This is a genomic window from Collinsella sp. TF10-11AT (assembly GCF_003437565.1).
Lineage (GTDB): Bacteria > Actinomycetota > Coriobacteriia > Coriobacteriales > Coriobacteriaceae > Collinsella.
The window spans coordinates 114,096-156,195 of record NZ_QSQW01000005.1; the positions used below are offsets into that span (position 1 = coordinate 114,096).

Below are 42,100 nucleotides of genomic sequence, written 5' to 3' on the forward strand. Positions count from 1 at the left end.
GCCCCGGGGTTGTCCCCTGGGCGGCGCACGCAATCTAGACCGAAACCTCGAACAATCCAACGTTGTCCCCTAGGAGGTTCATTCGCGCGTGCGCGAGCATGTCTTGAATGTTGTAATTCGAGTGGCGCAGGCGATGCGGGCTAACATGTTCTGTGGCTGCCCGTTCACTTAAATTTTGTCGCAGGACTCGCATTGCTCTATACCTTCATGCAATTCCAATTTAAGGTGACGTCACGATGCCGAACGCTAGCAATAGACAGGCACCGAGACCCATATCGGCCCTGTTTCCCAAGCGTAATATCGGCGGTACTGTTTCGCGATATTCAGCAGTGCCCTAACGAGCAAATACACAACGTGATTATGTCTGATAAATCGCTATCAATTCTCGTTCAGCGTCTGCCCCGTTTCCGGGTCGAAGAAGTACCACCGTCCCCTCGATCCGCTGCTCGTCATGGGCCGGTTATCCGTTAATTAAATAGAGAAGCGAGCCGTTTGCCTGCTTTGTCCAACCGTCCTCTTTTCATTGGTGTATTTAACTGTGAAATCGAAAGTGACTTCCCATGAGGTACTAGAGCATGTTTTGAAATTCGATACTGCTTGTATCGCTGCATTACTTTTCCCTGTTTTCCACTCCCTCAGATTCATCGCGTACGCAACAATCCCGTTCTGAATCCCCGAGATGCTCGGCGGGAAGGACTGGTTATCAGCATCAATGGAAATGCTCTCTTCCTTGGCATTCAAGTGCTGCTGAATGCGGCCGGCATACTTCTCGGCCCATTCATCGGCCTTTCCGTTTCGCACAAAATAATTGTTGGATAGGTCGGTTGAGCGGTAGGCGTAGTCGCCCTTTTGGTAGTTTGCCGTGTGGTCGGAGTGGGCGATTGCCATGAGCTCGTCGGTCAGGCCAAAGTACAGATGGCGCTGGTCCAGGTCTCTGTACCAGTTGTTGCTGGTGTCGTCCCAGGTTAGGTCCATCTGGCACCATTTGTCGTCGATCTTTACGGCGTTCCAGGTGTGGCCGTTGCCGGTGATGCGGCCGTTGGCGATGCCCGCGGCGTCAAGGAGCTTGGAGTAGATGCGCTGGTAGCTCTCGCAGGTGCTCTGGTGGCGGGTGAGTCCGCTTTCGGCCGAGCACCAGTTGAGGCTGTGGTCGTACTCCAGCTGGTCGAGCGTCCAGTCGTGGAGCCACAGCGCCATGTCGTATTCCGAGCCGTTTGTCTCCTGCTTGCACTGGGCCACGGCGTTGTTGACGATCTGCGTGACGCTTGGGCGGGCGGCGTCGTTTACGGTCACCTCCGCCGTGGTGCGCAGGTAGTAGATCCCCTTGTCGTTTTGGGGTCGTTTCTGTCGTTGTCCATAAAGTAGAAGTGGATGCGGTACGTGCCCGACGCCGTGAAGTCAAAGGTAAAGTCGTGGCCCGCGGTGCCCAGGCTGTAGTAGCTGGCCCATGCCGGGCGCGACGGGTCGCAGACGCTTTCCTGGCTGCCGCCGTCCCAATAGGTGGGCACGTCCATGCGCGCCTTGGCCTGGGACGAGCCGTTGGCTTGGGTTACGTGGAAGGTCGTCGCGGTGCCCGCGGGGGCGTCGTTCCATGAGACGGTGAAGGTGACGCCGTTTTGGCTTGCGGTGGCGGAGTGGGCGTAGCCGGATTGTGACGCAGCGGAGATTGCGGCGGGCGTGGGGTCGGTTTGGGCTCGGAGGGATGGGGTGGGGGTGCCGGTTGCGGCGGTGGTGCCGGGCGCGGCGGTGTCTGTGGCGTTGGCGGTGGGGGTGCCGTCAGCGCTTTCCGTGTTGGCTGCGCTGGCGTCGGTGGATGTTGCGTTGCCGTCCTCTACGGTATCTGCTGTCGCGATTGTGTTGGTGCCGCCTTCGGCCTTGCCCGCGTCGCTGTTCGTGGCGTCGGCTTGTGCCTGCTGCTCGGCGGTCTCCTGAGGCTGCATGGCTTCTGCGATGGCTGGCATAGGCAACGTCGCGCTGACCATGGACGTGCACGCGATCGCGCAGAGCAGGTAGTAAAGGGGTCGTTTCATAGCGGAGCCTCTCGGTGAGCAGCCAATAGGGTCCGAAGGCAGCTCCAGGCCAGCACTCCGCACATATTTTATTGGGTTTATTTTACGGTAATAGACTGCGGATAGAGGGTCCTGTTAATAAAATTGGGGCACGGTTTTTTGTTCCGCACCCCTCAAATCAAATGCTGTGCCGTATTGTTGGCAATCAGCAGTTATTCAGGATGGTTCCTACGCCTCCGTCGGCTCCATGCCCAGCTCGTTGCGGACGAGCTCGAAGGCGGCGGCGATGGCCTTGTCCATGTCGTAGTACTTGTAGCCGCCCAGGCGACCGGCGAAGACCACGTCGCCCTCCTGCGCCGCCAGCTCCTCGTACTGCCTGTACAGGGCCTCGTTCCTGGCGTCGTTGATGGGGTAGTAGGGCTCGTCGCCGGGCTTCCAGTCGGCCGGGTACTCGCGCGTGATGACGGTCCTGTCCTGCGTGCCGAACTCGAAGTGCTTGTGCTCGATGACGCGCGTGTAGGGGACCTCGCGCTCGGTGTAGTTGACCACGGCCACGCTCTGGTGGTCGGCCTCGTCGAGCGTCTCGGTCTCGGAGCGCAGGCTGCGGTACTCGAGCGTGCCCAGCTTGAAGTCGTAGAACGCGTCGATGGGGCCGCAGTAGATAGTCTTGGCGGCGATATCGGGCTCGGCGGCGGCCAGCTCCTTGGACAGATGGGGGCTGGAGGTGGGCTTTGGGTTGGATGGTGGTGTTGGCCACAGGTTATTCTCGGTTATTCTGCAGGGTAATATTATTTTGTAATGACCGAGTAAATTTGACCTTGGCGCGCGTGATTGTCTGGTTTTGTTTGGAGGACGTTTTATCTTGCATCGTTCTATGTTTATTTCTGCTGGAGAGCTTGGTCAGCCCCTTGATAGCTCAGTTATTGCGAGGATGTTTAATTGTATTCAAGGTGACTTGGATGGTTTTATTGCTGCATTGGAAAAGGCGGAATTTGAATGTAGGCTGCCAGCTCTAAGTTCTCTCTGGGCTGATGTCCGCCATGAAAATGCTCAAGAAATATTGCATAATCAGCTTCGTGTTGATGGCATGTACTTACAGTTTCCTGAATACATTAGTTTACCTAAGGGGGCGACTGTTTTTCGTGCGCGAAGTGTCTCTTCTTCTCTCGATTATGGAGCTCAGTTTATTGACCAGGGTCAACTGTGGGAGCCACCGAATAACTGCGTGACCAATTTTGGGCGATTAAACAAACCCGGTGAGAGCTATTTATATGTCAATTGCGGTGACCCAGTCACGACGCTTGACGAAGCCAGGGTGAACGTTGATGACCAATTTGCTTTGATAGCGTATGAGGTCGCTAGACCTATTAAAGCTATTGGTATTGGTGTTTATATTCCTTCCGAAGTGCGTAGGCTGTTTGGGCAAAGCCCGACTGCATTCGGACAATACTGCCTGCTGCATGATTATTTGCATCAAGAGTTTTCTCGCCCCTTTGAAGTTCTCGGTGAGACTACCTATCAATTGAGCAATGCAATTGTTGATGAGTTTTATTCATACGAACCCTGTGTTGCTTATAGTCCTGTGGGCGGTGGCAGAGGGCTTAATTTAAGAATGACTCCGGATGTCGCACATGGAAATTTGTCAATTCGAGGGATATATTTTGGAAGGCGCTCCGCCAACGCACTTAAATCAATGATTGTCGACTTTGGGCGCTGGCATTATTCCAGTAAAGCTGGACGTTACCTGTGTCTTGAACATTCCAAGAACCCTGTTTGTCTTAATCATCTGTTTTTTGAAGATGAGCTTGTCTGTCCAGGAACTGAGTGCGAATCGGAGCTGTACTCGTTTTGCGGCTATCGTCCTAACAAACACGGCCATGAACTATTAGCTTTGCGATAGGGGGCACAGCGCTATTTAAATAGGCCAGGTTGAAATTATAACTGGCTGTTGTCGCTAGTGATGTCATTGCTGCATCTGCTCCAGGGTGATCTCACAAAGCTAACTGTTGCTTTAGCGTGAGGGGTTTCTTCTTGAACATAAAACTCGGCCGAGGTTTTGTGTGCAGTTAGTTGAGGGCTAGTGTATCAGGGGATCCTGATGGGGCGCACCCTGGGAGCCATGGACGCCTAGAACGGATTGCCCTGTTCGCCAGGCAGGCCATGTTAGTTGTCGGCAGCATTGATGTAGAAATGCCCGTTTATTAGGTCGTCGATGTATGCCTCTCTGGGTTCGAACTTGAGTGGACATGCGATGTTGCCGTTTTGATGCTAGGCGTCCTTTCATGGGCGGTGTTGCTTCGGGCCGATACATATATCTGGGATTCAAGGGGGAATTACTTTGGCAGATTTAGTTCATGTTTTGCCGCTTCAATCGGTGAGCGACGAAGCCCAGGAAGCGCTTTCAAAGATTGAATATCTCGAGGGCGATTCTGCAACCAAAGTGAAAGAGTATGACGGTGTTGTGCGGTCATTTTGGGAGGTTAACCAACTGTATGAACAGTTTCGATGGAACTACGGTGAACTGCGGCGCCTGGTTCCGTGCGATCGGTCTGACTTCTTGCCCGACGGCTTTACCAGCGGTGGTTTTGGCGAAAGGACTGTTGTTAACGCCGCCTTTGGTAATTATGTATCCGCAGCCCGTGGTCTTGTCGATAGAATGCAAGCGGTCATGCGGGTTTATGATCGAGGTTCTGAAAAAGAACTATATAAAAAATATTGGAAGTTGCCTTCTGCTTGGTATGACCGAGGTGGCCTCTATGTTTTTATGTATGAGATTCGAAATCCCGTTCAGCATGGTCAAACCGTTGTTTCGCTTGTTAGGGAAAACGGTTTGATTAGGGTCCGATTTGATCTTGACCAAATTGCCGATTTGCGCGACTACAATACCTCGCCAAAACTGCGCGCTTTTTTAAGCAAGTCAATTTCGATAATGAAAGAACGTGATTCGTCCGGCTGCTCGTACCTTTGCTTCAGGTATACAAACATGAAGTACCAGGAGCTTGTGCTTAAATTATTCTGCCATTTTCTGGATTGTGCTGAGCCTAGAATACGTGCCGTTCGCAGAGATATGAAGAAATTGCTATCGCAGCACGGCAAAGCTGTCGGCAAGTTAGGCGGCATTTCCTTTGTTGCATATCGTGACGGTGATATAACCCATGTTTTTAATGAGGTTGACGTTGATCCAGTTAAGGATTTAAAAGATAAACGCCGAAAGGCGCAGAAGCATCTAAAGGATGTTCAAAATGCAGTTACGGCTGAGCGTAGATCAATTCGCTAGAGAAGATCACACTCATGTTTCGAAGTCTTTCTTTCTTAGTCGACCGAGATGTCGATCGAGTTCGTACAAGGCGTCAATGTAGACTTGGGCTGAGTTGCGGATATCGCACATATCCAGGCAACATCTTTCAAAATGTAGCTTGCCATTTTCTGTTTTATTTCGGCGACAGGTCATTAGTGCAATTTCGTTGTCCTCGACACTGTCGGTTTCTTTGAATCCTTTTGGTGTAATGCGATAGATCACTCTGCCCGGATATGAATCGAGAAGGCTTTTCCGTCGCATATCAATACAAATTCGTCCTTCTGGACCAAAGCCGTATTCTTCATGCCTCGTCGAATTTAGGGGGTGTGCAATTACGATTGAGCGAACCGCTTCAAGATAATTACGCGCCTCTGTGAGTTCATTCTGTCTTGAGAACTCGAATTTGGTTCTAATTACTTCTTTCAAGCAGGCGTAATTAATCTGCCAGTATGCATCTTTAATCCAGGTGGCAAGTGCTACCAGAAATACAGTGTCCTTAATGCTGGGAGAAAAACCGTCTTTGATGACAGCATTGAAGTCCTGAATGCTGTAGTTAGCCTTAAGAATAAGATCAGACATTAATTCATAGTGATCTAGGTCTTTCCAAGGCCACTTCTTCCAAATGCCGCCTTTGCCTTCGCCCAGACCGTCCGTGGTTTTTAGAGGTTCGATTGATTGCACGTTGTTCCCGTCTACTTGAGTTCCGCCTGGGCTCCTCATCGTTTTACGTTGTTAATTATCATAATGACTCGACGGCAGAGTGAGGGGTTGGGTCACATTTTCTGGTACCGTCAAGTTTCTTTCGCAAATTGATTTAGCCGTCCTCGGCCCCATCCTCTTCTGGCCCTTCGCCTCTCCCTTCAGCTCGTCCATCTCGTCCAGCTTCGATATATCCAGGCATCTCCTCTTGCCGCTTTTTGCTTCACTATGAACTTCAGTCTCGCCGTCACCAGTATGAGGGTCGAGTTGCCGTCCGGGAAGGTTCCGACGACCTTCGTCCTCCTCCTGATCTCGCGGTTGATGCGCTCGACCCCGTCGTTCTACCTGATCCGGCGCCAGCGCTCCGGCGGGAATTCCGTGTAGGCAAGCGTCTCGGCGAACCCGTCGCGCACCGTCCTCGCGGTGGACACCGGCGCCCCCCAGGGGAGCTCGGAGACGTCCTCGATCCTCCTGGTTGAGACGCCCGCCAGGTACATCTCGACGATGGCCTCCTCGACCGAGGTCTCGCGCCTGCGGTAGCGCTCGATGACAGCCGTCCGGAAGGTCGCGCCGCGGAGTTTCGGCACGCCGAGCTCGACTTCCCCTGCCCCGGTGACGAGCTTCCAAGCGTAGTGGCCGCTGCGGTAGACCTCCCGGCCCGCCGCCCTCTCGTAGCGTTCGGCCCCGACGGGCTCGGACGACTCGTCGTCGACTGATACGATGTTCGCAAATACTGCCGTGCCCCTTTCCTCGATGGTTTATTGTCTAGTCGCCAGAAATCATATGAAGACGCGTGGACCGTGTCCCTCTATGTGTTTGTCAATTTGTGAAAGAAATTATGCGTCACCTCCTTATGCGTAACTACTTTCCCTATGGGTTATTAAGACTGCCCAAGACGGATTGTTGGTCGCCGGAGATTGGTTTGCCCAACTGCGCTTGAGGCCCTTGGTGCGGCTTTCCCAGTCGCCCTACAATGCTCTTGCAATGAGTGTTGTCGTGGTCATTGCCCAAACGTTTCTGGCAATCTATGCGCTGTTTAGGAACGTAAACCACTACGACATGGACGCACCGTTTCTTAAGAACTTCTTCAACGTCGTAAAGGGTGCGGTGTTGAAGCTGTGCACGGCAATCTTGGGCGAACACGCGATACATGTGTTATGCAAGAAGAAGGGGGGGGTTGAGGGCGAGGTTTGATCCTACGCGAGTAGCAGCCGGGAATAGGTGACTCGCTGCTCGATAGAGCGCATTTTGAAGCATAAACTTGATTTGGGACTAGCGTGCTTTCTATTTATAGCCGGCTAATATCAAACCTTAGGCACTAATTGTGATGGTAAAGTTACTTGAGACAAGGTCGCAGCTAGTCATTGATCGCCCCGACTGGAGCGAGTCCTCTGTTAAAGATGGACTGAGACGTTTTTACCAATTCGGGTCCGTGCATATGGTCATTCCATAGCCACGGACCCGAAACCGTGCCTACGGAATGACCATATGCACGGACTGTGCGGCCTTGTCCTTATTGGAATCGAGGTGCAATGCTCTGCGACTGTATCAGTAAAACTGATTTGAATATCCTGAGAAATCATCTGAGGGTTAATCGTGACGTTAATAAACTGCCCTTGTTTATCTTTCCCTGCGGCGGTGATCAGAGCCTGCATTCCTCTCGACGATTCTTTAGAGCTTATGTGTCCAACAATCACACCGAGGCTTTAAAAAACGTTTTTTGTCTTACCGCCGAAGACGTAGCGGCGGAAATGGACGGTTCGAGACTTAATTTACTTCAGCAAGAGGCCATGCTTGCCGATATATCGGACTGGATATTGATTTTTGCAGAGAGCTGTGGATCTTTTTGCGAGTTGGGTGCTTTCTCCGCTTTGCCTCATGCCGCTTGGATTACCTCTGTTGCTGTTGGAAAGCAATATAAGGGCTCTCGGAGCTTCTTGATTGATGGGCCAGTGGAAGAAATAGCCATGGGCGACTCTTCGCTTAACAAAGTCTTTTACTTAGACTTAAATAACCCAATGTCTTCGCCTGACTTGTGCCGCTTTGTTTCTGAACTAAGACCCCTTATTGGCGTTAATGCTACTAAGCGGGGCAAGGCTGGCCTAAAGGCCGCTAGAAAGATGATCAATCGAGACGAGTCCAAGATTAACGTGGGCTCGCTCGTCCATGAGTTACTTGATTTGCTTCAAATATTGGGCCCCATGTCGGAGACCGATTTACGAACGATATACTGTGCGGCTAAAGGCTTCCGTGCTAGTAAGCTCAAAATATTCTCGCCCATTTTAAATGCAGACATGAAAAATGCCGGCGTTCCGATATCTTGGTCGGATGTTTGCTGCATGATGAAAGCTACCGGTCTTGTTTCTAAAGTGAGATGCAATAGGGGTCCTGATTATCTGATTAAAAGCACGATACACCTTGATTCCTATTTCATGTTTAAGGGATACGAAGACCGAGATTTCTTAAATATGAGGGCGCGGGTAATCCTTCGTAAGAGATCAATGGGGTATGGAGGCGTTGCCGGTGTCTATTGCGGATAGAATTTGCTTCGACCTTGGAATGACAAATTGTCAGCTATTGGGCCTTGTAAGCTCAACGGCAGATAGGTATCACTGTTTTTCTGCCGGTGGGAGAAAGATTGTTGCGCCTCTGCCAGATTTGAAGCTCGTCCAATGTTGGATTTCGGATTATATAAATACGGAGTTTGATATAGATCTTCCTTACGCTACAGCTTACGAAAAGGGTTCAAGCGTCTGCCGTAATGCCGGGCTCCATGCTAAGAGCAGTCATTTTCTTCTGCTTGATATTTGCCATTTCTTTGAGTCCTGCACTCAGCAAATGGTTAGGAATTTGTTTTCAGGGGGAACGTATCGGTCGACAAACGCTGAATTTCGCTCGCGTCTTACTGCAGACGATGTCGATCTTCTCGTAGCTTTATCATGTTATCGGGGTTCTCTTGCAACGGGTTCTCCGTGTTCGCCCTTTATTGCCAATCGCATAATGGCTTCGTTTGACAATGAGATTGCAGCTAGACTAGGCGAAAGATTCGTCTACTCGCGATACTCTGACGACATCTGCATTTCATCAACTGAATGGATAGACTCTGCGGAGATTTCAGCTATTGTTGGTGGCCGCCTACGGCAAAAGGGGTTTGATTTGAATAATGACAAAACTCGTTGTTTTGGGCGAGGGCACCTTCGTAAAATCACGGGCATCTATCTTGACTGCAATGGCGTTCTTCGACTGGGGCCCCAAAGAAAAGCAGAGCTAAAGCGCTCGTTATACCAGGTGCTTATGCGCGAGTGCGATCGTAATTACGCCCATCGCGTTTTAGGCCACTTGAGCTTTTGCAGGCAGGTCGAACCGGATTATTACAACGCGCTTTTAGCTAAGTACGCGAGCTACGGTAAGGCTGTTTCTTGCGGAGGCGTTCTGCCAGCGTTAGTAGAGCTCGCCTATGGGTGATGGACGGCAGCGTCGCGAAAGACATTCCTATGGTTGTCAATCCGCGCTATCTTCTCTCTCGACTCCATCGAGAAGGGCTTCGTGGGCATCGCCTCGACTCGCGTTTGTATTTCCCCTCGGGAACCTGCCTCGTTATGTGTTTGGACGTTCTTCTGTTGATGCATATCCTGATTATGACGATGCTGCCGCCAGGCAGGCCGTAGCAGTAGCCGGCTGCGTTCATATAGAGACGGCCGTTCGTCAGGTCATCGATGTATGCCGATGACGCATGGTTTCTTTCGTAAATTGATAATCGCATACCGGAACAAGGTCCGCACCTCGTTATGTGATTTCCAGCGGATAAACAATAAATCACAGACGAAGGGGGCACGGACCGTGTCTGCGAACATCGCAACGGTCGACGGGGGTCTCTGTGCATGAACTTAAATGACTGAGCTTTTCTCAGAAATCTTGTTTTTCAAATTATAAACAGGAAAACTGTTTATAATTGAATTGTCTAAGAGGAGGTCGCTGTGAAACTTCTTAAATTAAGAATCGATGGGGTCACACTGTTTAAGGACAAGCGTTTAGAACTTGATTTTATTGCTGCCGATCGAGTTTTGAGCGATGAAGAAGGTAATTATGCTGACGTGTTTCCGCTGCCAGTTGGGTCCTCGCTCTATTCTCAAAATGTAATGGGCGTTGTTGGCGTTAACGCATCCGGCAAGACAACGACTCTCAACCTCGTGCGCTTTGTACTTGGTTATATGTCTGGCAGCTTTGTTATGCGCCGCTTTGCAACTGGCTCCGATGTTCTCGGAAACTTGGAGCGCCAAGTCAATGTTGCCTGTGTTTTTTTCGAAAAAGGTTCGGTCTATCTTATTGAGTCTCGGCTTCGCAAAGTAGATGGCGTAGCTGCGGAGGATACTTCTTTTGCGGAATCGCTTGCATTTGAGAATGAATGGCTTTGGAGATGCCCCGTATCGCGCGTCTCTAGAAAGGTCGTTTTGAATATCGAGCATCTGAAGGATGTTTCTGAGCCTATTCTGGTTCGTGAGGGGCCTGATGATGGTGACCTTGTTCTTAACGATGCCCAACGAACTTTCCTGGATGACAACATGTCAATCGTGTCTGTCATCACGGGTAAAAAGATGGTCTCGGTGGAGTCCCCCGAGCGCACGCTGCCTTTGACGAGCTTGCCAACCCCTGTTGTTCAGGCTTTTGATCCGAGTGTTGAATATCTTGTCTGGAACAAGGAAAACCAAGTGTTCCATCTTAAGTTTAAGGGTGAGCGAGCGGAGCGAGTGATGAATGTCGCGATCGCGACTTCTGTTCTGTCAAATGGAACGATCTTGGGCGCTGAGCTGGTCAATCAAGCGATAACCGCTCTCAGAAATGGGGGCTATCTGATTGTGGACGAGATTGAAACGGGTCTTAATAGATCACTTGTTGGCACAGTGATTGAGCTTTTTGCTTCTCCCGTTACGAACCCCCATGGGGCAACTTTGCTCTTTTCGACTCATTACTCGGAGCTCCTTGATGTGCTGAGACGTAAAGACAATGTCTTTGTTCTTGTGCGCGACGATTCGTTTAAGACAGAGCTCATCAAGTATTCCGAGCGTATCAATCGGATTGAGAACAAAAAGAGCGATGTGATCATCAACAATGTGATTAAGGGGTCTATGCCTAAGTACCCCGACGTTCAAGCGATGCGCGAATATGTTTGCGAGCACATCAATGGGTAATCAGGCAAAAGACATTCTATCAAGTCGTTTTGTCTTGTTTAGCTGTGAAGGAACTGCAGAGGGTGTCGTTATTCAGGTGCTGTATGACAACGATTTGTTGATCGTCCCAAGAGAACGAGTGGTCAAAGATGCCCTCATTGTTGATCGTCCTTACACGCGAAAACGCAAGGCTTCCGAAATTGCAAACGACTATTTCTCGATGAACTACGAGACTGCTGGGGCTGAAGGACTTGCGGTTGCACGGATTGTGGACAGCAGCGCTCCCAAGTTTGAGTTTCCAAAGCGCAGGCAGAACGGCACTAAAGTGCTGAGTTTTGTTACGCGGCCGGAGGTCGAGATGCTTGTGATTCACGCCGAGGGTGCCTATCGGGATTGGGAGAACGCGACCAGAAGGGATAGACAACTTAAGCCTAATGAATTCTGCAAGCAGCGTCTTGGACTAGGCAAAATTAAAGAGAAGGACTTTCTTGAGGAATATTGGGGCAACGGCGAAAAACTTGTAAAGGCAATTAAAGCTCATGCGGAGACGAGTAAGCGAAAGAGCGGAGAGTTTTTGCTGGTTGACTTGTTGAAATAGCAGCTGAGTGCCCGCCGGAAGTATGCTGCAAATTCCGGAGCCCTCGAGCACGCCGTTGTTTTTGCGTAAAGAAACCGCAGGTAGACGTGTTGTCACTATACCGTGTTGTCGGCATGTCTTGAATTTACCGCATACTTCTGGATTGGGTGCTCATTTAGCACTCTCGATGTCCCCACATCCTCTAAAAAAGTTCTTAAAACAGCCTTAAAGGCGCCCTAGCTCGCGTTTACAGCGTAAAATACGCATGTTTGACTATGACAGAAGTGGATTTTAGGGGAGGAGTACGCCATGGAGGTGCTGGTTGTTGGCAACACCGCATATGTTGACGATGACTTTTGCGCCAAGGCATTCCCCGGCGACCATGTGCAGGTCGTAGCCGCGCAGGACGCGCGCCGCGACGAGTCGTCGCTCCATGCCTCGTGGAAAGTGCTCCTCCAGCACCTGGATCAGGCCTACGAGTTCGACCGCGTGGTCTACCTGTCTAATTACCTAACCCCGCATACCGATACCGTGGGCGATATCGAGCTGCTGCGCTCGGTCTTTCGTACGTGCGCGGGTCGCCGGATCCAGCTGTTGTATATAGCAGGTCCCGCGGGTGCCGAGGGTGCCGCCGATGCCGCGGGGCGAACGGGCAAGGGCATTATCGCGCACGCAGCCAACGACCTGTGCCGCTACTACGCTGCTCGCGAGGGCGTTCAGACTAAGATCCTGCGCGTGCCGTTCCTGTATACCGCGTCTGCCGCGCTGGAAGACCCGTTTTTGGTGCCGCTGTTCGACGCGTGCTCAACCGGATCGGCCGCTCTGCAGGGCGCGCAGGATGCGGCGTTTCCCCTGCTGTGTGCCGAGGAGCTTTCGGTGCTGGTACGCCGTATCTTCGACAGCTGGAATGGTAACTTTGAGACGCTCGACGTAGCCGATACCTTCCATCACACGGTGGGTGAGGTGGGCGAGGCCCTTCAGGCACTGTTCCCAGGACTCTCAGTTGCCTATGGCGATTCTGCCGGCTACGCCCTGCCTGCCAGCGACGTCGCTCGCGTGCGCTATGGCTGGTTTCAGCGCTACGACTTGCTACGCGACCTCTCGACCATTCAGGCTCGCTGGGATGCTGGTCGTGCAAAGAAGGTCAACCCCTTGCGCGCGGCCATCGACCGCATTCAAATGCGCACGCTGCCTGTCAAATGCCTGGAGACGGCAGTCGCCTGGGTGCTCTTTGAAGTGCTGGAGCGCTTGTTCTCTCAATCGACCCAGCTCAACGTGCTCGATTATCGCCTGCTCTACGTGGTGCTCATCGGCACGCTGTATGGCTTGGACTTTGGCCTGGTTGCGGCGCTGCTGGCGTCGGTGGGTTTGGCCGCGAGTTACTTTACTCTGTACGGCTATACCTTCCAGGGCCTGTTCTACGAGCCGTCCAACTGGCTGCCGTTTATTGCGTACTTTGTTGTGGGTGCCGTGTGCGGCTATGTGCAGCTGCGCAATAGCGAAGCCATTAGGGCGGAGCGCGATCAAAACGAGCTCGCGCGCAACCGCAATACGTTCCTTACGCAGCTCTACCACGACGCGATCGAGGACAAGCGCGCGTACAGGCGCCAGATCGTGGGTCGCCACGACAGCTTTGGCAAGATCTTTGCCGTGACGCAGGAGCTTGACGTGCTCAACCCACGCGACATCTATCGCAAGTGCTGCGAGCTTCTGGGCGAGATCCTCGAGAACGATTCGGTGGCGATCTACCATGTTTCGGGCGGGGCATTTGCACGCCTGGTGGCAGCAAGTCCCGCGATTGCGGAAGATGCTGCACGCTCGCTCACGCTTGAGCAGCTTGCACCTCTTTTGGGCGACGGGGGTCGTTCGAATCTGTGGGTGAACCGCGAGCTGACGCCGGGGCTTCCCATGTTTGGATACACGATCGAGCGCGACGGGGCACCCGCCGTGTTGATTTTTGTGCGTCGTGCGGCCGAAAACCAAATGACGCTCTATTACCAAAACCTGTTCCGCATCTTGTGCGGCCTGGTCGAAAGCGCGCTTGGCCGTGCCTTTGACTATGAGGCGGTGGCACAGGATAAACGCTGCGTTGACGGCACTTGCGTGCTCAAGCAGGCTGCCTTTGGCCAAGAGCTCGCGGCCGAGCAGGCGCTGGCAGATGGCAAGATGGGGAGTTTTTTGCTCCTGCGCGTGGTACCAGGCATGGAGCCTATCGGCGAGCTGGTGGGCGCGATTGGGTCGGCGATCCGCGAGAGCGATGCGGCGGGCCTGATCGACGGCGACGTGCTCTACCTGCTTATGCGCCAGGCAAAGGCATGCGATCTGCCCATTATCCGCGAGCGCCTGAGCGCAAAGCAGATTGCGGTGGAGCCCGTCGACGGCGAGGACATCGTGGCGCTGCTGCAACACATTGCTGACACCGGTGACGGTGAGGGGGGTGCCGCTTGATCTCGCTTGTCGTTGCCGCCGTCTTGTTGCTGATTCATGCGCTGGTTTGCCTGGTGCTGTGGACGCTTATGAAGTTGGGCCTGCTGCCGGTGCGCGGGCATATGCTGGCTGTGATAGTGCTGGTGCCGCTGTGGGGCCCGTTGCTGGTGGTTCTGCTATCGGTCCGCGGAACGGCGTTTGGCGAGGGGCTGAAAGAGTCTGCGCTGGAGTCGCTGCGCTTCAACGACGACCTGCATCGTAGTATGTCGGTACCGAGTGGTGATGCCGATGCAGGCGTAGTGCCGCTCGAGGAGGCGCTCATCGTCAACGACCCGGCAGAACGGCGCCGCCTAATGCTCTCCATGCTCACCGAGGAGCCCGACGCGTACCTGGCGCAGCTGCAGGCGGCTAAGCTTAACGACGACGTTGAGGTGGCGCACTATGCCGCGACGGCGGTGGCGCAGATCTCGAAGGAGTCCGACCTTAAACTGCAGCAGCTGGAGCGTGCCTTTAAGACGGACCCGAGCGCGCAAAACCTCAACGAATACTGCGATTTTCTTGGTGAATACTTGGGCTCGGGCTTGGCTGAGGGGCGCGTGGCTCAGATTCAACGCCAACAGTACGCGCGCTTGCTTGCGCGTCGCTGCGAGCGCGAGGACACCCTTGAGCTTCGCATTCGATACGCGACGGCGCTGGCCGATGTCGGACAGATCGACGAGGCGCAGGCCGTGACCGACCAGCTGGTGCTCGACGTGCCCGAGGAGCAGGAGGTTTGGATGCTTTGCCTGCGCCTGGCGGTGATGCGCCGCGACGGTGACGAGGTCCACCGCGTGATCGATGCGATTGACAAACAGCATGTATACTTGAGCGCCGCCAACCGCGAGGAACTGGCGTTTTGGCGCAACGGAGAGGAGGCCCGATGAGCGTGGTACAGCATATCCGCGACCGTGCGGGCCATTTTCGCTGGATGGGGCTGCTTGTGGTGTGGGCGGTCTTTATTGCCATGGCGGCCGTGCTGCTGGTGGAGCGCGCCGGCGTGCAGTACAGTGCGGGCCAGCATAAGCTGGGGATGCTTGCCGCCAACGATGCGGTTCCGGCCTCCTCGGCAATATTTGGCCAAAAGCCCACGTGCCTGGTCATTACCGATTCCGATCAAGCTGGCGTCGAGGACGTAAAGGAGCAGTTCGACCAGATTCTGCTCGACATGAAGATCGCGCACCGCGACGTGGACCTTGCGCTGGACGGCGCGGATGCCATTCCCTCGCTGACCTCCTACGATCGCGTGATTTTGCTCATGCCGTCGCTCGATGGGCTCGGTACGCACCTGAGCGACATTATGAGTTGGGTGAGTGCCGGCGGTTCGCTTATGCTCGCCATGCCTCCGGATAACTCGGGCTATCTGCAATTGATTGCTCCCAAGCTTGGCATTGAATCTGCCGGATATGACTATGTAAAAGCCGAAAGCATTGTGCCGAGCGAGGACTTTATGCTGGGCGGGGGAGAGCGCTACGAGCTCTCGGACCCCTTTGATTCGTCGCGTTCGGTTTCGCTGCGCGAGACGGCTCGTGTGTGGGCTAAGACCGGCGATGCGGGCGCCCCGCTCATTTGGTCGAATGACTGCGGTAGCGGTCGCACCGTGGTGTGCAATATCGGTATCTATGACAAGGTCATGCGCGGTTTTTACGCCGCGGCGATCAGCCTGCTGGGCGATGCCACGGCCTACCCCGTCATCAACAGCGCCGTCTTCTATCTGGACGACTTTCCCAGCCCCGTGCCCTCGGGCGACGGCACCTACATCAAGCGCGACTACGGGCTTTCTATCGCCGACTTTTATACCAAGGTCTGGTGGCCCGATCTGCAAAAGCTCGCGCAAAAATATGGCGTTCGCTTTACCGGCGTGATGATCGAAAACTACGAGGACGCGGTCAACCAGACCGAGCCTGCGCGCCAGGCCGATACCACGCAGTTTCGCTACTTTGGCGGCATGCTGCTGCAGATGGGCGGAGAGCTGGGTTTCCACGGCTACAACCATCAGCCGCTGGCGCTCTGGGATACCGACTATGGCACACTGTACGACTACAAGACGTGGAAGAACAAGGAGACGCTCGTCGCATCGCTCAACGAGCTTATAGCCTTCCAGGACGAGGTACTGCCCAACGCGCACGGCTCGGTCTATGTGCCACCGTCGAATATCCTTTCGGCCCGTGCGCGCAAGCTTATTGGCACCGACGTTCCGCGCATTAAGACCATCGCCAGTACGTATTTTGAGGATGGCACCGACTTGCCCTATGTGCAGGAGTTTGGCGTGGCGAGCGATGGCATTGTGGAGCAGCCACGTATTGTCTCGGGCGGCATGGTCAACGATTCCTATATGCGTCTGGCAGCCGTGTCCGAGCTCAACATGCACTACGTGAGTACGCACTTTATGCATCCGGACGACCTACTGGATCCCGGTCGCGGAGCCAAGGAGGGCTGGGAGGTCTACAAGGGCGGTCTGACCAACTACCTGGAGTGGCTTACCAAGTCTGCGCCCGACCTGCGGCGCCAGACCGGTTCGGAATGCTCGGGCGCCATCCAGCGCTTTTCGTCCGTGACGGTGAGCGTGGATACCAGTGCGGATGCCTGGACGCTCAGTCTGGGCAATTTCCACGACGAAGCGTGGCTCATGTTCCGCGCCAACAACGACGTGCCGGGTGCGGTCAAGGGTGGCGAGATTACGCATCTGACGGGCGACCTGTACCTGGTCAAGGCCACGGACAAGACGGTGACCATTGCGCGCAAGGAGGGTGGCGACAAATGAGAATCTGCTTGGTACTCGAGGGCTGCTACCCCTATGTGCACGGCGGCGTATCCACCTGGATGCACGGCTACATCACGGCGATGCCCGAGTACGAGTTTGTGCTGTGGGTGATTGGCGCTCACGCCGAAGACCGCGGCAAGTTTGTCTACGAGCTGCCCGGCAACGTCGTCGAGGTGCACGAGGTGTTCCTGGACGATGCCCTGCGGCTTTCGGGCGAGCAGCAAGAAGTCGACTTCGATGACCGCGAGCGCGAGGCGTTGCGCCGTTTGGTTTCGCTCTCCAATCCGGACTGGGACGTGCTGTTCGATATCTTCCAGCGCCGCCACGTGCATCCGCTCTCATTTTTGCAGAGCCGCACGTTTATGGACATCTTCCGCGACGTGTGCCTGGCCGAGTACCCCTACACACCCTTTGCTGATGCATTCCACACTATGCGCTCCATGCTGCTACCCGTGCTCTATCTGCTGGGCAGCGAGGTCCCGGTTGCCGACGTGTATCACGCCATTTCGACCGGCTACGGCGGTCTGCTTGCGAGCCTTGGCTCGAGCGTTCATAACGCGCCGGCATTGCTGACCGAGCATGGCATCTATACCCGCGAGCGCGAGGAAGAGATCATTCGTGCCGACTGGGTGGTGCCGTCGTTTAAGGACCGCTGGATCCGCTTTTTCTACCTGCTTTCGGAGGAAATCTACCGCCGCGCCTTCCGCGTGACGAGCCTGTTCCATAACGCCCGCAAGACGCAAATCGACATGGGATGCGATACAGAAAAATGCCTGGTTATCCCCAATGGCATCCAGTTCGATCGCTTTAAGGACATTCCCGTAAAGCCCGATGACGGCTGGGTGGATATTGGCGCGGTGGTGCGCCTGGCGCCCATCAAGGACGTCAAGACCATGATCTATGCCTTCTTTGAGCTGCACGAGCGCCTGCCCAAGGTGCGTCTGCACATTATGGGCGGCGTGGATGACGAGGAGTACGGCGCCGAGTGCCACGCGCTGGTCGACACCCTGGGCGTGCGCGACCTGATCTTTACCGGCCGCGTCAATGTGGTCGAGTACATGGAAAAGCTCGACTTTACCATTTTGACGAGCATCTCCGAGGGCCAGCCGCTCAGCGTGCTGGAGTCGCTTGCAGCGCGCCGCCCCTGCGTGACGACCGAGGTCGGCTGCTGCCGTGAGCTGCTCGAGGGTGCCCCCGGTGACGACTTTGGCGTGGCAGGTTTTGTGACGCCGCCCATGTATCGCAAGGGCTTGGCCGATGCCATGGAACGCATGTGTGCGAGCCGTGCCCGCCGTATCGAGATGGGGGAGCGCGGCCAGCGTCGCGTTGCCACATACTTTTTTCACGAGCAGATGCTCGCCAACTATCGCGCGCTGTACGACGAGACGGCGCGTGCGTTTGACCTGCCCAGAGAGGGGGAGTAGCCGGTGGCCGGAATCGGTTTTGAGCTCAAACGCCTGTTTAGGCGCAAAGGTCTGTTTGCCACGATGCGCGCCTATGGCTACGCCGGCATTGTGTGCACGGGCCCCATGCTGCTGGGCGTGCTGCTCCAGGTGGGTATCTTGGTGCTGTGCAGTCTGTGGGGCGTGGGTCGCGCCAACCAGGATTTGCTGGTGTGCATGGTGACCTATACGCTGCTGGCCTCGCTTACGCTCACAAGCTTTTTCTCCATGCCGGTCACGCGCTTTTTGGCGGACATGCTGTTTGCCGAGCGCGAAGAAGAGGTCCTGCCCTCGTTTTGGGGCTCCAACGCCATCATGCTCGTTGCGGGCACGGTGCTCTACGGCATCTTTTTGCTGTTCTCGGGCGCCACGCTGCTGCAGGGGCTGCTGTGCCTATGGCTGTTCAACATTATGATCGTCAACTGGAACGGCATGAGCTATCTCACGGCCATCAAGGATTACCGCGGCATTCTGTGCAGCTTTGCTGCGGCCATTGGCGTGGCGTGCCTGTGCGCCCTGGCCGCGCTGGTGCTGGGGCTGCCGCCGGTCGAGGGCCTGCTGGCCTCGATCGCCCTGGGCTATGGTGTGATGCTCGCCTGGGACGTGGTGCTGCTGTACCGGTATTTTCCCCAGAGCGACCGCAGCCCCTGGCTATTTTTGCGCTGGCTCGACCAATTTATGCCGCTGGCGCTCACGGGCCTGTTTACCAACCTGGGGCTCTTTGCGCATCTGGTGATTATTTGGGCAGGGCCCATTGGCGTGCAGGTTAAAGGCCTGTTTTACGGCGCGCCCTATCATGATGTGCCGGCGTTGCTTGCGTTTTTGACCATTCTGGTCACGACCGTCAACTTTGTGGTGTCGGTCGAAGTCAACTTCTATCCGCGCTACCGTGACTACTACAGCCTGTTCAACGACGGCGGCGTGGTGGGCGATATTGTGGTGGCCGAGGAGGAGATGCTCTCCACGCTCAACAGCGAACTGCGCTTTTGCGCGCTCAAGCAGCTGTTTGTGACCGCGGCGGTCATCTCGCTCGAGACCACAGTGCTCTCGGCCCTGCCGCTGGGTTTTAACAATCTTATGCACGGGTATTTTCGCACGTTATGCGTAGGCTACGGCCTGTATGCCGTGGGCAACACGATCCTGCTTATCTTGCTGTACTTTACCGACTACAAGGGAGCCGTTCTGGCCTCGGGCCTGTTTGCCGGTGTGGCAGGGCTGGCGACCGCCGTGTCGTTGCTTTTGCCGCAGCAGTTTTACGGCTTTGGCTTTTTGTTGGGTGCGGTGGTGTTTTTTATCGTGGCGCTGTTGCGGCTCGATACCTATACCGCCAACTTACCGTATCGTATCCTGAGTCAGCAGCCCATTGTGGCGACCGACAAAACGGGTCGTTTTACACAGCTGGGCCGCTTGCTCGACCGTGCCGAGCAGCGCTATGAGGAGTGCCGCCGCAAGGGCGTGCCGCACGGCGCGTTTCAGCGCGCAGTAGTTCGCGTGTATCGCAACCATTGGGGAGGTTCTGATGATCGATAAGTTGATGTCTCGCCGCTGTCTGATCGAGGCGGCTGCCGGCGCGCTGCTGCTTTCGGGCTGCTCATCTCAGGACGAATCCTCGACAAATAAGGTAAAAAAGCAGGATAAGATTAAAAAGGCCGAGGCCTCCGACCAGTCCAAGCATCTGCGCGATAAGGACGAGCTGTACGAGGTCTATGATGACTCGGGCATTGTGACCATGTATCTGACGGTCTCTCGCGGCAACAGCTCCGAGAACACGGACCATAGCTGGGCCGAGATCAACACGTACTCGGTGTATGACTATGCCGACATGGGCGTGACGCGCTATCAGGTTATGGGCCTGCTGCAGGCGGGCGACGAAGACGGCCCGGTGGCCGGCGAGGTTGGCTATGGCGAGGAAGCGCCCAATGCCACCGTGCAGGTGCGCGGCCAGACATCGAGCTCCTACACGCAAAAGAATTACAAGGTGGAACTCAAAAAGGGCAAGGGTACCTGGCGCCAACAGCGCGCGATTGCGCTCAACAAGCACATGGGCGAGGGTATGCGTTTTCGCAACAAGATGGCCTACGACCTTATCCGCGGGATTCCCCAGATGATGGGCCTGCGTACGCAGTTTGTGCATCTGTGGGTGTGCGACCAGACCGAAAAGTCCAACGATACCTTTGAGGACTACGGCCTGTTTACGCAGGTGGAGCAGCTCAACAAGACGGCGCTTAAGGCACATGGCCTGGATAAGAGCGGGCGCCTGTATAAGGTGAACAGCTTTGATTTCCATCGCTACGAGGACACCATTAAACTTGCCGACGATCCTGACTACAACCAGGCGAGCTTTGAGGGCATGCTCGAGATTAAGGGTGATTCGGACCACACCAAGCTCATCGAGATGCTCGATGCGCTCAACGACGAATCGCAAAAGATCGATGACGTGCTCGACACCTACTTTGATACCGAGAACCTGGTCTATTGGCTGGCGTTTCAGATTCTGACGGGCAACTGCGATACTCAGAACCGCAACTGCTATCTGTACAGCCCGCTCAACTCAAATACCTGGTACTTTTTAGATTGGGATAACGACGGCATGCTGCGTAAGCTTGAGCTTTCTCTTGCCGGGTTCTCGGACTATGCGAGCTGGGAGCGCGGCGTAAGCAACTACTGGGGCAACGTGCTATTCAATCGCGCGCTGCGCAGTAAATCGTTCCGCAGTGAGCTCGACCGCGCCGTAAAGGACCTGCGCTCGTATATGACCGAGGCGCGCCTGGCCAAGATGATTAGACATTATCGCGAGGTTACCGAATCGCTGGTCTTTGCTTCGCCCGATATCGACAATCTGCCTGTCACCAAGGACCAATACGAGCAAATCGCCGCGGCGATTCCCTCCGAGATCGAGGAGAACTACAAGAGCTTTCGCGAGAGCTATAAAAAGCCCATGCCGTTCTACATTGGCGTGCCGCAGATCGATAACGGTAAGCTGCGCATTAACTGGGATGCGTCCTACGACTTTAAGGCGCGCGACATTCGCTATACCGTGGAGCTGGCGCGCGACTATGCCATCAAGGACGTGTTTTTTAAGGCCGAGGACGTGCTGCTGCCTGAGTTGACCTGCGATGCGCCCGATACCGGCCAGTATTTTGTGCGCGTGCGTGCCACCAACTCAGACGGCTATACGCAAGATGCGTTTGACTACTATGTGACCGACGACGGCAAGCACTACGGCATGAAATGTTTTTACGTACAAGACGGCGGTAAGGTCGTGGAGGACACGTATGAGGAGGGCTAGCGCGCTGCTTGAGCGCTTAGCGGCTCCGCCTGTGCGCGCCACGCAGGAGCGCTATCGCCACGAGCTCAAATATCTCATTAACGAGGGCGAGCACGCCGCGCTTGCCTGCCGCATGGCGCCGGTGTTTAAGCTGGACAAGCATGCGCGGGCGGGTGGCTACACCATTCGCAGCCTGTACTTTGACGACTACTGCAACTCGGCCTACGAGGAAAAAGACGCCGGTATTCTCATGCGCAAAAAGTATCGCGTGCGCATCTATAACGGCAGCGACAAGGTGATTAAGCTCGAGCGCAAAAAGAAGTACGGCAGCTGGATCTACAAGGAGGACGCGCCGCTCACGCGTAGCGAGTTTGAGCAGATTCTGGCCGGCGACTACGACTTTTTGCTGAGGAGCCCCTATCCGCTCTGTCGCGAGTTCTACATCGAGTGCATCTGTAATATGATGCGCCCGCGAACCATCGTGGACTACGAGCGCGAGCCGTGGGTGATGGACGAGGGCACCGTGCGCATTACCTTTGATAGCAACGTGCGTGCGGCGGTGGGGAGCTTTGACATCTTTGACGCGACGTTGCCCGCGTTGCCCGTGCTGGAGCCCGGCAAGCTGGTGATGGAGGTCAAGTATACCGAGTTTTGCCCGCAGCTGGTGCGCGATATGGTGCCGCCAGGTGCGGCCGAACTCACGGCGGTCTCTAAGTACTGCCTGTGTTATGACAAGACCGCCTACCTGCGCGGTTTTAACTACTGGGAATCGGATTTTGGGAACCGAGGGGATATTTAGACCATGAGCACTAGGGACTTTTTTAAGAACTCCGTCTTGGAGGCGTTTGGTCAGGTCGACCCTGCCAAGATCGGCCTGTCGCTGCTCGTGGCGCTCGCCATGGGCATCCTGATCTATTACGTGTACAAGCGCTTTTTTACCGGCGTGGTGTATTCGCGCAGTTTTGCCGTAACGCTCGTTGGCATGTGCGTGCTCACCTGCATGGTCACGCTCGCGATCTCGACGAATGTGGTCATCTCGCTCGGTATGGTCGGTGCTCTGTCTATTGTCCGCTACCGCACGGCGGTCAAGGATCCGCTCGACCTGTTGTATCTGTTTTGGGCCATTACCACAGGCATTACTGCAGGCGCCGGTATGTATGCGCTCGTAGGACTCACGGCAGTGGTGATCGTGGTGATGATCGCCGGCTTTGCGAGCCACCAGGACAAGGCGCGCGTGTACATGATGGTCATCCACTACACGGGGCAGACCACCGGCGATGATATCGTGCGTGCATTTGGGCGCACCAAGTTCACCGTCAAATCCAAGACGATGCGCGGTGACAAGGTAGAGATGGCCGTCGAGGTGTTCTCGGACGGCGTGGATATGCCCTATGCGGACGCCATCCGCGCGCTCGACGGCGTGGAGGACCTGACGCTTATCCAGTACAACGGTGAATATCACGGCTAATTTTGTTCCGGCGTTCTAACGAACGCCGGACCGCTCGACGCTGCTTGCGCTGACGTTTTCTCGACCTGGGTGGGCTGGTCTTGGTTTGGTTTTATGTAAGGGATGGTGCCGCGTGGACGTGCAACAGCTAGAAGAGTCCTGGGCTGCAAGGGCCGGCGCGCGTGAGGCGCGTCTTGTTGCGGCCTCGCACGTGCCGGCGGCGCTGTCGCTGCTGGGGATTGTGCGTCCCAGCGATCGCCTGGTCGTGTTTGCCGATGACTTTGCCGATGCGTTTGCGCGCGGCTTTGATGCCTGCGACGTTGTGCTCGTGGGGGAGCCGTCGGTTGCGGCGTTTACCGCCGCGTCCGAGGGCTTTGATGCTTCGTTTGATGCTGGCGGGTCGCATCTGTGGTGGTTCGTCAATTCCATCGGCGGGTTTGGCCTACGTGTGCCCGATCTGCGTGCGCTGGGTCGGGCGGCGCGTGAGGCCCGTGCGTTGCTCGTGGTGGATAACACCGTGGCAAGCGTCTTTGGGTGCGATCCGCTGCGTTTGGGTGCCGTGCTTTCGCTCGAGGCACTCGACCGTGTGTGTGCCGGCGTTGCGCCGCGCAAGCTCGTCGCCGCTTCGGTGGCGCGCTCGCAGCTTAAGCGCCATCGCGTGGATGCCGCCGCCGAGTGTGCGCATGCGCTTCTTGCGGATTGCGGTGCGTCTGCACTCGACCTTTCTGCTAATGAGGCTTGCATGCTGGAGCGGGGGCTGTCTTCGCTCGAAGCTCGCATGCAGGCCCACTTCGATCGCGCCCGTGCGCTGGCCGAGTATCTGGCCGCCAACGAGATGGTACGCAACGTGCGCTATCCCGGGCTGACCTCGCATCCCGACCATGCGGTTGCAACGGGAATCCTCGAGCACGGCTTTGGCCCGGCAGTTGAGTTTGACCTTATCGAGCGAAGTGCTGGTGAGCTGTTCGACACATTGCCGGGGGAGTTCCGCACGTCGCCCGCCGGCGGCGCAACGACACGCCTTTCGGCCCCACGCGGCAAGCAGGGGGGAACCATCCGCCTCTTCGCCGGCACCGACGACCCCCTAACCGTAGCCGGCGCCCTAGACAACGCCCTCCGCAACTAGCTTTTTTGGGGCTTGTCTCGGGGTAGTCTTTTTGGGACGGGCTTTTTAGCTACTTTGGGACTGGGCCGTGGGGGACTGTGCCACGAAAGCGGCCTATCTACTACGTTTAACCCTTAGGGGGCGACCTTACCTGCCTTTTTTGAAAACTGGCAAGCTGTCTACCAGCGGTTTTGTTTTCAAGAAATCTGGGGTGGTCGAGGGTGTTCAACTAAACGTAGTAGATAGGCCCATTTTATGGCGCGCGTCTTAATTAGTTCGTGCGGCGGATCAATAATCAGACCAAATAGACTACTCTGCATTGATGCTGGCGATGAGGTCGCTGGCTTTGGTGGCGATGACGTTGTTGATGTCGGTCTGCAGCTCCTCGTAGACCACTATGGCTCGCTCGCCGGCGGGGGTGAGCGTGGATCCGCGGGCGCCGTCGCGCTCGATGAGCTTACAGCCTAGCTGGCCTTCCGCTTCGTTTACAATACGCCACGCTTTGGAATAGGCCATGCCCATGCTCTTGGCGGCGCGGTTGAGCGAGTGCTCGCGGGCGATGCCCTGCAGCAGCAAGACACAACCGTGGCCGAACACGCCCGGCAGATCTTTGTCGCACGCTTGAATGACCAGCTTTGCCGTCGTCTTGTACTCCATGTGCTTCACGTCTTCCCGCTAAAGTGTTTGCTGGGCAAACGCAAAGCCTGCGTCAAACCCTCGTGTGCTCTTTCTAAACCATGCATTGTAGCAGTCAAAGTGCGTTAAGATACATCCCCAGTATTGGGCGCCCAAGGTTGGGCTGGGTCCTACGAGGCCTGCAGCCGACCGGTCGCATGGAAAAAGGAGAAACATGGCTACGTTCTTTCCCGGTGAGTCCCACACGTTTTCGGAGTATCTGCTGGTCCCTGGTTACTCGTCTTCGCAGTGCATCCCCAACAACGTCTCTCTTAAGACGCCGCTAACCCGCTTCAAGCGCGGTGAGAAGCCGGCAATCACCCTGAACATCCCCATGGTTTCCGCCATCATGCAGTCCGTCTCGGGCGTCGACATGGGTGTCGCGCTCGCTACCGAGGGTGGCCTGTCCTTCATTTACGGTTCTCAGACCCCCGAGTCCGAGGCTGCTATGGTCAAGGCCGTTAAGGATCACAAGGCTGGTTTCGTTCAGTCCGATTCCACGCTGACACCCGACATGACCATGGAGCAGGTCATCGAGCTCAAGGAGAAGACCGGCCACTCCACCATGCCGGTCACCGACGACGGCACTCCCAAGGGCAAGCTCCTGGGCATTGTCACCAGCCGTGACTATCGTCCCAGCCGCGATGACCACCAGAAGAAGGTCTCCGAGTTCATGACCCCGCGCGAGCAGCTCATCGTGGGCGACAAGAACATCAGCCTCAAGGTTGCCAACGACGTCATCTGGGACAACAAGCTCAACGCCCTGCCGATCGTCGACGACAACGATCACCTTATGGGCATCGTCTTCCGCAAGGACTACGACAGCCACAAGACCAACCCCAACGAGCTGCTCGATAACGACAAGCGCTATATGGTCGGCGCCGGTATCAATACCCGCGACTATGCCGAGCGCGTGCCGCTGCTCATCGAGGCCGGTGCCGATGTCCTGTGCATCGATTCTTCCGAGGGCTTCAGCGAGTGGCAGAAGCGCACCATCGAGTGGATCCGCGCCAACTACGGCGAGGACGTCAAGGTCGGTGCCGGTAACGTCGTCGACGCCGAGGGCTTCCGCTTCTTGGCCGACTGCGGGGCCGACTTCATCAAGGTCGGTATCGGCGGCGGTTCCATTTGCATCACCCGCGAGACCAAGGGCATCGGCCGTGGCCAGGCCACCGCGCTGATCGACGTCTGCCGCGCCCGTGACGAGTACTACGAGGAGACCGGTGTCTACGTGCCCGTGTGCTCCGACGGCGGCATCGTCTACGACTACCACATGACGCTCGCCCTTGCCATGGGCGCCGACTTTATGATGCTGGGCCGCTACTTCGCCCGCTTTGACGAGAGCCCGACTGAGCGCGTCAACGTCAACGGTCAGTACATGAAGGAGTACTGGGGCGAGGGTTCTGCGCGTGCCCGCAACTGGCAGCGCTACGACCTGGGCGGCGCCGCGAAGCTCAGCTTCGTCGAGGGCGTCGACTCCTACGTTCCCTACGCCGGCTCCCTCAAGGACGGCGTGGGCGGTACGCTCTACAAGGTCAAGTCCACGATGTGTAACTGCGGCGCCCTCTCGATCCCTGAGCTTCAGCAAAAGGCACGCTTGACCTTGGTCTCCTCGACCTCGATCGTCGAAGGCGGAGCCCACGACGTCGTAGTCAAGGACTCCCAACAGAGCGTAACGTATCGATAAGATAAGACCTGCACATAAAGGTTGAGCCTCAACCACGTTATTTAGATAAAGCGAGATGCCTGCAAGTCGCAGGCATCTCGCTTGTCGTATTTGCTATTATCAGTCGAGTCAACCTTAGGGTCGGGCGGCTTAGCTTTGTTCGCTACAAGTTCCGCACGCAAAGAAGAGCACTAAATGTGCTCTTCGTCTTGCGCAGGACTGTTCGCAGTAGCGAATAAAGCTAAGCCGACCGACCCCAGCAAGATTAAAGGAGCTGATATGTGCGATTGCACAGATCATAAGGATGAGATCCCTGCCTACGACGCGCAGGCCATTGAGTCCCGGTGGATGAAGGCGTGGGACGACGAGAACCTCTTTGCCGTCGACACCGACGCCACCAAGCCCAAGAAGTATGTGCTCGAGATGTTCCCGTATCCGTCGGGCGACCTACACATGGGCCACGCGCGCAACTATACCATCGGCGATGCCATGGCCCGTCAGGCCCGCATGCGCGGCTTTGACGTGCTGCACCCCATCGGCTTTGACGCCTTTGGCCTGCCCGCCGAGAACGCCGCCATCAAGCACAACACGCAGGCTGCCGCCTGGACGTATAAGAACATGGACCAGGCGCTCGCCACGATGAGGCGCATGGGCTTCTCCTACGACCTGGATCGCACCGTTAAGACCTGCAGCCCCGACTACTATCGCTGGGGTCAGTGGATCTTTGAGAAGATGTGGGAAAAGGGCCTGGTCTATCGTAAGAAGAATCCGGTTAACTGGTGCCCCACCTGCAAGACCGTTTTGGCTAACGAGCAGGTGACCGAGGGCAAGTGCTGGCGCTGCGGCACCGAGCCCGAGAAGCGCGATCTTGAGCAGTGGTACTACAAGATTACCGAGTACTCCCAGGAGTTGCTCGACGACCTGGAGAAGCTCCCTGGCTGGCCCGAGCGCGTCAAGCAGATGCAGGCCAACTGGATCGGCCGCTCCGAGGGTGCCGAGGTCGACTTTACCCTGTGCGACGCCGATGGCGAGCCCATCGAGGGCGACGAGGGCAAGATCACCGTCTTCACCACGCGCGCCGACACGCTCTTTGGCGTCTCCTTCTTTGTCCTGGCTCCCGAGTACGCCCGTCTGCACGAGCTCGTCGAGGGCACGGAGTACGAGGCGGCCGTCACCAAGATCGTTGAGGACTCTAAGCACATTTCTGCCGTCGAGCGTGCCCAGGGCACTCTCGAGAAGCACGGTGCCTTTACCGGCCGCTACGTGGTGAACCCCGTTAACGGCGAAAAGGTCCCCGTGTGGGTTGCCGACTACGTCGTGGCCGACTACGGCACCGGCGCCGTCATGGCCGTTCCCTGCGGCGACCAGCGCGACTTTGAGTTTGCCCGCAAGTATGATCTGCCGATCGTGCCGATCATCCTGGACGATGACGACCGCGCAGCCGTCGAGGCAAGCGGCGAGACCATCGATACCTTCCATGCCGAGACCGTCGACTGGGATTGCGCCCATGCTGCCGAGGGCACGCTCGTCCAGTCCGGCAAGTACACCGGTATGCGCGGCGGCAAGCACTCCGAGGGCGAGTCTGCCATCGTGGCCGACCTCGAGGCCATGGGCTGCGGTCGTCGTAAGGTCGAGTTCCGTCTGCGCGACTGGCTCATCAGCCGCCAGCGCTATTGGGGTAACCCCATCCCGGCCATCCACTGCGAGCACTGCGGCATCGTGCCCGTGCCCGAGGACCAGCTGCCGGTGACGCTGCCCGAGAACCTTGACCTGGGCGCCGGCGAGACCCTTGCCGAGTGCAAGGAGTTCTACGAGACCACCTGCCCGGTCTGCGGCCGCCCGGCCAAGCGCGAGACCGATACCATGGACACCTTTACCTGCTCCAGTTGGTATTACCTGCGCTATACCGACCCGCACAACACTGAGCTGCCCTTCTCCCGCGAAGCCGCCGACCGTTGGATGCCCGTCGATAACTACATCGGCGGCATCGAGCACGCCATCCTGCACCTGCTCTACAGCCGCTTCTTTACCAAGGCGCTGCGCGACCTGGGCCTGCTGAGCGTGGACGAGCCCTTCACCAACCTGCTGTGCCAGGGCATGGTTAAGGACGAGAACGGCGACACCATGTCCAAGTCCAAGGGCAATGTCGTGCCCCCGAGCTCGGTTATCGAGCCCTACGGTGCCGACACCATGCGTCTGGCGATCCTGTTTATCGCCCCGCCCGAGAAGGACTTCGACTGGGATCCCAAGGCCGTTGAGGGCGCCAACCGCTTCATCAAGCGCGCCTGGCGTATCGTTTGGCAGCTCGTCCAGTCCGGCGACGCCAACGTGGCCTTCGACAAGTCCGCGCTCGACGAGGTTGCGATGAAGCTCTATCGCGAGCGTCACCGCACCATCGCCAAGTGCACCGAGGACTTCGACCGCGGCCAGTTCAACACCGCCATCTCGGCCGTCATGGAGCTCGTTAACGCGGCGAGCGCCTACCTCAACGCCACTGAGGGCACTGACCGCGACAAGGCGCTGTGCTACGGCGTGGCCAAGGATATCGTGAGCGTCCTTGCCCCCATCTGCCCGTTCTGGGCCGACGAGCTGTGGCACGAGGCTCTCGGCTGCGAGGGCAACGCCTACACCGCCGCCTGGCCCGAGTTCGACCTGGCCGAGTCCATCGAGGACACGGTGCAGATCGTCGTCCAGGTGCTCGGCAAGGTCCGCGGCCGCATTGACGTGGCCCGCGATGCCTCCAACGAGGAGATGCAGGCTGCCGCCGAGGCCGCCGTCGCCAAGTGGCTCGAGGGCAAGACGATCGTCAAGGCCATCTGCGTGCCCGGCAAGCTGGTCAACCTGGTGGTCAAGTAAGCGCTGCGCGCTTAACTGACGCATAAAAGACGAGGGACGATCCGGTTGGGTCGTCCCTCGTTTTGTGTTGTCTGCCCTGCTTAGTCAGTGCGTCGCACCGTCTTCTACGGGATGTGTACCAGGTCCCTAAAGTAAACGTTGCCCGTTGCCTCTTCGAACATCCAAATGTTGAGGTAGATGTCGTTGAGGTCGTTGTTCACATCAAAGTCCGGGTCGTCGAAGGTGCCTACAAAGGTGAGCTTGGCGCGCGTTTCCTCGCCCGCTGCGACCAGCTGGCGCATGCGCACATCGCGGACCACGCCGTTGACGTAGGCATAGGAGTCCACATCGCCAAACATCATGTCGACATCGGTGTTGTTTGTCACCGCAAAGATCAACACGGCGTCGCCGTAGCCATCCGTGTCCTTGCCCACGCAGGTAACATGGACGTTCTCGTCTGCCTCAAGGTCGATGGGGAACTGTTCTTGGGAATCGGGACCCAGGCCCTGGGGATCGACGATGTCTTCGTTAATTTTGTCGAAGCTCTCCGATGGCGTCGTTTTCTCGATGGCTTTGGTGCTGCCAGGGTTCGGTTCGCATGTTCCGGTTTTGCCATTCGTGTTGCCGCAGCCTAAGAGGGCCAACGAGCACGTTGCGATGGCGAGCGCAGTCATGCAGAGGGTGCCTAGGCGATTCATGGGTGCCTCCTTGCCGTAGAGGATTTGGAAAGGTTCGTCGTTGTGCGACTTGCTGGCTGGCTTGTTGCAGAATGCCCCTTAGCGTAAGTCTGATCGAAAGGGGCTCGGGGAGGAATGCCCTTGGGGTCCGAACGGGCCTGTGGAATGGGACGCATGGCCCGTTTTGGGGCTGTTGAGGGTGCGCCGCTTGGGGTTCTTCGACCAATTGTCCTATTCTTGTGGAGAAGCTGTGCGCACGCTGACCTGCAGATTCGTACTGTGCTTGCGCGTTTCCGCAGCTATTGGTATAGTTTGCTTGCAAATGAAGTTGTAATTGAAAGAAGTGGGGTTTCGGCCCCGCTTCTTTTTTGTATGGATGGAGGTGCCGCAATGGTCAAGACCAAGACCGAGCAGGCGATCATCGACGCGCTCGAGGCCGTCGCTCCCCAGCACGATGTCGACATCGTCGACGTCGAGCTCGTGGGCGCCACCAAGGCCCCCTGCGTGCGCGTGCGTATCGAGGGTGCCGAGGGTCAGAGCCTGTCTCTCAACGACGTCACGGCTAACACCAAGTGGGTCGGCGATGTGATTGAGGAGCTCGACCCTATCTCTTCGAGCTATACGCTTGAGGTGTCGAGCCCGGGCATGGCGCGCCCGCTGCGCCGCCCGTGCGACTTTGCCCGCTTTGTGGGCGAGAACTGTGAGCTCACCTCCACCGCCACTGAGGGCCGTCGTAAGTACGCCGGCAAGATTGCCGCTGCGACCGAGACCGACGTGACCCTCGAGCTCGAGGACGGCGAGTCCGTCACCCTCGATTTCTCTGATGTTAAAAAGTGCAAGTTGAAGCCCACCTACGACTTCAAGCCCGCGAAGGAAGGAAAGTAAGATGGCAGCATCCGACATGATGTCCGCCCTGATGGAGCTTTGCCAGGAGAAGCACATCGACCAGCTCTACCTGATCGACCGCCTGGAGCAGTCGCTCGCCAAGAGCTATGCCGAGATCCTGCATCTTGAGTGGGGCGCCAAGGTGACCATCGACCGCACCACCGGCAAGATCTACGTCTACCGCCTGGAGCCGATCGACGATTCCATGGACGAGGAGGGCAACTTCACCGAGTTCGAGGAGATCGACGTCACCCCCAAGAACACGAGCCGCATCGCCGCCCAGCACGCCAAGGCCGAGATCAACGCCATCGTGCGCAACTCCGCCCGCGAGCAGATCTACGAGGAGTTCTCCGGCCGCATCGGTGACCTCATCAGCGGCACCGTGCTGCAGTCCACGCCCGACTTCACGATCGTCAAGATCCGCGAGGGCGTCGAGGCCGAGCTGCCGCACTTCGACCAGCGCCGTTACGAGAACGAGCGCAACGAGCGCCCGATGGGCGAGCGCTACCTGCACAACCAGCACATCAAGGCCGTGATCATCGACGTACGCGACCCCAACTCCAACCTGCAACCGGTTCGCGGCGAGCACAGCCGTCCGCCGATTGTCATCTCCCGCACCCACCCCGAGCTCATGCGTCGTCTGTTTGAGCAGGAGGTGCCCGAGATCTATGAGGGCACCGTCCAGATCAAGTCGATCGCCCGCGAGCCCGGCCAGCGTTCCAAGGTAGCCGTCCACTCGCTCGACGACCGTCTGGATCCCGTGGGCGCCTGCGTCGGCCCCAAGGGCAGCCGTGTTCGCGCTGTCGTGGGCGAGCTCCGTGGCGAGCGCGTCGACGTCATCCTGTGGGATGCCGATCCTGCCGTCTACGTCGCCAACGCCCTGTCGCCTGCCAAGGTCACCCGCGTCCTCATCGACGAGGAGAAGGCCTACGCCGGCGTCATCGTGCCCGACGACCAGCTGTCCCTCGCCATCGGCAAGGAGGGCCAGAACGCCCGCCTCGCCGCGCGCCTGACCGGCTGGCACATCGACATCAAGTCCGAGACGCTTGCCGCCGACATCCTCAAGAACGTTCCCGTTCACGAGGAGCCCGCCGCCGACCTGATCGGTGACGAGGAGGACGAGGACGTCCGCCGCTGCGAGTACGTGTCCGAGGACGGCGTCCAGTGCCGCAACCAGGCTCGTCCCGGCTCCCGTTTCTGCGGTGTCCACGACACCGACGCCTTCGATGATGCGGAGGACCTGATCTAGCGCGCGGTCGCGCCGGGCGGGTCCCGGCGCGTCTCCCACGCTCGTTCAGTCTCTAGGCACCCAAGGTGCCAGAAAGGGTAGGTGAAGTCATATGGCAAAAGTCCGTGTGTCCACCCTGGCCAAAGAGTTCGGCATGACCTCCAAGGAACTGATGGGTCATCTCGCCGAAATGAAGATTCCCGCTAAGTCCGCGTCCTCCACTTTGGAGGACGCCTATGTCGCCATGGTCCGCAAGCAGCTCGCCTCGGTGATCGAGGCCCGCGCTCAGGAAGTCGAGGCCGCCAAGCAGGCCGAGGAGCAGGCAGCTGCCGCCGAGGAGGCCGCTCGCGCCGCCGAGGCCGAGCGCGAGCGCATCGCCGCCGAGAAGGCACGCGAGGAGGAACGCCGCCAGTTTGCCGCAGCCCAGGCTGCCGAGGAGGCTGCCCGCGCCGAGGCCGAGGCCAAGAAGAAGGCCGAGCAGGAGCGCCTTGCCCGCGAGAAGGAGGAGGCTGCCCGCGAGGCCCAGCGCCGCGCCGTTCCCGCTTCCGACTCCGGTTCGCGCTTCCGTTCGCTGCTCGACCAGATCGCCGCACAGGAGACCGTGCTCAAGGAGAAGAAGGACGCCGAGGACAAGGCCAAGGCCGAGCGCGCCGCCGAGCGCGGTAACCGTCGTGGCGGCAACAATGATCGCCGCGGTGGCCGCCGTAACGATCGTAACGCCTCCGACAACAACTCCGAGCGCAACGCCTCCGAGAGCCGTCCGCACAGCCATCGCACCAACGCCAGCAACAACGTCGCTGCTGGCATGGACTTCCCCAACCCTGATAAGCAGGGCAAGGGCAAGAAGCGCAAGGGCGGTCACAACAACGAAGAGGACCACTACAGCCGTATGGCTCGCGAGGCCGAGGAGTACAGCCGCGAGAAGGTGCTCGAGGAGGCTCGTGCCGCCGTCGAGGAGGCCTCTCGCGAGTCCACCGGTCGCCGCAAGAAGCGCAAGGAGAAGCGCGAGCGCGAGGCTGCCAAGGCTCAGGAGGAGCGCAAGATAGAGGAAGCGCTGGCCCAGGGCGTGAACCCCGAGGAGCTCGACGCCATCAAGGTTTCCCAGGGCGTTACCGTCCAGGAGCTCGCCGAGGCGCTCGACGTTCCGGCCAACGACATCATCAAGCGCCTGTTCCTACTGGGTACGCCGCTCACCATGACGCAGTCCATGTCCGATGACCTCGTCGAGCTCGTTGCCGACGACCTGGGTCGTCAGATCAAGATCATCACCCCCGAGGAGGAGAACACCTTCTCGTTCTACGACGATCCCGCCGACCTTAAGCCGCGCGCCCCGGTCGTCACCGTCATGGGCCACGTCGACCACGGCAAGACGAGCCTCCTCGACGCCATCCGTCACACCGGTGTCGCTGCCGGCGAGGCGGGCGGCATCACGCAGGCCATCGGTGCTTCGCAGGTCATGATTAATGACCGCAAGATCACCTTCATCGATACCCCGGGTCATGCCACCTTTACGGCTATGCGTGCCCGTGGTGCCAAGGTGACCGACATCGTTATTCTGATCGTGGCTGCCGACGACGGCGTCATGCCCCAGACGGTCGAGTCGATCAACCACGCCAAGGCCGCCGGCGTACCCATCGTCGTCGCCGTCAACAAGATCGATAAGCCGGGTGCCAACCCCGACCGCGTGCGCCAGGAGCTCACCGAGTACGGTGTCATCCCCGAGGAGTGGGGCGGACAGAACATGTTCGTCAACATCTCGGCCAAGCAGAAGATCGGTATCGACGACCTTCTGGAGACCGTGCTGCTCCAGGCAGACGTGCTCGAGCTCAAGGCCAACCCGGACACCTTTGCCTCCGGCAACGTCCTCGAGGCCAAGCTCGACAAGGGCCGCGGCTCGGTCGCTACCGTGCTCGTGACCCGCGGTACCTTGCACGTGGGCGATACGCTGGTCGCCGGCCTTACCTACGGCCGCGTCCGTGCTATGCTCGACCCCAAGGGTCGCGCCGTCACCGAGGCCGGTCCCTCCGACGCCGTCGAGATCCTGGGCCTGCAGTCCGTGCCCAACGCCGGTGACGAGTTCCGCGTGTTCGAGGACGAGCGTGAGGCTCGCGCGCTTGCTGACGAGCGTTCGCTCAAGGCCCGTATCGAGGAGCAGAGCCGCGTCAAGCACGTCACGCTCGAGAACCTCTTCGAGACCATTGCCGACGCCGAGGTCAAGGAGCTCAACCTGATCATCAAGGCCGACGTCCAGGGTTCCATCGAGGCCCTTCAGGACTCGCTCGACAAGATGGATCAGTCCGAGGTTCGCATCAACACGATCCACTCCGCCGTTGGTGCCATCAACGAGACCGACGTCGTCCTGGCCGACGCCTCCAACGCCATCATCATCGGCTTTGGCGTCCGCCCCGACGGTAAGGCACGTTCCGCCGCCGAGCGCGAGGGCGTCGAGATCCGTTGCTACGACGTTATCTACAAGTGCCTCGAGGAACTTGACGCTGCCCGTATCGGCATGCTTAAGCCCACCGAGGTCGAGGTCTCCACGGGTACCGCGACCGTCCTGGACACCTTCAAGGTGCCCAAAGTCGGTATCGCCGCCGGTGTCCGTGTCGAAGAGGGCGAGATCGCCGCGACCGATTCCGTGCGTCTGGTGCGCGACGGCATCGTGGTCTTCAACGGCAAGATCGCCTCGATGCGTCACTACAAGGACGAAGCCAAGAGCCTCAAGAGCGGTTCCGAGGGCGGCATTGGCCTGGAGAACTTCCAGGACATCAAGCCCGGCGACCAGATCGAGGGTTACCGCATCGACCAGGTTGCCCGTACCGAGTAGGGGGTAGCGCTATGAAGCAAACGCAGGCAACCCGCCGTCTGGGCGAGCAGCTTCGCGAGAAGCTCGGTTATATCCTGCTCTTTGAGGTTTCCGATCCGCGTCTCGACCTGGTTACTTTGACCGCGGTCGAGGTCGCGGTGGACCGTTCGTTCGCGCGTGTGTTCGTGTCGTGCGATGCGAGCCGCTACGACGAGGTCATGGAGGCGCTCGCAAGCGCTAAGGGCCGTATTCGCAGTCTGTTGGCTCGCTCGCTCGATTGGCGTGTTACGCCCGAGCTCGATTTTCGCATCGATCGCTCGACCGATGAGGCCGAGCGCATCACGCGTGCGCTGGAAAACGTTCCCGCCACGCTTGCGATCGAAAAGGACGAGGACGGCTATCCGATAGCGGATGCCGCCCAGGAGGCAGCTTTAGATGACTAATTCCGCCGACCTCGCCTCGTGCGAGTCTGCAGATATTCAGCGACGCATCCTCGAGCTCATCGAGGGTGCGTCCTCCATTGCGATTTCGGGACACACTTCTCCCGATGGCGACGCCCTGGGCTCCGTGTTGGGTCTGGGCCTTTCGCTCATGAAGTTTTTTCCCAACAAGGACATTGCGCTGCTGTTGGCAGACGATGACCCGGTTCCGCGTATCTACCGCTTTATGGAAGGCTCCGATCGCCTGGTGCCGGCATCTGCGTACACTGGCAATCCTGACCTGTTCATCTCGGTGGACGTACCGGTCGTAGAGCGCCTGAACAACTCCGCCGAGGTGCTTCGTCGCTCCAAGCATGTGGTGTGCTTCGATCACCATCCGGCGCGCGAGGAGTTTGCCGAGCTCAGCCTGAGGCGCGTCGAAGCTGCAGCCTGCGCCATGATCATCGACCGCTTCTTGGACAATTGCGGCATTGTCGCACGTGATGGCGTTGCGACCTGCCTGCTGTGTGGCTTGGTTACCGATACCGGCCGTTTTCAGTATCAAAATGCCGATGCCGCCGCGTTCCATGCAGCCTCGCGTCTGGTTGCCCACGGTGCCGATCCGGCGCGTGTGGCACTCGAGGTTTACCAGAGCATGCGCGTTGAGTTTTTGCACCTCAAGTCCATCGTTATGGGCCGCATCAAGACGGTGGCCCACGGGCGCGTCGCGTATAGCTACGCGTACCAGAGTGACCTTGAGGCCTGCGGTGTCACCTCGGATGAGTGCGACGGCCTGGTCGATGTGGTTCGCTCGGTGATGGGCGTCGAAGTCTGCCTGTTCCTGAAGGGCATTGAGGGCGATAGCAAGGTGCGCGGCAACCTGCGCTCCAAGGGCGACCTCAACGTGTCCGAGATCGCTGCTGCTTTTGGCGGAGGCGGACATCCCGCTGCCGCCGGTTTCTCCAACAACGGAACGATTCTCGAGACGCTCACCGTGGCACTTCCCATGCTGGCCGAACTGGTAGGGGAGGATCCCGCTTCGGTGACCGTCGAGCTTTAACTTTTTGGATGGTACATGGCTCGTCGTACGCCTTCTCAACTGAATATGCTGCTCGCCGTCGATAAGCCGGTGGGCTGCACGTCCCACGATGTGGTCTCGCAATGTCGGCGCGCCCTCCATGAGCGTCGCGTCGGCCATGCCGGCACGCTCGACCCCATGGCATCGGGTGTCATGGTGGTGGGTGTTGGCCAGGCTACTCGTTTGCTGGGCATGCTAACCCTCGATACCAAAAGCTATGTCGCCGACATCTCGTTTGGCGCCGAGACCAATACCGATGATGCGGAGGGCGAGGCGGTCCGCACGGTGGCTGTTGCCAACGAGCTCCGCGATCCTGCCTATGCCCGTGAGCGCTTGGCCGCTTTGCTGGGTCCGCAGATGCAGGTGCCGCCGGCGTTTTCGGCTATCTCGGTCAATGGCGTTCGCGCCTACAAGTCTGCTCGCGAGGGCAATGCGGTGGACCTACCTCCGCGCCCCGTCGAGGTCTATGCCGCCGACCTGATCGCCGTGGGAGGCGAAGGTGATACGTGTGTGTGGACCGTGGCGTTCTCAGTGAGCAAGGGTACCTATATCCGTGCGCTCGCTCGCGATTTGGGCCGCGCCTGCGAGAGCGCCGCGCACATTTCCGCGCTGCGCCGCACGGCCTCCGGTGTTGTTTCCATTGGCGCTTGTCATGCGGTCGAGGAGTTTTCTCCCGAGTCCGCGGCTGGCTTTGCCCTGGATCCCATTGCGGCCCTGGGCGCCACGCGTGTTGACTTGCCGGGCAATCTTGCCGACGATCTGCTCTGCGGTCGACGCATTCCCGTTGAGCGTGCGCTTGCCGATTTCGATACCTCGAAGTCGCCTTTTGCGTTGGTGCTCGATGGGGGACTCAAGGCGCTCGCCCGCATCGAGGGTGGCCGCTTTGTCATGGAGCACGTGTTTCCGCAGGCAATCGGCGGTGTTCGATGATGTTGTCCGCTCACGAGCTCGCGCGTATTTTTTTCGCGGGCGAGTCGGACGTGGCTCACATCGTTACTGCCGATGCGTTTGATAAGTGTGAGCACCTGGGTGCCGCATCGATTGCCATCGGCGTGTTCGACGGCGTTCACCGTGGACACCAGGAGCTCATTGCGGCGCTTGTTAGCGATGCGCGCGCCCATGATTGCAAGGCGGTCGTGGTCACTTTCGATCCCGATCCGGACGTTGTGGTGAGTCCTTCGCCCGCTCAAAAATTGATGACGACGGCCGACCGTCTACATGCCTTGGCTCAGACCGGGGTCGATGCGGTGGTGGCCGTTCCCTTTACGCCTGAGGTTGCGGCACTCGACCATGTTGCTTTTCTCTCGCTGGTGTCGCGTCTGGTCGACATTCGTTCGATTCGCGTTGGCAGCGACTTTAGGCTGGGTCGTGGCGGTGCTTCTGGTGTTGCCGAGATGCGCTCTTGGGGTTCCGAGCGCGGCGTTGACGTGTATGGTCACGACCTGCTTTGCGAGGGCGGTGAGGCCATTTGCGCCACCCGCATCCGTCATGAGCTGGGACAGGGCCATGTGGAGCTGGCTGCTGAGTTGCTCGGCCGCCCGTATATGCTGCGCGGCGGTGTTATTCGCGGCCGTCACGAGGGCTCTGGCATGGGCTTTCCCACGGCAAACCTGCAGGTTTCCGACGGCATTCAGGTGCCTGCCGATGGCGTGTATGAGGGCCTGGTGCTCGTCGATGACACCGTATGGCCTGCTGCCGTTAACGTCGGCCTGCCGCCGACGTATGCCGACGATGCCGCTTCATCGCATCTCGAGGCTAACTTAATTGGTTATACGGGCGACCTGTACGGCGCTTCCGTTTCGCTGGCGTTTACGCGCTGGCTGCGTCCCTCGCGTGTGTTCGAATCGCTGGATGAGTTGATCTCGACCGTCGAGGGTAATATCGAGGATATTCGTCACAACTTGGGCGAGCAGGGGGTGAGTATCCGTGATTAGCGATGAGGAAAAAGACCAGGTACGCGCTGCGTCCGACTTAGTTGCCATCGTGCAGGAAACGGTTGAGCTCAAGCCCCGCGGCCATGAGTTTTGGGGTTGCTGCCCCTTCCATGGCGAAAAGACGCCTTCTTTCCACATTATCCCCGCTACGCAGGTCTGGCACTGCTTTGGCTGCGGCGAAGGCGGCGACGTCTTCACCTATATCATGAAGCGCGAAAACCTGAGCTTTCCCGAGTCAATCCGCTATTTGGCCGATCGTGCGGGTATTGAGCTGCATGACACCGGAGATCGTCGCGAGCGCGGTACCAAGCGTGCCCGCATCTACGATCTGTGTGCCGAGACCGCCCAGTTCTACCACACCATGCTTATGCGCGGTAAGGACGGCCGTCCACGCGAGTACTTTGCCAGCCGTGGTATGGGTGGCGACGTCTGCCGCCGCTACTGCCTGGGCTTTGCACCGGGCCGCAACGCGCTGGTGTCGCACCTGTCCCAGGCGGGTTTTACCCCGCAGGAGATGATCGACGCCAACGTTGCCGTGAGCCGCGGGCGCGGGCAGCTTGCCGACCGCTTCTACGACCGCGTGATGTTTCCCATCTTTGACGAGCAGGGTCACAACATTGCCTTTGGCGGGCGCATCATGGGTGACGGCCAACCCAAGTACCTCAACACCGCCGAGACGAGCGTGTTCCATAAAAAGCGAAACCTCTATGGCTTTAACTGGGCCAAGGAGTTTATCGTCGCGCAGGATACGGCCATCGTGGTGGAGGGCTATACCGATTGTATCGCCTGCTGGGAGGCGGGGATCAAAAACGTTGTCGCCACGCTGGGCACCGCGCTCACGGAGCATCACGTCAAGACGCTCACCCGCTTTGCCAAGCGTATCGTGTATATGTTCGATGGCGATGCCGCGGGCCAGAAGGCCGCCCGTCGCGCGATTCAATTTATCGAGCAGGATTCGATGGACCTGCGCTGCGTGGTGCTGCCCGACGGCAACGACCCCATGGAGTTCATCACAGCGCATGGTGGACAGGAGCTTCAGGCGCGCATCGACGCTGCCGAGCCGCTCATGGACTTTGTCTACCGTTCGCTGCAGGAGTCGAGTGACATCACCACGCCGGGCGGTCGTGCCAAGGCGCTGGAAGATGCGCTGACGCTTATCTATCCGCTGCGCGATAGCTACATGATCGACACATACTTTATCCAGATTGCCGATCTGCTGGGTTTGGATCTGGAGACGGTTCGCGCGAGTTCGGGTCGCGTGTTTCGCGATGTCGCCAAGCGCGAAGATGCGGAACGACGTCGTGAGCAGAACTATGAACGCCAGCGGGCGCAAGCCGAGCGCTCTGGTAGCGCGGGCGGTCGGACGTCTGGTTCGCAGGGGGCATCTCGCGGTGCTTGGGCATCGGGCGCGACGCCGCCGGTGTCCGCGCCGGTCGAAGAAGAGCCGTATGACTACGTCCCGCTCGATGCCTACGGTGCCGCGCCCGTGGAGGTCGTCGACGACCTGCCGCCGATCGATGTGCCTGATGGTATGGGTGCTGTGCCTGTGACTGATGGTTCGGGCGCTCCGGCTGCGGCGGCGCCGATGGTTCTTACTGATCTTGAGCGCAAGTCCTTGGCAGGGGAGCGCGAGCTGTTGACGATGCTCACGAGCTACCCCGACCTGTTCCGCACGTATGCCGACCGCATCTGCTCTATCGAGTGGGTTGACCCACGTCACGAGTCCATCGCATGGGCCGTTCTGGCAACGCCGCCGGGAACCGATCCTGCAGCCTGCATGGATGCGGCGCGCTCGGTCTGTCCCGAGGCGGCAACGCTTGTGAGTGCCGGGCGCATCTCCGCGACGAGCAAGCACCCCACCGAGACGAACATCGTGTTCATGCTCGATACGCTCGAGCTCTACACCATCAAGCGCCGCATGCGTGCCGCACAGGCCAAGCTGCGCCAGGACCGTTCGCTCGATGATGGGGCCCGTCGCGCGCTGACCGTGCAGGCCGCGCAGGATTCGCAGCGTCAACGCGAGCTGCAAAAGTCTATCGGCGGCGTGGCGGACCCGTTCCGTTTGATCGGTCTGGAGGCCGCAGGCACCGAACAGGCCTAGATGTTGTGGTCAACCAGCGTATTCTCGCCTATATCCAGTCCTCTTTTTGGGTATAGACGCCTATGTGTGTGCTAAAGTATTGAGTCCTGTGGACTATGAAGGGAGAATCTGTGCCAAAAAAGACAGAGAGCACGGGTACTGGGCTGGAATCCTACGTTGCAAAGCTCATGGGCAACGGCTCAAACAGGACTTCGGTAACCGAGGACGAGATTCAGGTCGCCCTGAAGGATATCGATGTTTCTGACGAGCAGCTCACCGCGGTGTATTCCGCGCTGCGCAACAGCGGCATCCAGATTATCTCCGCGAGCGGTAACGACGACGCGCCCATGGACGTCGACGATGACGATAACGATACCGATACCGACGATTTCGATGATGACGACGAGCACGATTCCGGCTCGCTCGACGATCACGAGCTCAAGATGGCCCGTCAGGCCGATGCCGAGATGGGTTCTTCCAAGAGCAAGAAGAAGCGCACCGTGCGCACGTCCCGTTCACGCTCCCGCGTGCGTGGCATCGATGCCTCCACGGTGATGCTGACCGGCGATCCGGTTCGTATGTACCTCAAAGAGATCGGCAAGGTCGACCTGCTGACCGCTTCCGAAGAGGTCGATCTGGCTATGAAGATCGAGGCCGGTCTTGAGGCCACCGAGAAGCTCGAGGCTGCCGATGCCGGTGAGCTCGAGCTCACGCGTGCCGAGATGCGTCGTCTTACGCGCATTGAGAACGTCGGCCTCGAAGCTAAGCAGGCACTCATCAGCGCAAACCTGCGTCTGGTCGTCTCCATCGCCAAGCGCTATGTCGGCCGCGGCATGCTGTTCCTTGACCTGATCCAGGAGGGCAACCTCGGTCTGATTCGCGCCGTCGAGAAGTTCGACTACCAGAAGGGCTTCAAGTTCTCCACGTACGCCACGTGGTGGATCCGTCAGGCCATTACGCGCGCTATCGCCGACCAGGCCCGTACCATCCGTATTCCCGTGCATATGGTCGAGACTATCAACAAGCTCGTCCGCGTGCAGCGCCAGCTCCTTCAGGACCTGGGTCGCGACCCGACCCCCGAGGAGATCGGTGCCGAGATGGACATGAGCGCCGACCGCGTCCGCGAGATCCAGAAGATCTCGCAGGAGCCCGTGTCGCTCGAGACCCCCATCGGCGAGGAAGAGGATTCCCAGCTGGGCGACTTCATCGAGGACTCCCAGGCAATCGTTCCGCCCGATGCCGCCAGCTTCTCCATGCTGCAGGAGCAGCTCACTCAGGTGCTCGACTCGCTTGCCGATCGTGAGCGCAAGGTTATCGAGCTGCGCTTTGGCCTTGTCGACGGACATCCCCGTACGCTCGAGGAAGTCGGCCGCGAGTTTGGCGTCACGCGCGAGCGTATCCGCCAGATCGAGTCCAAGACCTTGGCCAAGCTCCGCCACCCCAGCCGTTCGAGCAAGCTGAAGGACTATATCGAAAGCTAGTCAAGCAAGAAGCGCCCTCAAGCACATCCGCCTGGGGGGCGCTTTCATGTAGTCATTGGGTGTTCCTATAGTTTTGTCAACCGTCGGGGCTACTCC

35 protein-coding genes are annotated in these 42,100 nt (G+C 58.1%); 27 read left to right on the forward strand and 8 right to left on the reverse strand.

Translation table 11 applies throughout. From position 1 onward, the window contains the following. Positions 1-471 precede the first annotated feature (471 nt). From DXC99_RS05045 to DXC99_RS10500, 3 genes are all read right to left on the reverse strand, one after another. Positions 472-1,293, reverse strand: coding sequence for a hypothetical protein (locus DXC99_RS05045; RefSeq protein ID WP_117629457.1), 822 nt, complete (start codon positions 1,291-1,293; stop codon positions 472-474). Beyond that, the gene (locus DXC99_RS05050) at positions 1,290-2,030 is read right to left on the reverse strand and encodes a hypothetical protein (RefSeq protein WP_117629458.1); all 741 of its coding nucleotides are present in this window, start codon (positions 2,028-2,030) and stop codon (positions 1,290-1,292) included. The genes DXC99_RS05045 and DXC99_RS05050 overlap by 4 nt, the downstream gene beginning before the upstream one ends. A gap of 207 nt (positions 2,031-2,237) precedes the next feature. After that, positions 2,238-2,891 carry a UDP-galactopyranose mutase gene (locus DXC99_RS10500; protein WP_199408871.1) on the reverse strand — a complete coding sequence of 218 codons (654 nt, stop codon included), beginning with the start codon at positions 2,889-2,891 and terminating at the stop codon, positions 2,238-2,240. Here DXC99_RS10500 and DXC99_RS10285 point away from each other — a divergent pair. Together DXC99_RS10285 and DXC99_RS05070 are read left to right on the forward strand one after the other, a co-directional pair. Next, positions 2,872-3,909 (forward strand): hypothetical protein, encoded by a 1,038-nt coding sequence (locus DXC99_RS10285; RefSeq protein WP_147329335.1) that lies wholly within the window; start codon positions 2,872-2,874, stop codon positions 3,907-3,909. The two genes, DXC99_RS10500 and DXC99_RS10285, sit on opposite strands and share 20 nt — an antisense overlap. Before the next feature lie 438 nt (positions 3,910-4,347). Then, the gene (locus DXC99_RS05070) at positions 4,348-5,286 is read left to right on the forward strand and encodes a hypothetical protein (RefSeq protein ID WP_117629461.1); all 939 of its coding nucleotides are present in this window, start codon (positions 4,348-4,350) and stop codon (positions 5,284-5,286) included. Positions 5,287-5,298: 12 nt separating this feature from the next. Here DXC99_RS05070 and DXC99_RS05075 read toward each other — a convergent pair whose 3' ends face one another. The 3 genes from DXC99_RS05075 to DXC99_RS05085 form a co-directional block, all read right to left on the reverse strand. Next, complete coding sequence (locus DXC99_RS05075; RefSeq protein WP_117629462.1) at positions 5,299-5,988, reverse strand: hypothetical protein; 690 nt, start codon at positions 5,986-5,988, stop codon at positions 5,299-5,301. Between the two features lie 179 nt (positions 5,989-6,167). Next, the gene (locus DXC99_RS10615; protein ID WP_117629463.1) at positions 6,168-6,329 is read right to left on the reverse strand and encodes a transposase; all 162 of its coding nucleotides are present in this window, start codon (positions 6,327-6,329) and stop codon (positions 6,168-6,170) included. An 18-nt stretch (positions 6,330-6,347) separates the two neighbouring features. Beyond that, a complete protein-coding gene (locus DXC99_RS05085) occupies positions 6,348-6,761 on the reverse strand; it encodes a transposase (protein WP_117629464.1) in 414 nt (137 codons plus the stop codon). 148 nt (positions 6,762-6,909) lie between these two features. Between DXC99_RS05085 and DXC99_RS05090 the strand changes: the two genes are divergently transcribed. From DXC99_RS05090 to DXC99_RS05160, 14 genes are all read left to right on the forward strand, one after another. Further along, positions 6,910-7,200 carry a hypothetical protein gene (locus DXC99_RS05090; protein ID WP_147329336.1) on the forward strand — a complete coding sequence of 97 codons (291 nt, stop codon included), beginning with the start codon at positions 6,910-6,912 and terminating at the stop codon, positions 7,198-7,200. A gap of 338 nt (positions 7,201-7,538) precedes the next feature. Beyond that, positions 7,539-8,546: a retron St85 family effector protein gene (locus DXC99_RS05095; RefSeq protein WP_117629466.1), complete on the forward strand. Its 1,008-nt coding sequence runs from the start codon at positions 7,539-7,541 to the stop codon at positions 8,544-8,546. 19 nt (positions 8,547-8,565) lie between these two features. Next, positions 8,566-9,471 carry a reverse transcriptase domain-containing protein gene (locus DXC99_RS10620; protein WP_369831453.1) on the forward strand — a complete coding sequence of 302 codons (906 nt, stop codon included), beginning with the start codon at positions 8,566-8,568 and terminating at the stop codon, positions 9,469-9,471. 512 nt (positions 9,472-9,983) lie between these two features. Beyond that, positions 9,984-11,195: an ATP/GTP-binding protein gene (locus tag DXC99_RS10290; RefSeq protein ID WP_147329338.1), complete on the forward strand. Its 1,212-nt coding sequence runs from the start codon at positions 9,984-9,986 to the stop codon at positions 11,193-11,195. Further along, positions 11,188-11,772, forward strand: a complete 585-nt coding sequence (locus DXC99_RS05115; RefSeq protein ID WP_147329339.1) for a hypothetical protein — start codon at positions 11,188-11,190, stop codon at positions 11,770-11,772. The genes DXC99_RS10290 and DXC99_RS05115 overlap by 8 nt, the downstream gene beginning before the upstream one ends. 288 nt (positions 11,773-12,060) lie before the next feature. Continuing rightward, the gene (locus DXC99_RS05120) at positions 12,061-14,199 is read left to right on the forward strand and encodes a DUF4118 domain-containing protein (RefSeq protein ID WP_117629471.1); all 2,139 of its coding nucleotides are present in this window, start codon (positions 12,061-12,063) and stop codon (positions 14,197-14,199) included. After that, entirely contained in the window at positions 14,196-15,101 is a 906-nt protein-coding gene (locus DXC99_RS05125) for a hypothetical protein (RefSeq protein WP_117629472.1), read from the forward strand. Before DXC99_RS05120 ends, DXC99_RS05125 begins: the two co-directional genes overlap by 4 nt. Then, positions 15,098-16,978, forward strand: a complete 1,881-nt coding sequence (locus DXC99_RS05130; RefSeq protein WP_117629473.1) for a DUF2194 domain-containing protein — start codon at positions 15,098-15,100, stop codon at positions 16,976-16,978. The genes DXC99_RS05125 and DXC99_RS05130 overlap by 4 nt, the downstream gene beginning before the upstream one ends. Beyond that, on the forward strand, positions 16,975-18,402 hold the full coding sequence (gene pelF, locus DXC99_RS05135; protein ID WP_117629474.1) for a GT4 family glycosyltransferase PelF: 1,428 nt from the start codon (positions 16,975-16,977) through the stop codon (positions 18,400-18,402). Before DXC99_RS05130 ends, pelF begins: the two co-directional genes overlap by 4 nt. 3 nt (positions 18,403-18,405) lie before the next feature. Further along, complete coding sequence (gene pelG / locus DXC99_RS05140) at positions 18,406-19,950, forward strand: exopolysaccharide Pel transporter PelG (protein WP_117629475.1); 1,545 nt, start codon at positions 18,406-18,408, stop codon at positions 19,948-19,950. Then, the gene (locus DXC99_RS05145; RefSeq protein ID WP_117629476.1) at positions 19,940-21,709 is read left to right on the forward strand and encodes a CotH kinase family protein; all 1,770 of its coding nucleotides are present in this window, start codon (positions 19,940-19,942) and stop codon (positions 21,707-21,709) included. The genes pelG and DXC99_RS05145 overlap by 11 nt, the downstream gene beginning before the upstream one ends. Continuing rightward, a complete protein-coding gene (locus DXC99_RS05150; RefSeq protein ID WP_117629477.1) occupies positions 21,696-22,487 on the forward strand; it encodes a polyphosphate polymerase domain-containing protein in 792 nt (263 codons plus the stop codon). The genes DXC99_RS05145 and DXC99_RS05150 overlap by 14 nt, the downstream gene beginning before the upstream one ends. 3 nt (positions 22,488-22,490) lie before the next feature. After that, positions 22,491-23,156, forward strand: coding sequence for a DUF4956 domain-containing protein (locus DXC99_RS05155; protein WP_089571688.1), 666 nt, complete (start codon positions 22,491-22,493; stop codon positions 23,154-23,156). 112 nt (positions 23,157-23,268) lie between these two features. Further along, positions 23,269-24,261 (forward strand): PLP-dependent transferase, encoded by a 993-nt coding sequence (locus DXC99_RS05160; protein ID WP_158551655.1) that lies wholly within the window; start codon positions 23,269-23,271, stop codon positions 24,259-24,261. A 288-nt stretch (positions 24,262-24,549) separates the two neighbouring features. Here DXC99_RS05160 and DXC99_RS05165 read toward each other — a convergent pair whose 3' ends face one another. After that, positions 24,550-24,897 carry a winged helix-turn-helix domain-containing protein gene (locus DXC99_RS05165; RefSeq protein ID WP_117629479.1) on the reverse strand — a complete coding sequence of 116 codons (348 nt, stop codon included), beginning with the start codon at positions 24,895-24,897 and terminating at the stop codon, positions 24,550-24,552. A gap of 193 nt (positions 24,898-25,090) precedes the next feature. Between DXC99_RS05165 and DXC99_RS05170 the strand changes: the two genes are divergently transcribed. Both DXC99_RS05170 and leuS read left to right on the forward strand, forming a co-directional pair. Next, positions 25,091-26,602 (forward strand): IMP dehydrogenase, encoded by a 1,512-nt coding sequence (locus DXC99_RS05170; RefSeq protein ID WP_117629480.1) that lies wholly within the window; start codon positions 25,091-25,093, stop codon positions 26,600-26,602. Positions 26,603-26,860: 258 nt separating this feature from the next. Further along, positions 26,861-29,437, forward strand: a complete 2,577-nt coding sequence (gene leuS, locus DXC99_RS05175; protein WP_117629481.1) for a leucine--tRNA ligase — start codon at positions 26,861-26,863, stop codon at positions 29,435-29,437. Between the two features lie 104 nt (positions 29,438-29,541). Here the strand turns inward: leuS and DXC99_RS05180 are convergent, their stop codons facing one another. After that, positions 29,542-30,114 (reverse strand): hypothetical protein, encoded by a 573-nt coding sequence (locus tag DXC99_RS05180; RefSeq protein ID WP_117629482.1) that lies wholly within the window; start codon positions 30,112-30,114, stop codon positions 29,542-29,544. A 369-nt stretch (positions 30,115-30,483) separates the two neighbouring features. Here DXC99_RS05180 and rimP point away from each other — a divergent pair, with 369 nt between their 5' ends. The 9 genes from rimP (at position 30,484) to rpoD (ending at position 42,004) form a co-directional block, all read left to right on the forward strand. Next, complete coding sequence (rimP, locus tag DXC99_RS05185) at positions 30,484-30,978, forward strand: ribosome maturation factor RimP (protein WP_117629483.1); 495 nt, start codon at positions 30,484-30,486, stop codon at positions 30,976-30,978. A 1-nt stretch (position 30,979) separates the two neighbouring features. Further along, positions 30,980-32,227, forward strand: coding sequence for a transcription termination factor NusA (gene nusA, locus DXC99_RS05190; protein WP_117629484.1), 1,248 nt, complete (start codon positions 30,980-30,982; stop codon positions 32,225-32,227). Between the two features lie 91 nt (positions 32,228-32,318). Then, positions 32,319-35,033, forward strand: coding sequence for a translation initiation factor IF-2 (infB, locus tag DXC99_RS05195; RefSeq protein ID WP_117629485.1), 2,715 nt, complete (start codon positions 32,319-32,321; stop codon positions 35,031-35,033). A gap of 11 nt (positions 35,034-35,044) precedes the next feature. Next, positions 35,045-35,455, forward strand: a complete 411-nt coding sequence (rbfA, locus tag DXC99_RS05200) for a 30S ribosome-binding factor RbfA (protein ID WP_117629486.1) — start codon at positions 35,045-35,047, stop codon at positions 35,453-35,455. Then, on the forward strand, positions 35,448-36,491 hold the full coding sequence (locus tag DXC99_RS05205) for a bifunctional oligoribonuclease/PAP phosphatase NrnA (RefSeq protein WP_117629487.1): 1,044 nt from the start codon (positions 35,448-35,450) through the stop codon (positions 36,489-36,491). The genes rbfA and DXC99_RS05205 overlap by 8 nt, the downstream gene beginning before the upstream one ends. Before the next feature lie 15 nt (positions 36,492-36,506). Further along, the gene (gene truB / locus DXC99_RS05210) at positions 36,507-37,439 is read left to right on the forward strand and encodes a tRNA pseudouridine(55) synthase TruB (RefSeq protein WP_117629488.1); all 933 of its coding nucleotides are present in this window, start codon (positions 36,507-36,509) and stop codon (positions 37,437-37,439) included. A 50-nt stretch (positions 37,440-37,489) separates the two neighbouring features. Beyond that, the gene (gene ribF, locus DXC99_RS05215) at positions 37,490-38,443 is read left to right on the forward strand and encodes a riboflavin biosynthesis protein RibF (RefSeq protein ID WP_233505675.1); all 954 of its coding nucleotides are present in this window, start codon (positions 37,490-37,492) and stop codon (positions 38,441-38,443) included. Beyond that, entirely contained in the window at positions 38,436-40,544 is a 2,109-nt protein-coding gene (dnaG, locus tag DXC99_RS05220) for a DNA primase (RefSeq protein WP_117629489.1), read from the forward strand. The genes ribF and dnaG overlap by 8 nt, the downstream gene beginning before the upstream one ends. A gap of 110 nt (positions 40,545-40,654) precedes the next feature. Next, the gene (gene rpoD, locus DXC99_RS05225; protein WP_055286388.1) at positions 40,655-42,004 is read left to right on the forward strand and encodes an RNA polymerase sigma factor RpoD; all 1,350 of its coding nucleotides are present in this window, start codon (positions 40,655-40,657) and stop codon (positions 42,002-42,004) included. Positions 42,005-42,100 lie beyond the last annotated feature (96 nt).

What these genes read in the sequence shown, in the direction of transcription:
- truB (WP_117629488.1), top strand. Translation starts at nt 36,507, where the DNA reads ATGGCTCGTCGTACGCCTTCTCAACTGAATATGCTGCTCGCCGTCGAT.
- DXC99_RS05170 (WP_117629480.1), top strand. Translation starts at nt 25,091, where the DNA reads ATGGCTACGTTCTTTCCCGGTGAGTCCCACACGTTTTCGGAGTATCTG.
- DXC99_RS05155 (WP_089571688.1), top strand. Translation starts at nt 22,491, where the DNA reads ATGAGCACTAGGGACTTTTTTAAGAACTCCGTCTTGGAGGCGTTTGGT.
- rbfA (WP_117629486.1), top strand. Translation starts at nt 35,045, where the DNA reads ATGAAGCAAACGCAGGCAACCCGCCGTCTGGGCGAGCAGCTTCGCGAG.
- DXC99_RS05120 (WP_117629471.1), top strand. Translation starts at nt 12,061, where the DNA reads ATGGAGGTGCTGGTTGTTGGCAACACCGCATATGTTGACGATGACTTT.
- DXC99_RS05095 (WP_117629466.1), top strand. Translation starts at nt 7,539, where the DNA reads ATGCTCTGCGACTGTATCAGTAAAACTGATTTGAATATCCTGAGAAAT.
- DXC99_RS05145 (WP_117629476.1), top strand. Translation starts at nt 19,940, where the DNA reads ATGATCGATAAGTTGATGTCTCGCCGCTGTCTGATCGAGGCGGCTGCC.
- pelF (WP_117629474.1), top strand. Translation starts at nt 16,975, where the DNA reads ATGAGAATCTGCTTGGTACTCGAGGGCTGCTACCCCTATGTGCACGGC.
- DXC99_RS05180 (WP_117629482.1), bottom strand. Translation starts at nt 30,114, where the DNA reads ATGAATCGCCTAGGCACCCTCTGCATGACTGCGCTCGCCATCGCAACG.
- DXC99_RS05115 (WP_147329339.1), top strand. Translation starts at nt 11,188, where the DNA reads ATGGGTAATCAGGCAAAAGACATTCTATCAAGTCGTTTTGTCTTGTTT.
- rimP (WP_117629483.1), top strand. Translation starts at nt 30,484, where the DNA reads ATGGTCAAGACCAAGACCGAGCAGGCGATCATCGACGCGCTCGAGGCC.
- DXC99_RS10620 (WP_369831453.1), top strand. Translation starts at nt 8,566, where the DNA reads ATGACAAATTGTCAGCTATTGGGCCTTGTAAGCTCAACGGCAGATAGG.
- DXC99_RS05130 (WP_117629473.1), top strand. Translation starts at nt 15,098, where the DNA reads ATGAGCGTGGTACAGCATATCCGCGACCGTGCGGGCCATTTTCGCTGG.
- nusA (WP_117629484.1), top strand. Translation starts at nt 30,980, where the DNA reads ATGGCAGCATCCGACATGATGTCCGCCCTGATGGAGCTTTGCCAGGAG.
- DXC99_RS05150 (WP_117629477.1), top strand. Translation starts at nt 21,696, where the DNA reads ATGAGGAGGGCTAGCGCGCTGCTTGAGCGCTTAGCGGCTCCGCCTGTG.
- DXC99_RS05205 (WP_117629487.1), top strand. Translation starts at nt 35,448, where the DNA reads ATGACTAATTCCGCCGACCTCGCCTCGTGCGAGTCTGCAGATATTCAG.
- DXC99_RS05050 (WP_117629458.1), bottom strand. Translation starts at nt 2,030, where the DNA reads ATGAAACGACCCCTTTACTACCTGCTCTGCGCGATCGCGTGCACGTCC.
- DXC99_RS05165 (WP_117629479.1), bottom strand. Translation starts at nt 24,897, where the DNA reads ATGGAGTACAAGACGACGGCAAAGCTGGTCATTCAAGCGTGCGACAAA.
- leuS (WP_117629481.1), top strand. Translation starts at nt 26,861, where the DNA reads ATGTGCGATTGCACAGATCATAAGGATGAGATCCCTGCCTACGACGCG.
- infB (WP_117629485.1), top strand. Translation starts at nt 32,319, where the DNA reads ATGGCAAAAGTCCGTGTGTCCACCCTGGCCAAAGAGTTCGGCATGACC.